Below are 53,820 nucleotides of genomic sequence, written 5' to 3' on the forward strand. Positions count from 1 at the left end.
GTCTTCTCCCTGAGTGGCAACATCTTCAGTTTGGGCTTCGACATCTTCCTCAGCCGTTCCGTTCCCTGTTGTATCTTCCTGAACAGTCTCCCCAGCTTGTACCTCAGCCCCGTCGCGGTTTTCAGATGTTCCGCTTTCGGCCTCATCTCCATCAATCGCTTCTTGATCTTGAGAAACAACATCTTCAGCGTGTGAGGCGGCATCTTCCTCAGCCGTTTCGTCAGACATGGTTTCATCTATTGTATCTTCCTGAGATGCCTCAACAGCGCCTTCCCGATTTTGGGAGGTTTGGCCTTCGGTCTCATCGCCTTCAACCGGGTTTTCGTTTTGAGCAGCAACCTCGTCAGCCCGGGATTCCCCCTCAACTATAGTTTCTTCACCCTCAGCAACACTTGCGGTAGTTTCCAGAAACACCTCATTTTCCAAATTTGTTGCCTCAATTTGAGAATTATTTTCTGCAAATGGTACATCAGAAGATTGGTCGGTTGCCTGTGTACTGCAATTCTGTCCAGCGGCGGGAGTCGTATTTTCGGCAGAAGCGGTATCAACGGATGTAGAACCTGTGTCAGGAATTGTTCCGGTGGTTGCATTCGCTGGAGACGCCTGAACAGGTTGGTTTATCGTCTGATTGGTGTTGAATGAGGGATTGACAATATCGGGGGCTGATGAATCCACTTGAACGGTTGTGGCATCAGCTTTTTGATTGATACTTTGATTCTGTGCACCTGTATCAGAAACAGGAGTTCCTACAAAAGAAAACTGAGTGGCTGTATTCAATGCCGCAGGTTCACTGGTTTGAACGGTGGCCGTCACATCAGACACTGAAGATTCGCTGGTGCTGGTGTTATTGGCACCAGAAGCCTCATCAGGCAGAATTATTTCAGCAAATGACATTTCTGAAACAGAATTTTCATTATTTGACAAAGATTCTAATGCCACTTTTTGAGGGATTGGTTCCTGATTATCCGTTACGATAGGGTTCTCTGTTTGCTGTGATAACTCATTCCCTGTTGTCGAAGAGACCATCGTGGCAGGAGGTTCTGCACCGCCCTCTATTCCAGGCGTTCCTGCACCAAAGGTTGTGTTCGACGGTTCCGTGATGGTGCCATGATAGGCAGTATGGCCTGCTTCCCCTTCGATCACCGCCGTTCCAGGAGTAATAGTGACCAGCATTGGTGTGTCATCTTCATCTTTTTCGATAACTATTTTCTCAAATTCTCCCGAAGATAAATCACCTTTGTCCAACTCTGTCGTGAAATCCAGATCTTCAACCGATGATGCAACAGAGAAGTTTCTTTTTTGTTCAATGGCCATAAATATCCTTTTTATAATCTCTGAGGTTCATAACATTGCCATATGATGCGATGGAAGTTGAAGGTGCTGTCACGGTAACGATTGCAAAATATAAGTTGTCTGGAGGTCCGTGTATTGTCTGAACCATGCTTTATGATAGTTTGATTGCATCAATGTTCAGTTTTGGACACAAGAAACTCCTCATTATTCATAAAACAGGATCATACATACAAAATTAATTAAACAAAAGTATGTTTTTTTGTGATTATTCGTTTAGATAATTTACGAATTTAGGTAATTTTACCAATGATCTACTCTCCCTTTCTTGTTTTAAAAATTGTTTGACTGGTGTGTTTTGTGTTATGAGCAAAATAGAGAAGTAACAGCATGTTAGCATTGTTTTTGCAGTTGTACTTGTGAACATCTGTTTTGCGTAATACCGATTAATGCCAGTTAGGAGTGAAAATTATGTTTGATCATCAATGTGCTGAAAATGAGAAAAAGTGTCACGTCGAACTTGATCCGGCATCCAGAAACTCTCAGCAGGGTGGTGGATTCAGTGTCAAGCCCTGAAGGACACGCTATTTCAATTCTAAATTCGCATGATTAGTGAAAAAATGAAAAACAACCTGGTTGACTTACGTTCTTACAGAGATAAATCCCCAATAGTTGAAAAGGCGCTCTCGATTTTAGAGAAGTGGGATTCTTCAGAAACATCCGCACAATGGAACGAGGAACGGTCTAAGCTAATCCCTCTCCTGCCAGAATTGTTTCAAGAATTAACCCACAAGGAACCTGAGTTAAAAACCAGAGTAATTTCCCTATTGGAACGTGCGAAATTATCAGAATCGGCCTTCTTTCTGGTTCGTTATCTGGAGGATGTTGATGACGAAGTCAGGGCCTCGGCTATTCAGGCATTAGGTCAGATTGGAGAGAATTTCGCGATAATCCCCTTAAAAAACGCCTATGAACTTGCCACACAGGAACACAGGCAACTCATTCTTAAATCTTTAAATCAATTGGTTGACGATCAATTTATTTTTAAATTTTTAGGAACTGACTCCAATCTGGATCAACTCATTGTTGCTTTGGAGATCCTGGATTTGCTACTTACAGACAAACATCTGTTACTAACGGCCGCCGGGTATAGGGCATTATTCGACCGTTTGGTGCCGCAGGTGCGTCAGGCCAGAGAAGCTGGATTTGATCTGGAAACCTTGAATGAAACGATTAACGACCTTCAGGCCCGATTACGTCACCATTTGGATAAGAATCGGCGTTCCCGAGAAGAAATGAAGTTTCAATTGAAGCTTCAGCATACACAATTACAGAATTTTTTGTCTCGACCAGGGGAGGCGGATTCCCTAATCGAAATTGAAGACGCGACACCGCTGTTGGAAAGATTGCCAGCACCCTCTGCTGACAAAGAACCGAAGGCACTACCCCCTGTTGTCCAGAGCGATGCATTGCCCTTGCGTGAATTGATCATTGCGGCAAATCGAAGAGCCTATCTGGAGGATGCTGAACGGAAACAGGTGAACAAAAAAGTAAAATGCAAGGAATCGTTTCGGGTTGATTCAGAACATGAGAAGGCAATGTTTCAAGGTCTTCAAGTGCTGATTTCAATGGCCAATTTTTTATCCGTTCCGGGGCAAGCGGTTCTAATAGAAATTGATGACGCCCTGGACAATGTCGTCGCTATCAGCCTGAACGGAACATTCTCCAGAAAATCCATATTCAAACATTTCCTGAATGAACATGAATTTAAACTCCATAATATTCCAGAGATTCAGGCCAGACTGAAAGAGTTGGAACAACCTGTTAAAGAGTTAAACGGAGCGTTCGAAAGTAAATTAAAAAATGATAGATTCTTGATCAAATTCAAACTTTCGTCAGGTATCAAGACAACCGGAAATTCTTGAGTCCGCTGTGATATGACCGCCATTGATGGCAAAAATTTAAACTCTGAATTGTTGAAAAAAGGACGCTGAGCATGGGAAATCATGACGCAAGCAGTAAAGATATTGCCTTAGAACAAAAAAGAAAAGCTGAACAAACCATGGCGGCCAAGGCAGAGCATTACCAGAAAATTGTGTTGGCACAAAAAAAGAAAATTCAAGATCTGGAAGTAAAGATTTCATTGTATCTGAAAAGAATCGTCCTGCTGGAAAACAATCAGGAGCCTGATGACAGCGATGTCCAATTGCTGAAATCAACAATATCCCGGCAGGAACTACAAATTCAGCGACTGGAACAGGAAATCGTATTCCTGAAAGGCGAAGATGTGCCTGAAATCACAGACCCTAAAAGGAAACAATTATACAACTACCTCAAAGACAAACGATCTTTTCAACAAATGTCCGATCGAATGCTGAGAATACTTGTGAATAATCTGACTACACAAAGATTGACAAAGGGGGAGATCATCATTCAGGAAGATACCGTCAGTTCCCATGTGTTTCTCATTCTCAAAGGGAAAATCGCGGTTGTTAAAAATGGCGTGGAAATCTATGAAATGCAACGGATTGGCGATATTTTTGGTGAGATAAGCATGCTCACGCAAGCTCCAGCCAGCGCCTCCATCATCGCTAAAGAAAATCTTGAATTGATGAATATCTCTCATGAAATATTGAGCAAAATTGGAGACAAGGATTTTTATTTATGGCTGGGCCGCATCCTGTCAGATAAGTTACAGCGAACCACCCTTGAGTTGACAGGCGTAAAAAAAATCCATTCGCAGAAAGAACAGGATATTATCCTCGATACCATTTCGATGCTCAACGCCATTGATACTCTGGCAAAACAACAAATAGAACATGACAGCCAGGAAATAGTTCCCGAACCAGTTCAGGAGGATTTTGAGCAAAAGGATCGGCTCCTTGCCGCAGTCAGTAAAATGCTGAAAGACATGGCGTCTATCCGGGAAGAGGACTGTTTTTCCATAGAAACTTATGAAGAAGACGCAGAGCAAGGCCATATGCTCACAGAGATTGTCCTCAACAATCTGAAACAAGACCACCAGGTCATTACAGTTCGTAAGTTTCCCTGTTAAAAACGTGTGAATGTAAAATGAATCGCTCATCGGGCAGGGCTGTTCATTTCTCCTTATTTTGAACGTCAACCGGAGGGTAGGCGGGGATTACATGCCCCGCAAACGCCAAAAATCGTATGTTTGACGGGCACGTAGTCCCGTCCTACCAGAGAAGTGAACAGCTCTGGCTCATCGGGGAACTGCTTCAGGAGGATAAATCAAGGACAACGGCAATTGCAACCGATCCAGTTGATCCAGCAGAAGTAACCAATAAATTTTCTGACTGGAAATCAGGTCTGTTTCAGACTGAAGCGCTACTTTTCTGGCTTCGATCAGTTGATCAAAGGTGATTTCGCCCACATCAAACTGAAGTTGTCGTTGTTTGGATTGCTGTTGTCGAAGCTCTGTCTTTTGTCGTGCAAACTCTACCTTTTTGTATTCCATCTGGATTTTGTGATACAAATGAGCCGCCTCGGACTCCAGTTTATTTTTCTGAGTGATTCGTTGCCATTCAAGTTGTCGAATATCCAGCAACGTGATTTCTTTTTTCTCGGAGTCACCCCCCCAAAAATTATAAACCAAACTCACATACGCACCGACATTGGTACCACTGGAAGCATTCGCGGAGGCCAGTCCAGCGTTTCCTCCCACTGTTATTTCAGGATCGGTCTGGGCGGCATTCAATTCGAGATCCCGATTCAACAATTCAAGACGGGTTGTGAGTTGGTGGTAGGCGGGATCCCGCTCAAGAAACAACTTGATAAACGCGTCACGAGTCTTTTCAAACACAGGTATTTCCGGCGCCAATGGCGTGGTGTCCAGGGCCGGCAATCCGATATACATGGCCAGTTGTTCCCGGGCAAAGCGCAGGGTAGCCTCCTGAAGGGCAAGTTCATTCTGCAGTTCAGCATATTCAAGTTGCAGTTTTTGCGTGTCAAGATCTGTGTTTTGGTGAGCCAGAGCTTGTTGCTGGGCCTGTTGTTGTTTCATCCAAACCATATGCATCCGGATTTGGCTAAATTCCTGATAACTGATCAGGACATCCCAGAAACGACGGGCCACCAGTGAAGACAGGGAAGCTTTTTCTCCTTCAAAATCGAGCCGTCCTTCCTCTAGTTGTATTTTTTCCTTCTCATAGCCGATTCGGCCTGCCTTAGCCCCTTGGCCATAAATCGGCATGGCCGCACTGAGTTGGACTTGATTGAAGGTTGTCGCGGAATCGTCAAAAGCGGTTTCATCCCGTTGCAACAGGCGTAATTGCCAGTAAAATCCATTTTGGAAACTCTGACGATACGCTGTTGACAACTGTTGTGCGTCTGCGGCACCACTCACTGTGATGTCTCGAGAATCAGAAACATCATTGCTGGTCAGAGACAACGTTGAGGAAACCTGATGCCGAATCTTGCCTTCTTCCAGTCGCTCCTCCTGAAGTTGAAATCGAAGTTCACGGTCCTTGAGCGCCTGTGTTTCTGAGGCGGCCTTGGTGGCCAGGGCAAGCGACTGAAGGAGATCAAGGGTCGGCGCCGTAGTTTCCTGAGCCTGCGTGGCAACAGAAAGACAGACGATCCAGAAACACAGAAACAATCCCAGTTTTTCAAGGTAAATAGACATTGGTCAGCATCCCGGGAGAATAGCGTTTTTCGACATTGTTGATTTCCAGTTTGATCAACAGGGTTTGACGAATAGCATCCACCTCACTGGAAATAAACACCACAGAACCCCGGGTTGTATCAACAGCATTTCCCATGTTGATCTCCACTTTCAGTATTTTTCCACGAGTGAGTTTGGCTGATTCAGACAAAGGGATATAGACCTCCATCTGCAAGGGGTGAACGCCGATAAGTTCCATGATTTCCTGCCCCTGCCGCACCCATTGGCCCGGATAAACCCTGATTCGCTGAATCACTCCGAAATTGGCGGGTGCCAGTTCACTGGTTTTTTCAATGGCGGCCTGCGCCAACAGCATTTCGCTGTGTTTCAGTTTCACTTCTTCTTCGGCAATGGCGATGTCTTCTGCTCGAGTGGGTGTGATTTTCATCTGATATTGACTTTCCACCAGACCAAAGGCTTCCGGCGAGATGGCCCCGGCTTCAAATTGCTTTTTTTTCTGGGAATAAATCAATTCAGCGTTTCGGCGTTCCTCTTCAGAATAAGGATTTTTTACCTTGCTCAGATATTGCTGGGCTTTTTTCCATTGGGCTTCAGCCATTTGCAGTGCAATCTGCAATTCCTGACGTTCAATCTCGAACAACGGGGAGCCTTGTTTGATGGGTGTTCCTTCAGAGAGCAATAAATTGATTCTGCCAGACTGCTGGGCCACCAGCGTGATTTTATAATTTTCTCTCAAGATGCTGGCATAGGGATTGGCCAGCACGACCCCTGCGTTTAGCAGAATAATCAGAATTGTTGAGATGAATGAATACATGGTGGTTCTCCTATCGTTCATGCAGGGCCTTTTTGGCAGATGCGAAAATGGGTTTGAGCAGATATTCCATGACGGTTTTTTCGCCAGTCCGGATATCTGCCTGCAAGGTCATGCCCGGCAGGATCGGGGTGGTTTCCTGACTGACCAGAAAAGAATTGGGCAATTTGACGATGCCTTTGTAATAGGGATTTCCTGTCCGATCCAGAAAGGTGGAAGGTGAAATCTCATCCAGTTCGGCTTTCATGCCTCCATAGCGGGAAAAATCATAGGTGGTGAATTTCAGCGTCACCCCCTGACCAATACGAACATGACCAATATCCCGTGAGGAAATCTGGATTTCAGCAATCATTAGAGTGTTGAGCGGAATGATCTCCATGATCACTTCTCCGGGTCCGGTAATTTCTCCGGGCGAATAGAGCTTCAGCCCGTGCACCACCCCGTTCACAGGGCTTTTGATAGACAGGTTTGCCAGTTTTTCCTTGATGCGTTTGACGTTTTCTCCGGTGTGAAACAGTTCCTCATTCACCGCTGACAGTTCCATGATCATTTTTCGTTGTTCAGCCAGATCATCCAGATCAGCACGGTATTTGTCATTCTGGTTCTGAAATACCGTTCTCAGCGAGCGCTGATAGGATTCCAGATGCGCAAAGATCCGTTGTTGATCTTTGACAAAATCCTGATGTTCGGTCGTGATTTGTGAAAAATTCGGAATTTTGCCTTCAATCAGGGATTCCAGCCTGATTTTCTGGAGCATCAGCGAATCCTGCCGGGTGGTGTACTGCTGAAGCTCAGACATCACCATATCTGTGTTGAATTTGAGCAACACCTGCCCTTCGGTCACAGGCGTGCTTTCCTGCACATACAACTCGGATACGATCCCTCCGGTCACATGCTGGATCCGATGGGATTTCCCAACGGGCACCACCTGTCCCGGAGCTACGGCGGTTTCTTCAATCACGGTGTTATTGGCCCACATGATGAAAACAAACACAATGACGGTACAAAACACAATGATGAGGCGGATGATCACGGGACTGCCGCTTTCTTCCAGCAGTACGGATTTGGCCAGATAACGAGATTCCTTGTCGCCCAGTTTAATATTTTTTTTCATAAGCTCTCAGTTGATTTCTTTCATATAGGTTGGCAGTACCTGATCTTTGGTGCCATACATCCGCACCCGTCCCTTTTCCATCCATAAAATTTTATCAGCCAGTTCAAAATATTCCGGTTTGTGTGTCACCAGAATCAGGGTTTTATGTTTTTTGTTCTTCTTGAGTCCTTCAATAAATTGTGATTCTTCCAACGGATTGACTCCCTGTTCCGGTTCATCGAGTAGCATGACATCCTTGTTGCGCAGGAAGACTCTTGCCAGTCCGATTCCATTGCAGAAGGTGTCGGTGAACATGGATTGGTTCTGGCGGTTGTAATATGTTCCGAATTTTTCATCCAAGGATTCAATATCCTCCAGAATACCGGCATTTTGAGCGGCAGTCTGAAGGGCTTCGAGATCGGCGCCAGGCAGGGCAAGGCTGATATTGGAGGCAATGGAACCATGAAACATATAGGCGGTCTGGGGCGCATAGGCGATAGATTGTCGTAACACGATCGGGTCGATCTGCCGGACATTCATGTTGTCCACCAGCACTCTTCCCGCCTGCGGTGGATACAAACCCAGAATCAGTTTGAGGATGGTTGATTTCCCTGAGCCGTCGTGCCCTACAATCACCAGTGTTTCTCCCCGGTGGATTTCAAAGGAAACGCCGATCAATGCCGGGTGAGCATCAGGCGAATAGCGGATGGAAACCTGGGCAAAGGCGATATGTCCCTGGAGGCTTTTGCTCAAGGCCATGGAACTTTCCAGATTGTGTTCGAGTTTCATGTTCATCAACCGGTTGATCTGGCTCACACTTTTGAGGATTCGCTCAATCTGTGCAATCACCCCGAAGCCGGTCTTCAGCGGGGCCAGCAAGCGCCAGAGCAATAATGTGCAGGCCATGAGCGCACCCACACTCATTTTTTTATCAATCACGTTGACCACTCCCACAAACACAGTGGCCAGTCCGGACAAGGTCACAATCACCTGGGAAAACGTGTTGATGAGCGCATTCAACCGGTTATTCAGGTAGACGCCCATGGCCGCCTGGGCAGAGAGGTCCCTGTAGCGTTTCAGCCACATCCGGGTGCTACCGGTGTATTTGATGGCCCGATAATTGGTCAGCATTTCAACCAGCAGTTCCTGACGGGCTGATCCGGATTTTGAGGATTCCACCGTGATTCTCCTGGTGATGGGAATGATGATGAATCCAAACAGAATGAACACTCCGATTCCGGCCAACGGGACATAGGCCACATTTCCCCCCAGAACCACGATAGCTCCCATCATCAGGGCAATGAAGGGCATTTCGAATAAGGCAATGACTGCGTTTCCCGCAAAAAATTCCCGGACTGTTTCAAAATCCTTGATACGGGAGACCTGTGCGCCAAGGCCGGCAGATTCGGTGTAAGCCGGAGGCAGATAGAGAATACGGCGCAAAATTTCATTGCCCACAAGGTTTCCCAGTCGCACACTGATGAATCCAAAAACATGAGTCCGTAAAATCCGGAAACCTGTGTCGCACAGTATAAAAATGAAGATTCCCATGCCCAGAAAATATAGGGATTCGGATGTTTCAGCCGTTAGGATCTGGTTGTAGATGGTCATGATGAACATGGGCGAAATCAGTGCGACCACACTCAGAAACATCGTGATCAGCAAACCCGTCAGCATCAACTTTCGAAACCTGCCCAGAATCAATTGAAACCATTCGGTTTGTTGTTTCAACAGTTTGACAGTGTTGCTTTTCATCAATTCGAACAGGATGATATTTCCCCGAACTGACCGCAAAGGCATTTCACTGTAAGTCAGGGCTTCGGCATCAAACATCAGCACACCTTTGTCAGTGTTTTTGATCAGCACTTTGACGCTTTCTCCGGGCACGACAAAAATGCAGGGCAACAGCCGTTCATCAAGGGTGTCCATTTTTTTGTAGAGCATGGAACTCTCAAATTTCAGATTGGCCATCGTATTCATGAAATCGACCAGATCCATTTGTTCCGACATGTAGGGCCTTGCCTGACTGATATCCGACTGTTTTCCATGCCAACCCAAGGAATCCAGCAAGGGCAACAGGCATGGGGCATAATCATGAACTGTGCGTGTTTGCCCATGCATCGGGTCAAACAGGGTGATCAGATATTGATAAAATCTATAAAAAGGATGCTCATGATTCATGACGGTATTGTCCGTGGTTGGGAAGATTTTACAAAGGTTTCATAATCAATGCCATTGATATGATTGACCCACCAGTCCAGCACCATGGCTTTCAACCGGTGCGAAAGGGAAATTCTGCCTGCGGCAAAATTTTGCCGGAAGTCGTTCAGTTTCCGCAGATAATTTTCATGGAGTTGCTTGTGTAGTTCAACATTTGGCAGATTTTTTTCCAGAAGGACCATCTCTTCCCGGCGAAAATGATCGGCGGCCAGTTGATATAAATCGTCAAAAATCCGGCGGGTGCGCTCCACTGTTTCAGCATCAGGTGTCACCTGATTTTCATACAATTCCACAAGGTGACTCAAGTCGAGGGTGATTTCTGCCATGTGGCGGTGGTCGGCATCCAGAGCTTCATGATTCATGGAATGGATGACCCCTGAAATATCGTTCCAGGAACGGGCATCTTCCATTTTTTGCAGAACCCAGTTGTTTTCGCAAAATGTCTGATAATCGACCATGTTGATATGATTCAGCCACCAGTCCAGCACTTTTATTTTCAGTTCGTTGCCAAAATCAATGTCGCCTTGTTCAATGCGTTCACGGTAATCCCTCAGCATATCCATAAAGATCTGATGCTGTTTTTTCTGGTTATCATAGCCTGTCAGGCCAAATTCCCGGATGATCTGTTCTTCATGTAAAAAATGCTCGTCGGAACAACGATAAATCGCATCAAAACTTGCCAGTAATCCTGCTCGATCCAGCATTGAAGGGTCTTTTGCGTCCAACAGGAGTTTCTGGAAATCAAAGGTGTAACGCGCCATCATTTCATGTTCATGATCCAGTGCTTCAATGCCGATGTGTTTGACCAGTTCATGCATATCGTTCCATTCCAGGGAACGATCCAGCACTGCGCCTTTCCAGTTTTTGACACCAAACGTATGGTAATCGTATTGATTGATATGTTCGATCCACCAGTCCAGGATGGTCAGTTTGAGTTCCATGGAAATCGTGATTTTGCCGGCCTGAAAATCATGAATGAAGGTCCAGAGCATTGATAGAAACCGGTCATGAGCTTCCTGTTGCCGTTCCATGCCATCCAGATGAAAATCCCTGATCAGGTTTTCTTCATGGGCGAAATGCTTTTCTGCGGCTCGATACAATTTACTCAGCAATTCCTTCTGTTCGTCAATCTGATCCATCGCAAGTCCGATTAACCCATTGCGTTCGATCAACTGATTTAATTCCAGTGCCAATTCGGTCATGCCCTGGTGTTCCTTATCAATTGATTCAATGCCGGTTGAAATGATGATTTCCTCAATATCCTTCCAGGTTCTGGCTGTCTGCATGATCCAGCGAGCCCATGACCTGTCCACCTGTTCATTGTTGTTTTTCATAGGCTTCCTAATACCTCAAGAGTTGTAAGTTTTCAGTTATCAGCTTTCAGCTTTGTGTAAGTCATTGAGATTAAAAGTTTTCTGAATATCAAATTTTCAAAGAAACTTTTATGCTTATATGAAAATCGTAAGAATTTTAATCAGTTCAAAAAAAACTGAGAACTGAAAGCTGAGAACTGACCACTGTCGAGCTAATACAGACTTTCCAGAGTATCGCCTGCCAGTTGATACACACCATCGACCATCATCAGCAGTTTGGGTTGATTGGTCACCAACACGATGGTGCATTTCCCCGTCAGTTTCTTAATGAGATCCAGCACCACTTCTTCGGTTTCCTTGTCCATCACCCCATTAGCCCTGTCAAACAACAGAATTCTTGGACGATGCACGAGGGCACGTGCGATAGCGATTCGCTGAATGAGTCCGGTCGGAAGAAAATTGGTGCTTTGTCCGCCAACCCTGGTTTGATATCCCAGCGGCAAATTGGCCACATGCTCATCCAGACCAAGGAGTGCGGCCGCATCCATCGCCGCAAAATGTTTTGAATGATCAAACATGGTGATGTTTTCCATGATTGTTCCGGAAAACAAGACACCGGTTGGTGGAAAATAGGCAATCTTTTGACGAAGTTCCGTCGTATCCCATTGAGTGATATGGTAATCATCAATCAACACACTACCCGTTTCCGGTTTCAGCATACCCATCAGCAGATACAGCAGGGTGGTGGTGGTTCCAGAATTTTCGCCCATGACCGCAATGATATGGTTGGGTTCCACTTTCAGATGGGCATCCTTGACCACCCAGGCACTTTGCGGATCGTAACGGAAAGAAACGCCTTTCAGTTCTATCGCTCCTTCAAAATCCAGCGGCAAAGGTGGTGTGTCTGGCATCGTCTCCAGTTCCATCGCGGCTAATTCCTGAAGGCGGGATCGGGCCAGGTTTGCTTCAGAAAACCTCATCCAAAAGCCGGCCGCGCTCTGAATCGGTTGCATGGCGCGTCCACCGAGCATCATGCAGGCTGTCAGGCTCCCCACCGTCATGAATCCATCGAGAACAGAACCCGCTCCGATTCCAATGATGCCATACATGGTGATTTGGGAGAACAGCACTCCCACATTGGCTGGCAACATGCTCCAGCGGGACGTTTCCATATTTATTTCAGCAGATTGTCCTTGCAGACGAGCATAACGCCGGAGGATCTGTTCTTCCATGTGCATGGACTTGATGGCGTGGATTCCGCTCAAAATCTCGATGATAAAATTGAATCGACGGTCATTCACGACCATTTGATTATCCCGGGCCGCCTGAAAATTGGTTTTGAAATACGAGACAATGCCCAGAAACAGAATCATCAAAATGATCGGAAAAAACACCAGATTACCTGCCAGAAACCAGATGGCAAACAGAAATATGAGGGCAAACGGCAGATCCAGCAACACCTGAAATACCTGTCCGGCATAAAAACCTCTCAAGGTAGAGATGGCATTCAAGCGGTCTAAATGAACCCCGGTTTCAAACTGCTCAAACTGCTCAATCCGGCTGGTCATGAGGCGTTCCACCGCACTGCAACTCACAATGTGTTCAAATCGGGCCGCCATCCATCCACTGATGAAGGATCGGGACAGACGCAGGACTGCTTCGAGAATAACCGCGGTGGTGCAACCAATGGTCAGCCAGGTCAGGGTACCCATGGATTCATGCGGGATGATCCGGTCATACACCTGCATCAAGGTGAGTGGGAGGGCCAGCGAAAGGATGTTGATGAAGGCTGAGGCCAACAGCAAATCAAAGGTGTTCTGAGCAAAGTGCGGCATTTTCATCAGGCCTTTGACCCAGTTTTCATTTTCTCTGAATTGATCAATCAGCATAAGAGCATGGGGATGATTATTTTTCAGAAGCCGTGTTTTTCCATGATTTTCATGATCATGTTTTCCTTGGTGATCTTTTTTAGGCCCTGATTGAAGGCGTTGAGTTTTTTCTGAAATCCCGATGTTTTTTTGGCGATTCCCAGGTATTGGGATTCCGTCCTGAGTGGCGGGGACATCCATTCCAGTTGATTCATTTCAGTCCGAAATTCAGTTTTAAGGAGATATTGGCACAAGGCTTTGTCAATTATGATCAGATCCACCCTGTCCTGAAGTAGCATAGCAATGTTCTGAGCGTCTTTTTCAACTTTTGTGGTGTTGAGAAACGTTGCTTTTTCAAATTCCGGGAGACTGGCATATCCCGCGACAGTGCCAATGATATAAGGTTTGAGAGCCTCAAACGTTGTGAAGGCGATCTGATCACTTTTTCTTTTATAAAAGCCAATTTCATTGGCTGGCAACGCCTCTGAAAAAACGAAGTTCTTCTCCAGTTCCTTGCTATACCAGACGCCAACGATTCCATCATAGTCACTGTTCGCTTTTTCCTGAGCGTCAGCCCTTGGAAAAAATGATATTTCCAAGTTATAGCCAGCTTTTTTGAAAGCTTCCACTACAATTTCGGTGATGAATCCCTGATTAGGCAGGTTGTCACCATAATAGGGCGGGTATTCCATCGCAACCAGTTTGATGGTTTCAGCAAAAGCGGGAGTCCAGACACTGGTGAAAAGGAGCAAAACAATGACGTTCACAGAAAAATTTTTCAACATACGTTTCCTGAGGATGATTGAGGTGTGAGGGTTCCCGCTGGATGGTCAAGGTCTGGCATGGTCAAGCCGGTGTCCCAGTCTTTCCAGACAGGATCAAAGCCCTGTTTGCGCAACATGGCGGCCACTTCATCCGGGGTTCGTTTGTCTTCGATTTCAAACTGTTTTCCTGTGTGATTTTCTTCGGAATAGCCTCCGGGGGTAGTTCGGGATCCAGCGCTCATCTGGGTCACGCCCAGTGACACAAGATGATCCCTTAGACTCGCGGATTCACGGGTGGAAAGGGTGATGCCCGCATTGGGCAGAAACAGACGCAAAGCGGTCATCAACTGGACAAAATTTCTGTCTGTGACCTGAAACAGTTTGTGGTGTGCTCCGGCCGCCTGTCTCATTCTGGGAAGGGATACCGAAATATGCGACTGCCAGAATTTTTTTTCCAGAAAAGACGCATGGAGTCCGGCACAAAAGCCATCATACCGCCAGTCACTCAGGCCCAGCAGAGCGCCCACATTGATACGTCTCATTCCCGCTTCTCCGCCTCGTTCCGGTGTTGCCAGGCGATAGTCAAAATGTTTCTTTTTGCCGGCGAGATGCACCAATGAATAAATCTCACGATCATAGGTTTCCTGATACACCGTCAACCCGTCAATTCCAGCCCGAACAAGTCTTGCATATTCCTCAGTCTTGAGCGGTTGAACCTCAATGGAAATGGAGGAAAAATACGGACGAATCCATTCCGCGACGTCTGCCAGTGTGGTGTCATTGACATAGCGGGCGTCTTCGCCGGAAAGTAGCAGAATATGCCGGAATCCCATGCGGTGCAGGGCCAGGCTTTCTTCCAGAATCTGGTCTTTATTCAGGGTCAGTCGTGCAATGCTGTTGTTTTTGGAATAACCGCAATAAGTGCAGTCACACAGGCATTCATTGGAAAGATACAACGGCACATAAAGTTGCACAACATTTCCGAAACGCTGGCGGGTGTTTCTCGCGCTGATTTGGGCCATCTGTTCCAGTTGCCTGTCTGCCTGCGGCGATAATAAGGCCAGAAACTGCTCCGGTGACAAACTGTGTCCTGCGGTAACCTGTTTTAAAGTATTCCGAACTTGATCCTCAGTGGTTGATTCAAGCTGTTTCAGAATCTGGTCTTTGGTGAATTGGAGAAATACTTCATTGAATGTCATGGAACTCATGAAATGAAATGTGCGTGGGAAAATATCTGCGGTTCAGGATGAAATGGCATCAAGAAAACCTGTGAGTGGTGAGGATGCCCGTGCTTCATTTGCCACAGAACCCATCCCGCAAAGTCGTGCCATTCTTCCTGCCTGAACGCCCATTTTGAAAGCGACCGCCATTTGAACCGGATCGCCGGCGATCGCCAGGGCGGTGTTGACCAGCACCGCATCAGCACCCATTTCCATTGCGGCCGCGGCATGACTTGGCGTTCCGAGCCCCGCATCGACAATGACAGGCACATTGGACTGCTCAATGATCATTTCCAGAAACAACCGGGTCTGCAACCCCTGATTGCTTCCAATCGGAGATCCCAAGGGCATCACCGCCGCCACTCCGATATCTTCAAGCCGTTTTGCCAGAATCGGGTCCGCGTGGATATAGGGCAAGACATGAAATCCTTCCTTGACCAGGACTTTTGCCGCTTCCAGCGTTTCTACGCCATCGGGCATCAGATAGCGGGGTTCCGGGGTCAGTTCCAGTTTGACCCAGTCGCCGCATCCAGCTTCACGTGCCAGCCTTGCCAGCCGGATCGCTTCTTTTGAGTTGGCCGCTCCAGAGGTGTTGGGCAGTAAAGTAACCCGTGATCGGTCAACAGCGGAAAGCAGGGATGTATTGTCATTGTTTGAAAAATCAACCCTCCTGAGTGACACGGTCACCATTTCTGTTCCGGAGGCTTCAATCACCTGTTTCAGAATTTCCGCTGATGAAAACTTTCCGGTACCCACAAACAGTCTTGAGGTAAAAACCGCTGGGCCTAACTTGAACAAATCTTCCTGAGTTTGCATAAATCCTATGATTCGAGAATCTCTTTAGTGAGATTTTTGGGTGAAATAATGGCAACAATCCGGTTGATGACTTCGACCAGATCGACAATCGCGGAATCCAGATCTTTGATTCTTATTTTGATCACATGCAGCATACGGACGATTTTGGGGTCTCGCTTGACTTCGACATCCTTGTCCAAGACCTCTTCTTCCTTAATCAGTGCCTGTTTTTGAGCTTCAAGACGATCAAGTCGTTCATACAACTGAGAAATCATTTTGCGCATCTGCTCGTCATCAGAGCTTACTGTTAAATTTTTTCCTTCCATACAGACTCCCGTAGCATTGAACAATCATTATTGGGTTTCTTATTTTTCCCCATTAATTCTCAGGCTCCTTTCCCGGAATTAACAAACATGCCAGTCGCTGTCGCATAATTCAAAAGTGGTGTCTTCTCGACCAAAGGGAGAAATCTTGAATATAGTAAAATCAGTGGCTTAAAAAGTTAAAGATCCCACACAGGCGTTCGGGATGATACAAAAACACAATTTTGCGACAGCGACCAGCACTCCCTGATGCTCAACAAGATAACAAAGTCTTAATGAAATTCAAACTTTCTTTTTGTAATCAAAAGGGTTTGCAGTTGCCGTATAATTTGTTACAAGGCAACAGCGATTCGTTATTATCATTATGGAGACACTTGATGAAAAAAATCATGATCACCGGAGCTTCCTCCGGATTGGGAAAAGCATGTGCCATGGAATTTGCCAGGCGAGGATATGCGTTGGGACTCACCGCAAGAAGGTTGGATCAACTGGAACAGATCAAGCAGGATATCACCGCCAAATATCCCCATATCCCTGTTGAAATCAGAATGCTGGATGTCACACAGTATGCTACGATTCCTGAAATACTGAGGGATCTGGCCAACCATCTGGGTGGACTCGACATTGTGTTTGCCAATGCGGGTATCGGACTTGGTGGTAAGGCTGGTAAATCTCCGTTTGAAAATGTCCGAAAAACCATTGAAACCAATTTGATCGGTGCCATGGCAACGGTGGATGCCGCGGTGGCGTACTTTCTGGAACAAGGGAGTGGTCAGATCGTGGGAACTTCTTCCGTTGCGGCCTTTCGTGGATTTCCAGGTAATGCGGCGTATTGCGCATCAAAATCAGGATTTTCCACCTACCTTGAAGGAGTTCGCGGTGAAGTTGCCCAGAAAAAAATCTCGGTCACCATTCTTCATCCGGGATTCATTGACACCCCCATCAATGATACTCTGCCCAATCGCCCGTTTGTGGTTCCTGTTGAAAAAGGAGCCATCGAAATGGTCGATCTGATTGAAAAGAAAGTGAAATCATCCACAGTTCCACGCATGCCCTGGAGCATGATTGGCATGCTGTTAAAAACCATGCCCGATGCGGTACTTGGTAGAATCAAATGATGATCATGTTGGGCCGTCAAATACAGCTTGGTCGTGACAAGATAGGGTGAGGTTATTGTGAACGTGAATCTGCCCGCAGAACTTCAAACAGATCGGATGCATCTCCGACAATGGGTATTTAATGATCGAGTATCATTTGCCAGGCTGAACTCAGACCCACAGGTGGTAGAATTCCTCCCCAAAGCACTATCTCAGGAAGAGAGCGATGGTTTTGCAGAACGCATTGAGGAACATTTTCAACAACATGGGTTTGGTCTTTGGGCTGTTGAGATTCTTGGGGTCACACAGTTTGCGGGGTTTATTGGCCTTTCGATTCCAACATTTGAAGCACATTTCACTCCATGTGTTGAAATTGGTTGGCGTCTCGCCCCTGCATACTGGAATTGTGGCTATGCGACGGAGGGAGCACTAGCAGTGCTAAAATTTGGATTCAAGTTTTTGAGAGTAAACGAGATCGTCTCATTCACGGTCCCAAGCAATGTTCGGTCAAGGCGGGTGATGGAAAAGATTGGTATGACGTATGTACCAAGCGATGAATTTGACCATCCAAAACTTCCAGAAGGGCATCCGCTTCGGCGACATGTTTTATACCGAAAGGTTTCATGATCTTGTGCTCACTCACCTCCCTTGCCCGTCAAAAACAAGGGCGTTCCGCCACACGTTCCTATGGAATCGTCGATTCCCAAAATGTGAAAACCCAATATGATAGCGACGATCGTGGCATTGGACGGCGGGAAAAAAGTGAAAGGCCGCAAACGCCATATCTGTGTCGACATTCTGGGAAACCTGCTCCATATCATCGTACATGCCGCCAATAAATCCGACACGGTGGAGGGATGCCGTGTCTTCCAGGAAGCGCTGGAACGTTATCCTTCGCTTGACGCTTTTTCCGCCGATGGCGGCTACCAGGGAACCTCCGTGGACTTTTACAACTTATTCTTTTGCCATTCCATAGATGCTCATGTCTGATATTATCCATCCTCAATGGAACCTTCATTCTTACCATTTTGACCTGCCGGAAAACCTGATTGCCCAGCATCCACCTCCGGAACGTGGAAAATCCCGCATGATGCGGTTGTCACGGGAAAACCAGACCTGCCAGCATGATAGCTTTGAAAATATTGTTGAATGTCTCCCGGCCAACACCACCCTTGTGTTGAACAATACCAGAGTTTTGCCCGCACGACTCAGAGGACAGCGCGCAACCGGAGGATACATTGAAATTCTTCTGATTGAGGAACACTCCCGGGGAGTCTGGGCGGCCATGATGAAAAACGCCCGAAGCGTCAAACGCGGTGAATTGCTGACCTTTGCGGAGGGATACATCCAGGCTCATGCCAGAGAACGTAACGCGGAGGGTTTGTGGATTCTTGAATTTGACGATCCTGAATTATTTTTAAAACGTCTGGAGCAACACGGCGAAATGCCGTTACCGCCCTACATCCAGAGAAAACAACCTGAAAAAACACTCCGGGAACAAGATCAGACAAGGTATCAGACCTGTTTTTCCAAAAACATCGGCGCCATTGCGGCCCCAACCGCAGGTCTGCATTTCACCCCTCAAATTCTGGAACAGATACGCCATCGAGGTATTGAAGTTCTGGAAGTGACACTCCATGTGGGACGCGGCACTTTTGCGCCCTTGCTGCATGAAGACATCCGGCAACATCCGATTCATACGGAATATTTTCATATTTCCCCCGAAGCCCTGACACAACTGACGGAATCCATGAGGAATCACCGGAAAATTGTAGCCGTTGGAACGACCTCCGTTCGGGTGCTGGAAACCCTGGCCCTGCATGAGTTCAAAAAAAATGAGGGTTGGACCAATATTTATATTTATCCGCCCTATACGTTCAAGGTTGTTCAGGGAATGCTGACCAACTTTCACCTGCCTGAATCAACACTGATCCTGCTGGTTTCCGCCTTTTATGGAAAAGATGAACTCCTGCTGGCATATCAGCAGGCGATAGCAGAGCATTACCGTTTTTACAGTTATGGCGACTGCATGTTGATTCTATGAATGATTGTCATGCCAGATGTTTCGTAGGGCTTGCATGACATGGTGAAATCAGCAATAAATAACCCAGGTCATTTCTTTTATTCCTTTCCTCACCCAAAGGCGCATGGCAACAATTCTGATCGTTGATGATGATCCCCAGGTCATTCAGCAGGTACAAATACTGCTGGATGAGTTTGGCTATGAAACAGCGTTTATTTCAAGACCACGTTTTTTATTTCAACGACTGGAATCCAAACGTTTTGACCTGATATTGATGGATATCGGTATGCCTGATATTGATGGGCTGACCTTGTTGAAACAATTGAAAGCACACGATCTTTTTAACAAGATTCCTGTCATCATGTTGACCGGGGAAGATGATGAAAATTTTGTGACCACCTGTTTTGAATCCGGTGCGACGGATTATATCAATAAACCCGTGAGTCGCAGTATCCTGGAAGCCCGAATCAAAACAGCGATCACAGCCCATCAGGCCATGGAACTTCTGGAAAACAAGGTGGAAGAACGCACTATTGAACTTCAGCGCACCAATGACTTTCTCGGAAATATCTGCGGGGAGTTGGAGCGCATCAATAAATCGTTTCAGATCTTTGTTCCCAAACAGTTTGTTGATCGCATTTTATCAGAACAATTCATTCAGGCGGGAGACTACGAAGAGGAAATCCTGTCCATTCTGTTTGCGGATATCCGGTCATATACCAACATTGCGGAACAGATGAGTTCCGAACAGATTTTTCAATTCCTCAATGGCTTTTACAGCCTGACAGAACCCCTGATCAGCAAAAACCACGGCTTCGTGGACAAATTTATCGGAGATGCCATCATGGCGCTGTTTGATCAGGAATTGTCCGGGGTCAATGCCGTCAGGGCGGCGGTCGATATTCAGCATGAAACACAAGACTACAATGAATTTCGTAGAAAACTGGACCAACCCCAGATCCAGCTTGGGATCGGCATCAACACAGGTCCCGTCATGGTGGGCACCCTTGGCTCAGACACCCGCATGAATTCTACGGTGATTGGTGATCCTGTGAATCTGGCATCACGCCTCGAAGCCCTGACCAAAAAATACAATGCGCGCATTCTGCTTTCGCATCACACCAGAGCAGAGCTGAAGGATGAGAATTTTCTAATCAGGGAAATTGATTCTGTACGGGTTCGTGGAAAAAATCAGACCGTTGGTATTTATGAAATATTTGATTGTGACCCGCCCCATCTCAAAGATAAAAAACTGGAAACCCGACAAGCGCTCATGAACGCCATTACCCTTTACAAAAGCGCCATGTTTGAGGAGGCGCTGGAACAACTCGAACACTGTTTTAAGGTGTATCCTCAGGATGTGACGGTGATTGAACATATCCAGCGTTGCCGTTATTTCAGCAAATATCCTCCCGCCTCTGATCAATTCTGGACCGGCGTGGTTGGCGAATCTGAATTATTCAAAGACCGTACTCTGCGCCGTCGAACCGAACGTTTTGATCTGGAACCTCCGGGGAAAATTAAAATTGATCTGATGGGAACGATGGTTGAGGGCACCATTCATGATATTTCCGCCGATGGCGCCAGAGTTCGATTTTCAGGTCCACTGTCTCAGGGAGAAACCATTTTATTGAATCTGGATTTCAGGGGCACTGTGCTGGAAACTGAAACAATCACAGAAAATTTCAGGGTTCTGGGGCAGATTGCCTGGCGAAAACAGGAAGACAATCACGGACAGCATGCCTATTGGTTTGGCATCTCCTTCACCATGATGCTTCAAGAACAGGAAGAACAGTTGATCAGGATCCTCAACAACCGGGCCTCCTGATAATCCGGCTTTCTTCTCTCAATCACTCACGTTCAAGGTCCTCATGCTGGTAGCCACTCTCTCTTTAAGAATAAAATTTAATGCGGTCGCTATTGTAATCAGCGGCGCGATTTTTATCATCTATGGCCTTTTCTGGAATATGCTGTTGCCTGTCAGGAGTGAGTTCTGGATGAGCATGGGCTTCTGGGGTGGAATTCTGTTTCTGGCGATTTTATGTTTGAATATCATGTTCTCTGAACTGGTATTGTCACCGCTTTCCCGGCTCAATCACATGATGCGGCGGATTCAGTCCGGACATTTGGGCGAACAGATTCCTGTAATGAATCAGGATGAAATCGGAATTCTGTCCAGCACCTTCAATGCCATGTCCCTTGAGTTGAAAAACACAACGGAACGTCTCAAAAAAGCGGAATATGAACGGGGTGCCGCAGAAAAAAGAACCGAAGCAAAATCCTTGTTTCTTGCCACCATGAGTCATGAAATCCGCACCCCCATGAATGGCTTGATCGGTATGACTGAACTGCTGATGCGAACCGAACTGAATTCACGTCAACTCCATTATCTTGAGACCATCCACAACAGTGGACAGAATTTACTCACACTGATCAATGATATTCTGGATTTTTCCAGACTGGAATCAGGAAAAATTGTTCTCGAACAAAAAGACATGAATCTGCATACCTGTTTGAGAGGCGTCATGGACCTGTTCACACCGTTAGCCCGCGAAAAACATCTGGATTTTCAATATTCCCCGGATCCGTTGCTGCCGCCCGTCATTGTGGCAGATGTGACACGCCTGCAGCAGGTGCTCATGAATCTGGTCAGCAATGCCATAAAATTTACCAGTCAGGGAAGTGTGGTTGTGTCAGTCAGGGTCCTCAATGAACCTGTCCCGGAACAGGAAGGACAACAACTGAATCTCCTGTTTTCCATAAAAGATACCGGCATCGGAATTCCTGAGTCCAGGAAGGCACACTTGTTTCAGCAGTTTTCTCAACTGGATGTATCCATAGCCCGGCAGTATGGCGGTAGTGGACTGGGTTTGTCGATCTGCCGACAACTGGTTTCCATCATGGGTGGAGAAATCACGGTAGACAGCAAAGAACAGGAAGGTTCCACCTTTTCTTTCACCTTTCCCACACGTATTGGCTCTTTGTCTACCATGGTGGCAGATTCCAGGGAAAACACGCCGTCTACGCAATTGCCCGACATCAAATTCCTGTCATCTTTTGCCGAACATTATCCCCTGAAAATTCTGGTGGTTGAAGATGACATCATGAACCAGCGCATGATCATGGCCATGCTGGAAGAAATGGGTTATCATCCCGGCCTGGTTCAAAACGGAAAAGAAGCACTGGAAGAAATGGAACAACAGCATTTTGATATTCTGCTTCTGGATCTGAAAATGCCTGAAATGGATGGTTTTGAGACGGCTGTCAATATTCAATGCCAATGGCCACTTTATGAACGACCCCGCATCATTGCCATGACGGCTGAAGTTTTGCCCCACATCCAGGAACAATGCATCACAAACGGCATGGATGATTTTTTAAGCAAACCCTTTCATATTCGTGATCTGACAAAAATCCTGAAACACTGGTACAACCGGCTGGACAAGATCGACAATGACCGCCCTTCCATGTTACAGGAGCAGGAGGAGAAAGAGACGGACTCCGCAGAGCAGATTCCGGATGATATTCTGTTTTTACAACCGGAAATGCGCTATCAGGATACGTTTCTGTTTGATGAAAACAACAGGATCCTGAGATATCTCAAAGAATCTCGTTTGTTTGAACACCTCGGGCAGGAAACTCTGGAAAAAATGGCACCCCTTTGCAGTTTTCAAAAATATCCCGCGGGAACCGTGATTCTGGAAGAAGGCTATGTCAATGACCATATCTATCTGTTGCAACGTGGTGAAATCGGGATCTACTCCAATGGCAATTATATCATCAGTCTCAAACGCAAAGGCGATTTGTTTGGAGAAATGAGTGTGATCAGTTCCAAACCGGCCTCTGCCAGTGTTGTAGCTGAAACCGCTGTCACTGTTTTCAGTTTCAACGCCAGAAATATCAAACCTTATGCCGGTATTGATCGAAGTGAAGTGGAAAGTGTCCTTTATCGAATCTTTGCCATGATTCTCACGGAAAAACTGATTTTAACAACGCATAAGGCCGAAAAATATGAAACAGTGAACCGGAGACTTGAGCAGACCACCCAGGAATTGTATGAGGCGAAACGTCAGGCCGAGTCCCTCAATCGTTCGAAGTCACAGTTTCTGGCCAACATGAGTCATGAAATCCGCACTCCGCTGAACGCGATCGGCGGCTTCAGTCAAATTCTGCTTCAGCGCCTGTCACCTCTGCCACATTATGAATCGGTCCGTCAGTATTTTGAAAATATTTTATCCAGTGCGAATCATCTGGCTGAAATACTGAACAATATCATTGCACTCTCTCAAATTGAGACGGAACGGAAGGACGTTTTGCAGGAAAATGTCCATATCAAAACATTGTTGCAGGGAGTTTATCATGCCAATAAGTCTTATGCGTTGCAGAGGGACGTGCATTTAACTTACAGCATAGTGCCCGACGCTCCGGAAATCATTCTGACAGATCGCGGAAAATTGAACCAGATTCTGTTCAATCTTATCAACAATGCCATCAAATTTTCAGCAGAAGGCCAGACGGTGCAATTGAAGATGGAGGTTGAAGGAGAAGAACTCAAATTCATGGTGGAAGATGAGGGTGTCGGGATACCGGAAGATAAACTTGAAACCATTTTTCAGCCAATGGAACAGGTCGATAACAGCACAAAACGCAAATTCGGGGGTACTGGCATCGGTTTGGCCATTGTCCGTGAATTGGTCCGTCAGCTTGGCGGTCGCATAGAGGTTCGCAGTCAACTGAATGCAGGAACCTGTTTTACGGTGACCTTGCCCTGCGTAATTCAGTCAGAAACAAGTCCTGTTCTGCATTTCGGGGATTATGTGTTTCATGAAAGCAATCTTGTTCTGGTGATTGAAGACAACATCATGAATCAACTCATGATCCAGGCGCTGTTTGACGAATTGAAGATTCCAGTACAAATCGTTGCCGACGCGGCCCGGGGAATTCAAATTGCGCTACAAACGCCTCCCGATCTGATTCTGATGGATATGCATATGCCGGACATGGATGGGGTGGAAGCCACCCGGATCCTTCGTCAGTCGCCCGGAGGACAGGCAATTCCCATTGTCGCCATCTCGGCAGATGTGCTCAAAGAGCAGCAGGATGCCGCAAAGCAGGTGGGTATCAACCATTATCTGCTAAAACCGCTCGAAGTGAACAAACTTCTGCCTGTGCTGGTTCATTACCTCAAACATACGCCGGTTGTGACTGTTTCCACAGAAACTTCCAGCAATGCTTTCAATATGGAAATCCTGCCTGAAGCAATCAAACAGAAAATGATTGAAATAGCTGAAACATTGAATGCTGTTCCCATTTATGAAATGGAAATTCTGATTGCGGGATTGCGGAACATGATTGAATTATGTAAGGACTACCCTGGCATTAGAACAGGACTGAAGCATATGGAAAACGCTGTTTATGAGGGAAATGAAAGGCTATGGAAGACCATGCTCCATCAGCTTTGTGGTTGATGCCTTTCCCTGGAAATGAGGCCTTCTGCTGTTTTTTGCGTTTTCTCGGGAATATTTGAGTTGATTGATTTGAATGGATTAGGAGAGGGGACGGCAGAAGTTTTTACTCCTGCCTCTTTTTTTACTACGCTTTCAGGGCGGCATCCTCAGAGGTGAACAAGGCAGAATTACCCTGCACAATCCAGACTTCATTCTTGCCGGCTTTGACATGCACAATCATATCATTTCCGGGATCCTTAGCGTCCCCGTTATGAACAATAATTCCGACAGAACCAGGCCCGGTGACGTTCGCTTTGGCAATTTTACCAAAGTTGTCACTTCCTGAAAATTCCGCGGGTTTATCCCAACTGGTAGCGGCTTTTTCAGACAATGGCGTGCCTGAAACATTCCAGATATGAGCACCCCATCCATCATAGTCTTTTCCAGACCGTCGATAATGAATCACCAGCGTACTGGCTTCTTTCTTTTTGGGTTCAGCGGCTTTTTCCGGTTCAGCTTTTTTGGCAGCCGGCTTGGTCGCTGCTGTTTTGGGTTTTGCAGAAGCTGAAGAAGCTTTTGCGGAAGTTTTTTTATTCTCGGTTTTGGTTGGCATCCTGTCCTCCAATTTTAGTTTAATCATGGTTTCACAAAGTTCAATAAGCTGTTCTCCCGGAGAACCGCTTTCGCGACTTTGAAGTGCAATACCCGTTCCCTTAGCATTTCTAAAAAGACGACTACAAGTAAATTTTTTCACAAAATCATCAACTGTCATGAATTATTCACCTTTTCAAACTATCATGCTGAAACGTATTTTACGCACTTTCGGCAAAACAGGAATAAAACTCAACCTGAAACTCATGCGTGCATTGATTTCGGTATTCTCAAATTTTCCAGATTGCCTTTTTTTTGTCTCAATGACAAAAATGAACCATTGACACGGTTTTGCCTGTCCTTGACCATTATTCTTTCCATAACATCCAATGAACCTGCTATGAATGAGGACCCCAATTCTAAAAACTGGAAATTTGACCTGAAATTTCCTCGTGTGACCGATATTCCCTCTGAATTCTCGAATCCTCGCCAAATCACTTCATGCCAATATCTGATCGATGGAGATATTCCGCGGTGGGAAGGGCCATTTCAGGAAATTTTTTCACCTGTTCAACTTGAACAGCAGGATGGCATTACACCTTACAAACTGGGAAGCTATCCTTTGCTCGATTCAGAAGAAGCGTTCCATGCCTTGAAATCCGCGGTAAAAGCCTACAATGATGGCCGGGGTCTCTGGCCCTCCATGAGTACGACCATGCGGATTGAGTATGTGGAAAGTTTCATCAAGCGTGTCCTCAAACAAAAACACAACATTCTTGCACTGATGATGTGGAGTTTGGGAAAACCACTGGCACATGCTGAAAAAGAGTTTGAACTGGCACTGAACTATATTGAGGATACGGTCAGAATCATGAAAAGCCTGATCAACGACACCTCCCGGTTTTTTCTGGATGATGATGCCATGCTGCATATCCATCGTTATCCGGTCGGGGTGGTTCTGATTGGTGTGGAATCCAGCCAGCCGTTGCTGGACTTGTTCATGATGATCATACCAGCCCTGATTCTGGGAAATTCACTGATCATTCGTGCGCCTGAATATGGCGGGATGATCTTTACCCCCCTGCTCAATCCGTTTCGTGATTCCTTTCCACGAGGCGTGGTCAACGTGATTTGCGGCAACAATGATGAAGTGATTGTGCCTCTGCTAAACTCACGCAGAATCCACTCTTTAGGCTTTGCCTGGCACAGTTCGGTGACCACCAGGATTCTTTCCCGTCATCCTGCGCCCTGGAATCTGCATTCTGTGTTTCGCCATGAATCAAAAAATGTGGCCCTCATTCTGGCAGACGCGGATGTGGATGAAGCGCTGGAAGATTGTGTTCAGGATTTTCTGGGCTTCAGTGGACAATACCGGAGTACCTTCAAAATTCTGTTTGTTCATGAAAAAGTTCTGCAGGAAGTGCAACAAAAACTGATACAAAAAATTGATAACAATAAAATTGGCTTTCCCTGGGAACCAGACGTGAACATCACGCCGTTGTGGGGCGAGGGACGGGTGCAGGATCTGGAAGAAATGATCCGAGACGCTGTGGAAAAAGGCGCTTCTGTCATCAATCCGCATGGAGGGGAATCGTTGCATGGCTTTATGTATCCTGCGGTGGTTTCCGGAATCACAGAAAAAATGAGAATGTACAGCGAAGCTCACAAGGGCCCTGTGATTCCCATCATCGCCTTCGAACACGTTGAAACCCTGTTGCAGTATGTGATCCATGCCTATGAAATTTATCAGGTCAGCATTTTTGGCAACGACAGTGAAAGTATTGCCAATCTGGTCGATTTGCTACTGCACCATGTGGACTGGATCAACATCAACAGTGCTGGAAAGTCTCAGATTGAAGACATACAGTTCAGTCAGAAACAACAGATTGCCCAGAAAATTCATCCGATTGTTGAATCACTCAATATATTTTCCAGCTATTCTCTGGTGACCACCGAAGATCTTCCCCAAAACCGCAATATTCTCAGAGAAATTGTGGAAGACACCAAATCCAGTTTTATTCATGGAGATCCTGATAAACCTGAATTGCTGTGATTTAAAGTGAGTTCAGTGGCACCCCTAATCATGAATTCACAATAATTCGTCGCTGTCGCTTAATTCAAAGTATCTGACACAATTATCAAATTCTGTTTTTTATTTTTTCAACAGAAGATTGGACCGTATAGTTTTTAGAATGGGAATCTATCGGTTGGGCTATCAACGTAAGCCGATACACTTTGTAAATTCAATGAATTAGAGAACCCATGCAAGGTCAGGCAGGACGGACAATTTTGTCTACAATTTTACGACCATCTGTATCGGGTTAAGTTGGTAGCCGAAAATGGCAGCATAAACAGTATGTTAAAAAATCAGTCTGCTTTTAAAAATGAACTTTTAACCTTTGGAAGGTGAGAAAGTATAGATCAGCTAAAAGTCAGGAAATCGCCTGAATTTCTTCTCCGTGAGTGACTGTTTCAGGACGGTATAGCGATTTCAAAATCCCGCCGATAAACAAAATCACACCAAACACTGTGATCAATCCACCAAGGCCCATCAAGGTCATACCGGCGATTTTTTGCCAATGATCCAGTCCTTGAGCCGCACCAGGAACTTTTCTGGCAACTCCGTGAGATCCAGCCCAGAACATGCCGGTTACAAAAAAAGCACCGCCCAATCCGCAGAGAACCGGTTGCCAGCGTAAAAAACGCCAGGTCAATTTCCGTCCATTCAGGAATGGGAGCAACTCAAAACTGGCTCCCATGAAGGCGATGGTCACAGCACCTATCACCCCATGATAATGTGCTGGAATGGTTGTATTGCTGGAATCAATCATTGTCCCGACGATGCCGCCATAACCAAACAGTCCCATCGAAATGAGCACTGAAAGCAGGCGAGGATCCCCCCAGGGCGTTTCATTCCGTCGATTCCAGAGCAGGCGGGTGATACCCGCGGCGGTCAAAATGACACTGCCCCCTAAGCCCCATCGCATGAGAAATGTGAAAGCGTTGGTCAGTTCAGGAGTCCCGGTGTCCCAAATGAAATAGAAGAACGGACCTGGAAGAGCAAACAGGGGAATCAATCCCAATAATCCATAAATCAAAAAATCCGGAAGAATGGTCTGCTGGTAAATCCGATGGATCAGAAAAATCCAGCAAGATAGCATGGCCAGTGTATTGACCGCCTGAAGGAGGTGTCCTCCGCCCCAGAATACAGTTTCAAACGCATTGAGCGAGTGAGACAGGGGGGCCATTTGATAATATGCCAGTCCAATGCAGCAAAGAGCCAAAATGAAAGTGATTCCGGCGCAACGTGTACCGAACGCGAAAAAAGGCTCAAGCGGCACACAATTCTGTTTTTTCATCAGAAATGGCAGACTCACACTCAAGGCCGCGCCAGAAAAAAACAGAAACAAGGCTGTGAAAAACAAGGGATGATCGAGTACAGGTACATAATTTGACATGATGGGTGTTCCTTCACCAATAAAGGGAACCATAACCATCAGCAAGGTACCCACAACCTGAAGCGTCAAGCCTGACTGACCCACCCTTTTGATCAGAGTCTGAGGGCCTGTTTTTAATTGAAAACTGAGCACATACAACAGACTGATAAACGCCAGAAACCAGATGACAATCGCCAGGTTCACGTGTATGACCAAGGCCACATAAAAGAAATTTTTATTTCCCATCAATTCATGGAACCATGGTGTTCTGGCACCTGCGGCAAACAAGGCAAACATTTCCGCAAATACAATGGTGAAGATGGCAAGAGACAACCAGTTTCTGGCTAAACGGATCTGCTCCGGATGAAGAGATTGATCATGTTTCATAGCTAACCTTATTTACTGTTGAAATAGGCTTCAGAATAACGCATGAGTCCATGCATGAGATTCCGCATTGTGCCAAGTTTCACGCAGTCCTGTTATGACAATTGTCATAATAAGTCGCTGTCGCTTATAATTGGAACTCCTGGTTATTTTATGCATGATGGTTCACCTGGGCCTGTCGGGACATATAATGGATTCGTCTGTTTATTAAGTTGATGACATTGCCTGAAGGCCCCCTTGGCGAGGGCTCGCTACAGGGTCGTTTAATTTTCGAAAAATGGTTCCGTACACCGATTTCGCCCTTGCTTTTCGCATGGTGAACATGGCAATCATTACATAAAGGACACAGTTTATTCACTGTTTTCTGAAAGGATTCCTGAATATCCCCAATCAAAATCCGACGTTGTAACCCATGCAAATTCAAAGCAGGTGGAATGATTAAAATCTCAAAATTAATGATGCTGTTGATTTCTATGCTCTTTGTGGGTTGTCAACAACAATATTCAGGAAAAATCCCACCCAGAGCCATCAATGGCGTGCTGGATTTATCCGGTTGGAATTTTGAGAAAGACGGACCTGTTAATCTGGATGGCGAATGGGAATTTTATTGGAAGAAATTGCTGGAAGAACAAAATTTTGAGGCTGAAGAGTTACCCCGGAAAACAGGTTTGATAACGATTCCTTCGGTTTGGAACAATGGTGCGATGGATGGAATAAAGCTGGGTCCAGATGGATATGCCACGTTCAAACTGGAAATCAAAAATCTGGCTGGTGATGGCGTAATGGCTTTAAAAATTCCGGAAATGGGAAATGCCTATCAGCTCTGGATCAATCAGAAAAAACTGGCCTCAAACGGAGTGGTTGGCACCAGTAAAGAAGCGATGATTCCATTATGGTTACCTCAGGTCGTAGCCTTCAATGTTCATGCAACATCTCATCAGTTGATTCTTCATGTTTCCAACTATGTTCATCGACATGGCGGCATTAAAAAGAGTTTGATCCTTGGAGAAAACCAGCAGATTCAAAACATCCGGGAGAGAAGGGTGTCATTGGAACTGTTCCTGTTTGGAAGCCTGTTAATCATGGGCCTGTATCATCTGGGGCTGGATGCCCTCAGAAGAAAAGATCCTTCTGCGTTATATTTTGGATTCTTCTGTCTCCTGGTGGCCGTCCGTATTCTGACATCTGGAGAGCGACTTCTTGTGTTCTATTTTGAGCCACCATGGGAACTCACCATGAAGCTGGACTCTCTCGGGTTTTATTTGGCTGTGCCCATATTCAATTTATTCATCTACTCGCTCTTTCCCGGAGAATTCTGGAAGCCGTTTGTTAAAATCTCACTGGTTTTGGGGGGATTGTTCAGTTTGGTCGTTCTGTTGACTCCAGCGAATATATACACCACCTATACCCTTGTTCCCTATCAGGTCATTGCTTTAATCCATATGGGGTATGGATTCTATGTGTTGGGGCAGGCTGTTTTCAGAAAAAGGGAGGGATCGCTATTGTTTCTCCTGGGATGCCTCATTCTGTTTTTCGCCATGATCAATGATATTTTATATGGGCGAATGATGCTCCACACCGGCGATTGGATGCCCGTTGCCCAGTTTCTCTTTATCTTCTGTCAATCCCTTGTGCTCTTCAAACGGTTCTCCAAAGCGTTTACCGTTTCAGAAGAATTATCAGAAAAACTGGAACAAAAAGTGGCCGAACGTACCGATGAACTCCATCAGTCACTTCAGATCACTCAGCGAAAAGAACAGGAAATCACTCATATCAATCAGGTCGTTCAGGTGATAAATTCCACACTGGAACTGGATAAAGTCATGGAATCCATCATGGACGCCTTACATGAGATTTTTCAATTCAGTGCTATTAGTATCCAATTGGTGAATGAGGCGGAAAACCGTTTGGATATTTACAGCGTTTATGGGGAAGGTGTGAGCGAAGATGATATCAAAAAATGGAGAGGACTACACATTTCTTTAACAGAAGATAGCATTTCCAATTATGTGTTAAAGTCAATGGAACCGTCTTATTTTCCTGACGTGACACCTGAATTGCCCATGACTGCGGTTGACAGGAAAATCTACGAAGTAAAGCCTTTCAGTTCATATTTAGCTCATCCTCTGGTCGTGCACAATAAAGCCATCGGAGTTCTGTGTTTCTTCAGTATGACGAAACATTTCGATTTAGAAGACGAGGACATCCTCAAAATCCAGCGTTATGTCACTCAGATTGCAACATCGATCAATAACGCCCGACTGTACGAAGATTTGAAAACCTCCCAGATGCAAATCCTGGTGAGCAACAAAAAGCTGGAAGAACTGGATAATGCCAGAGAACAATTTTTGAAGAAAATGAATATTCTGGATGAGAAATATTTTCCCTCCATCAAAGAAAAATTGAACAATCTGTTGACTGGTGCAGAATCCAACAGCAAGGAACTTGTGCGTCAGGCTGTCCGGGATATGCATTCCATTGATGAAGCCTTATTACCCTTCAGGTCATTGTTCATCACCGAACAGGCGATCCAGAGCAAGCAGGTTTTATTGGCAGAAACCAACAAAAAACAGCAGATCATTGCCCAAATGGCTTTGGGCGGCACAGGGGTGGAACTGGATATTGTTTCCGACATGGAGCAGGGACTACGTTGTCTTGATGAAAAGAAGTATGACATTATTTGCAGTAATTCGGAGTTGGTTGAACTCACCCGTCATGCGGTTGAAAAATTTCCTGATATTAAATCAGTGTTCATGACCTCTGAAGATGCCACAAACTACCTGCCTCTATTAAAAAAATATCCCTTTTTATCCAATATTGTTTCACAGAACGAAGAAGATCGAACCTTTACCCTCAAAAACATTTCAACCACGATCAGTAAATTGATCACGAACGATCTGTTTGGACTGGAAAAATACTTGAATTGGGGGGTTGATGTTCATCAAAAGTCCATTGGCAACAGTGAGGTTCGAACTGAGTTGGTTGATGAAATGGAACAATACTTTACGAAACTGGGCGTGCGTCGCCCCATTCTAAAAAAATGTTCGATGGTTGTTGAAGAATTGTTGATGAACGCGATCTATGACGCACCTGTGGATGCGGAGGGAAAATCCCTGTATAATCATTTGCCACGCACCGAAAAACTGGAATTAAAACCGGAAGAACAGGCAACCTTCCGTTATGCCTGTGATGGACTTTTATTAGCCGTTTCAGTGGAAGACCCTTTTGGCGCCTTTCATCGAGAAACGATTCTTAAATACCTGGCCAGTTGTTACGAGGGCAGAGAGGGCACGCTACAACAAAACAAGGGGGGCGCAGGTCGTGGACTCTTTCAAATCATCGAAACGTCCGACCTGGTTGTGTTTAATGTCAAACCCAAAGTTCGTACTGAAGTGGTTGTTATTTTCAATATTGATCCCAATAAACCCAAAAGTGCCAAAACCACTTCGTTCCATTATTTTTATGGATGATTTTTGGCACCTTTCAAAATCAGTCAAAAGTACGTTACAGTTTGCCTGTGTCATCCCGACAGAGCGAGGACCGAGCGACGAGGGATCTTGAAGCGTGGTGAACCGGATCTCTCCTTCGTCGAGATGACAAACGTCAACGGGGATTTGAAAGGTGCCTTATTTTTTGAATGTTCATAAGTTATTTTTTGAGCGTTCCTTGGGATGACACGGAGACCTGAATAGCCGAAATATGGAACCGTGCCTGTTTCCCTATTATTTTGTCACGGAGACACCATGACCTTTGCTTCATTAACAGGAGTGAACTATGACGACTACAGAAGAACAGTATAACAATTATCTTTCTTTTCTACTTTCAGGCAACAAAACTGAATGCACAAAGATTATCAGGGAACTGATTGATCAGAAAATCGCTGTTAAAGATTTATATCTTAATTTTTTTCAGAGATCCATGTACCAGGTGGGCAGTCTGTGGGAGCATAACAAAATTTCTGTTGCGGTTGAACACATGGCGACCGCCATGACTGAAAGCCTGTTGAATTTGGCATATCCGTTGATATTTTCCGCGGAGCATTGTGGCAAAAGTGCCATCATCAGTTGTGTCACCAAAGAGTATCATCAAATTGGCGCGAAAATGGTCGCGGATATTTTTGAATTGAATGGATGGGATGGATACTTTGTGGGAGCCAATACGCCTACCGAAGAACTCCTGAAAATGATTGATGAAAAGAACCCTGATATGCTGGCGCTCTCCATGAGTCTTTATTTCAGTTTAGGGTGGATGGAGGAAATGCTTCAGGCTGTATCCGCGACATATCCAAAGTTGGATATCATTGTGGGTGGGCAGGGTTTTTTATGGGGAGGACTGGATACGCTCAATAAATATCCTCAAGTGGAATATGTGGATTCCATTATCAAATTGGAACAATTAATTAAAAAGGGATAACATGATTCCCGGGATGAAGACTCAGCTTATTTATCAATATGTCGATCAGAAAGCCGCGATTTTTTTGCTTTCACTGGATCACCAGGGGGAAATTCTGACCGCAAACGCTTATGCCAGGGAACTGGTCGGGCCGGAGTTAATGTCCAAATACATGAATTTGTATGAAGTGCTGATTGATTTTGGTCAGCTACCGACATTAAAGGAACTTCTGGAAACCGGGGAAACTCCAAGAATGTTGAATGTGAAAACCGCAAACGGTTTGCCTCAAACCCTTTATTTGAATTTCCATGAGCAAGTGGATGAAATCATTGTCCTTGGACAATTGGATAAAGATGAAGTGGAAAGTCTGCGCATGAATCTGTTAGACGCGAACAATGAAGCCAACAATTTGTCGAGAGAACTGCAGAAAAAAAATGTCCAGTTAACCAAGCTCAATGACTTAAAAAATCAGTTTCTGGGAATGGCGGCTCATGATTTGCGAAATCCAATCGGCATCATTCAGCAATACAGCGAGTTTTTACTGGATGAAACAAAAAATTTATTGGAAGAAGGCCACCGGGATTTGTTGTCCAGAATGAAAACTTCCAGCCGTTTTATGCTGAATCTGTTGAATGATCTCCTGGATATTTCCCAGATTGAATCAGGTAAACTGGAATTGAAGTTTGAAACAATCGATATGAGCGAGTTGATCAAACGGAATATTTCGATAAACCAGGTGCTGGCCACCCCAAAAGGAATCAAACTTTCCTTTCAACCTCCTGAAAGACTGCCTCAACTTGAGGTTGATCCGGAAAAAATAGAACAGGTGCTCAATAATCTGTTGTCGAATGCCATCAAGTATTCTGCGGCTCAAACCACCGTTCAAATCAACGTGTTTCAAAGTGAAGATCGTTTAGTAGTCGCCATTCTTAATCAGGGAAAGGGGATTCCTCAAGAGGAGATTCCAAAACTGTTTCAACCCTTTCAAACCACCAGCGTGAAAAGCACCGCCGGTGAAAAAAGTACGGGGTTGGGACTGCATATTGTTCAGAAAATAATATCCGGACATCAAGGGAAAATATGGGTTGAGAGTCAATTGGGTTCTGACAGTAATTTAGGCAGGACTACTTTTTTCTTCAATCTTCCGATTCCGGAAAAAGAATTAGAAAAAATCAGATTGGTTGATGCTGAAAAGAGCGCATTCTCTTCACAAACAGATTCAAACATTGCCAGCAAATATCCCATGAAAATTCTGGTGGTAGACGATGATCCAGATCAACTCCAATCCATGTATTTAATGCTGAAACAATCAGGTTACACTGCTAAGTTGGTTCACAATAATCATGAAATGCTGGAAGCCTTGAACAGAAAATACTATCAGCTTGTATTCCAGGATATCAACATTCCGGATATCGACGGGATAACCGCTACCCGTCATATCAAACAGCACTTCTCCGGGAAAAAATCACCCAAAATTGTGGCCATTACCGGAGGCCCTAAAACCAAAGAAGAATGTCTTCAGGCTGGAATGGATCATTTTCTCAAAAAGCCTGTCAGTCAGGAAGATATTAAAGCGGTCATTGCCCAAATGTGGGAAGAACTCTATTCTACACAGGCATTTACCGAAACCGGAAATGAGGATCAGAGGACTTCTGACGTTGTCTCAGAAATGTCCTTTCCCCATGAATTTCTGAATGAACACACGATCCATGAATATAAATCTATTGATCCTGGATTTTTTAACGAGCTCATTGATACGTTTTTGGAACAGACACCTCAATTACTCAATGATTTGCATCAATTCATTGAACATCAGGATACAGATAAGTTTGTTCAAAGCGCAGAACATTTTCGAGGATCAAGTTCCAGCATAGGTGCAGAGCCGTTGGCTCAGTTGTGCACTCAAATGATCGAAAATCAAACTTCTGGGGACAAACAATCGGTACAAGATTTTCTGCATCAACTGGAAACCCTGTTTGACCAAACCAGAAAAAGTTTGCTATCGTTGAAGCAGCAGGATGGTGTTTAGTTCCAGAGTGCAGTCATTTCACAATCTGAAGAGGTTCTTATGGTAACATTGATGGATCAGTTAAAAAATGAAACCAGATCTTCCCATGAACGTATTGAACAGTTTCCCTATTTCAAGGCCCTAGCTGAGGGAAATCTGGAACTGGACAGTTATATCGCGCACCTTCGAGCATTGGCAGTGATTCATGGTGTTCTGGAAGATGAGGTCATGAAAACCAATGACCCTGTGCTGGGATCGGTCTGGAGTGAAAAATTGAGTAAATTTCACTTGCTGACCCAGGATCTTCGTGATTTGGATCATGAATATTTTCCAGACATTCCTGTCGTAGTGGATGCTTCTGTGGAATTGACCAGGAAAATCCGGTTACGGCGTCTGAGTGATCCCATGAGTTTATTGGGATACATTTATGTGCTTGAAGGTTCAACCCTTGGCGGAGCAATTTTGAAGAAACACATTGTAGGAACATTCGGATTTCAAAATGATCAGGGCTTGTCTTATTTTGCCCAGTATGGAAATGAAAAACTCAAGCATTGGAATCTATTCAAACAGCAAATGAATTCACTGCATCTTCAGGAAGAGGAACATGCCCGTATTCTGAAAGCGGCCAATGAATTGTTTGAGGGGCTAATGCCCATTTTTGAAGGGTTGCATCCCATCACGAAAAAAATATCGTTTTATAATGTAACCAGTTTGAATCCGGAAAGCGGAAATCAGCCTATTCCTGAAGACCCCCAGGAAATCAGCGCGGCCCTGCGTGCCGGTAAAATCACATGGAAACAGTTTCCCTATTATGAATATCGGTATTCAACCCGGGGAGAGCAATATACCCGGAGCGACAGTTCATGGATCACAACACTGGTGCAATATCCTGTAGAACGCGTCAAACAGCAGATCCGATGGCTTGGAAGAGTTCTATCTACAAGGGGAATGCCACAATGTCTGTTGGAAACGCATTTACAAAATATGTACAATGAGTTGGTCAAGGTGCATCCTGAAAAGAAAGATAAATATGCACTGCTCCTCGAAGGCGCGACAGAATTGCGTAAAATGCGGCAGACTTGTTTTGACGATAAAACCATCGAAGAGCTTGCTGAACAATTTGAAATTCAAGCAGGAAACGAATGGGCCCGACGATTGAAACACATGGGCGTGTTGCTGGTCAATGCTGTTGCGGATGAAAAAGCTGGAATCACTGGCGCGGTTTCCAGTATTGAAGACTGGGCGACTGATCCGGATCGATTTCCTGAAATATTTATCTCCGCAGTCAAAAATACGATTAAGGAAGCAAAGAAGCGCGCAAAAAATGATTAACTGAACGAACACATCACGGTGATAAGTACCCGACCATAAATCTTTAACCCTTTTTTTCTGGTTCCCTACCTCTGGTGGGGAACCCTCCTTAGCCCACCTCCGGTGGCTTGCCGGGGAGCATTGGAAGGGCACCATCGGTAGAGACGGGTTTCAAACCCGTCTCTACAGGGAACGGTTCCCGACGAGACTTTTGATCGGGTACTTAGGATTGGAAATTTTGCTGAATCTGGACATTAAGGAACACTGATGAATCACGAAATGATGGAAACGATCGATACGCCGAAAATACTCGTGGTCGATGATGAAGCTGATAATATAATTGCTTTGGAGCAAATTCTGAAAGATCTGAAGTTGTCCATTTTCAAGGCCGATTCCGGAAAAGACGCAGTCAACCTCGCAAAATCCCATGAATTTGCCATCATCATTATGGATGTCCATATGGCTGGAATTGATGGTTTCAAAGCTGCCGAACTAATCCGCTATTTTGGAAAATCCCAAAAATCGCCCATTATTTTTCTGACCGCCTCCGCAATTCGGGAAAATCAGATTTTCAGAGGATATGACGTGGGTGCCGTGGATTATTTATTCAAACCGCCATCGCCGTATATTCTTAAGAGCAAGGTGAAAATCTTTGTCGAGTTGTATCAGCAAAAGTTACTGATTGAGATTCAGCGAAAAAATTTGGAACGTTCTTTAGAGGTGCAGAAGCAAGTCTCTGAAGAATTAAAAATCGCTCAGCAACAGGCGGAAATTGCTCGACAGAATTCGGAATCCGCCAATCAGGCCAAATCCACTTTTCTAGCCAGTATGAGTCACGAAATTCGAACGCCCATGAATGGCATCATTGGTATGACAGGCCTCCTGTTAAAAACCGGGCTGACATCCAAACAACGTGAATTCGCTGAAATGGTCCGTGTCAGTGGTGTGCATCTGCTGAACCTCATCAATGACATCCTGGATTTTTCCAAGATTGAAGCCGGGAAAATGGAACTGGAAAAGCAACCTTTTGATCTGAGAAACTGTGTGGCGGATGCTATGGAGGTGCTGGCGATTAAAACCGCGGAAAAAGGGATTGAATTGACAAGTTACATTGAACCCGATGTTCCTTCGTTCATTGAGGGGGATGTCACCCGTTTGAGACAAATCCTGGTCAATTTGATCGGCAATGCCGCAAAATTCACAGAAAGAGGTGAAATACTGGTTTCTGTAAGTCTGGAAAAACAAAACCCTGACAATGTCGAACTCAAGTTTGCTGTCAAAGATACTGGAATCGGAATTCCTGAAGACAAGCTGGATCAATTATTTGCCGCTTTTAGCCAGATCGATGCCTCCACAACCCGCAAATTTGGCGGTACAGGGTTGGGCTTATCGATTTCTCGAAGATTGGTGTCATTCATGGGAGGAAACATCCGGGTTGAAAGTAAACTCAACGAAGGAAGCACTTTCTTGTTTACAATAAAAGCACACATTGCTCAGGAACAACCAGCTCCATACCTGAAGCCCAGGAATCATGAACTCGAAGGAAAACATGTTTTAGTTGTGGACGACAATGCGACAAACCTTCGCATTTTACAATTGCAGTGCGAACATTGGGGGATGACAACTGAGTCCACTACTTTTCCCAAAGAAGCATTGGCGTGGATAAAAAGCGGAAAAAAATATGACATCGCCATTCTTGATTATAATATGCCTGAAATGGATGGCGTACAGCTTGGTGAAAATATTCGAACCTTTGTTTCCATGGAAAACATGCCCATGGTTTTGTTTTCATCCTCAGACCAACTTGAGCAAATTGAAGACTCCGTACTAAAAAATATTTTCAACGCACAACGCACAAAACCTGTTCGTATTTCAGCGCTATTTGACTGTTTAACCGGCATATTGATCAAGCAGAAACCTTCGTTGCCAGAAAAAAATCAAAATGATTCCAGCAAACTTTCTCATGAAATGCCCTTACGCATTCTGGTGGCAGAAGACAATGAAATCAATCAAGTTCTGTTGATCAGCCTACTGGAATCATTCGGCTATGTTCCTGTTGTGGTATCCAACGGGATAGAAGCATTAGAGGCGTTGGCACAGCAAGATTATGACTTGATTTTAATGGATGTGCAGATGCCGAAAATGGATGGATTTGAGACCACCCGGAAGATTCACCAGACACTCCCCAAGGAAAAAAGACCCAGGATCATTGCGGTAACAGCCAATGCACAACAGGAAGATCGGGAAAAATGCCTTGTCATCGGCATGGATGATTATATCAGAAAACCCATTATCGAAGAGGAACTCATCTCAGTTTTGAAACAATGGGGAAACCCGGTTTCTCAGCGAAAGGCCCGTGATTCCCTGCAGAAATTTGAGGCTGCGCCTGTTCTCGATAATAGCGTGTTTTCAGGCTACAAACGTCCTCTTCAGAAGAGACTGATAGATATATTTTTGAATAGTGTTCCAACATCCCTCGAGAAGCTCCAACATTACATTGAAAACCGGGATTTTCTGCAGATCCATGACGAAGCACACTTTCTCAAAGGAAGTTGCCTGGGAATTGGCGCAAATCGAATGGCACAAATCTGTAAAGTCCTACAGCAGAATGCTGAACTTCAGGAAATGGCTAACGCTGAGAACTTTCTGTTACAACTCAAAGAAAATTTTGAAATGGTTCAGCAGGAATTTCACTTGATAACCAATCAGGAATAACAAATGTCTGTGTAAGGAATACTCCAAAAAATAATTTCCATAATTTTTCTAACATCCTTTCCTGCCGGGCATGCGTTGAGATGTGCTTGCGTCTTTCTCTACAGACCAGGCAAAGAATGTGGGTCAAAAAACTTTGGGCAGTTATTCTTTTGCAGTTTCCGGTGAATCATTACGCACAACAGGGAATCTCATGCAATCAACCGTCAAGGATCTCATCGAAAACTGGGCAGGCGAGCGAATCACCCAAGTTGAATCGCTTGGAGGAGGCTGTATTACCCAGGCCAAACGGCTCTGTACGGAGTCCGGCAAGGAGTATTTTGTCAAAACCGCTCAATCGCATCATGGAATGTTTGACGCAGAGGCCAATGGTTTGAGAGAATTGGAAAAACCGGGTGTGATCCGTATTCCGGAAGTCCTTTTACAGCACGATTCCTTTTTACTGCTGGAATATATTTCTCCCGGAACACCACGTGATAGAACCACCTTTTTTAGAACATTCGGAGCACGCTTTGCCAGACTCCATCAGTTTACCGCCCCTGAGTTTGGGTTCTATGAAAACAACTTTATTGGCAGTACCCCTCAAGCCAATAGTCCTTCCAGACAGGAAGCGCGGAACTGGAGTGAATTTTATTACAACAAACGCTTGCTGTTTCAACTGAAACTGGCAGAAAAAAATGGTGCAGCCAGTCCGGAAATGATCCGGGGCTTTGCCAAACTTGAATCTGCAATCCACAAAATTCTGGGCGGTACCGATGAGCCGCCTTCGCTGTTGCATGGCGATCTTTGGTCGGGCAATTTTCTGACAGATGATTCAGGAGAACCCTGTCTGATTGATCCGGCGGTTTATTATGGGCACCGCGAGGCGGATCTGGCAATGACATCATTGTTTGGCGGATTTTCAAATGAGTTTTATCAGTCTTATCAGGAGACGTTCCCGTTGATTGCTGATTATGAATACCGGGAACCGTTGTATCAGCTTTATCATGTGATGAACCACCTGAATCTGTTTGGCAGTGGCTACTATGGTCAGGCATTGTCCATTTTAAGATTTTATCAATTGTGCTGAAATTTTGACACGAACATTCCGATACAGGGAAAAAATGCCAGAAATCAGTCGTTTTTTAGGGATAATCATTCGAATGTATATTCGTGAACATGCGCCTGCACACTTTCATGCGGAATATGGTGAATATGAAATTACTGTGGAAATTGATACAGGTATTGTAACAGGTAAATTTCCAAGAAGAGCACTAAATGCTGTTCTTGAATGGTACTTACTGCATCAAACAGAACTCAAGGCCAATTGGAATGCCGCCCTGGAACGAAAACCATTGTCACCCATTGAACCCTTGGAGTAGAAAATATGTTTATTCATGTAACACAGGCTAAATACATTGATGAGTATAAAGTATGGTTGTCCTTTAATGATGGCGTAGACGGGTCGATTGATTTGTCTGAAGAATTGGATGGTGAAATTTTTGAACCATTGAAAGAAAAATCGTATTTTAAAACTTTTGTACTTGAAGGGCATACCTTGTCCTGGAGTAACGGAGCTGATTTTGCTCCGGAGTTTTTACGGGAAAAAATCATTTGAATACACCCTCTCATTCGCAAATTTGACGTAACTCAATCCGTCTCTTTTTCATGGAGAAGCTCATGAAAGTGATCCCAATTAGCTGTTTGCACGATAATTATTCCTACCTGATCATTTGTCCAACGACAGGGCAAACCGCGGTGGTGGATCCCTCAGAAGCCGTACCGGTTCTGGAACAACTCAAGTCTCTCAACCTGACATTGCATGTGATTCTAAACACGCACCATCATTGGGATCATGTGGATGGAAATCCCCGTCTGACCAAAGAGTTTCCCGGAATCCCGGTGTATGCTCATGTTTCAGACAAGGAACGACTTCCTCAGCAAACAGTTTTTCTGGAAGAGGGAGACACTGTCCAGATCGGTGAGCTGAAAGCCCGTGTGATTCATAACCCCGGTCACACAACCGGAGCCATTTCTTATTATTTCGAACACGGTGTTTTCACTGGCGACACATTATTCGGAGGCGGATGTGGAAGATTGTTTGAAGGTTCCCCGGAAACCATGTATCACTCGCTCAATGAAAAACTGGGGAAACTTCCAGAGTCTACCCCGGTTTTCTGTGGGCATGAATACACCGAGAACAACCTCCGTTTCGCCGCGTCCATCGAACCCGGAAACACTACCTTACAGCAACGCTTGCAACAGGTTCATCAATTGCGTGCCAAGGGACAGATGACCGTGCCTTCAACTCTTGGCGAAGAGAAAGCGACCAATCCTTTTCTGCGCTGTGACAGTCAGGAAATACAGCAATATGTCAGGAAAAAAACGCCAGCCTGTGACCTTACACCTGTTGAAGTGTTCAGGGTTATCAGGGAACTAAAGAACCATTGGTGAAAACAAATTTTCATTTTTTAAACAAACAGGAACATTTATGCGATTTATTGAAACTCCACTGAAAGGAGCGTTTGTGATTGAACCGGTGGTGCATCAGGACCATCGTGGATTTTTTACTGAAACCTACAAGGAACCCCTGTTCAGAGAGCATGGACTGACCGCTGTTTTTATTCAGGATAACCACGCGCGTTCCGAGCAACCCGGTGTGTTGAGAGGACTGCATTATCAGGAACCGCCCCATGCCCAGACCAAATTCATCAGGGCTCTGCGGGGGAGTATCTTTGACGTGATTGTTGATATTCGCAAAGGTTCACAAACCTATGGACAGCATTTCAGCATTGAGTTGAGTGATAAAAACTTCAAAATGTTGTGGGTGCCTGTCGGTTTCGCCCATGGCTACTGCACCCTTGAACTCGGCACCGAAGTGGCCTATAAGGTTGATTCCCTGTATGCCCCAAAACAGGAAGGCGGGATTATCTGGAATGATCCTGATCTTGGCATTCAATGGCCTGTCGAACAACCAGTCCTGTCGGACAAGGATGGAAAAATGCCTCAGTTGAAAAATTTTGATTCCCCCTTTTCCTGTCATTCTTCTGAAGTCTGATATCGGCTTCCGGAAAAGTTTTTCCGGAAAGTTTCCGCACGCTGACATAAGCCTGCTGATCACCGCGGGTATCATCCTCTGGCTCATGCTTTTCCCGCTGGCCCATCGAACAGCCTCAGCTTTTGAGCAACCGATGATCGAAGCGGGGATGGGCTATTTCGAAGGCTATTCTCCACATTATCTGGGGTCCAATCATTATCATTTCGCCAGTTTCCCGTTTCCGGTGCTGGTGGTACGTCTCGACCGATTGCAGGCCGGAGACAACACACGTTTGTTCCTGTTTGAAAACGACAATCTTCTGCTGGATATCAGTTTGGACGGACGACTCCCTGTGGACAGTGATCCTGTGGATGCGGGACAGCCTAAAGGTGCCGAACGACAGGATTCCATGCTGTTCCGCAACACCAACTACACCCGTCGTGGCATGCCGAATCTTCCGGTTGCCGGATTTGCCGGGCTAAAGCTCAAATGGTACATGAATGAATGGCTTTATGTGAAAATACCATTTGTAACCGGAGTCACGTTGGGAAACGGGTTTTTACCGGTTGGAAACACCATGGCCCCTGAAATCAGTCTCGATCTCTTCGGACGACATTCGTCCAACATGCTCAAATTTAGTGTTTCATCCACGTTGGCTGATTCCAGTTATATGAATTATTATTATCAGGTTTCCCCACAGTATGCCCTGCCCGACCGACCGGTATTCAAACCGGAACCGGGTCTGGTGGACATCACCTGGGAATTGATTGCGGGCATGAAATTGAAACCGTTTTTATGGATTGGCGGAGTTTTGTATCTGCATGATATGCGCAACTCCAGAGTTTTGGACAGTCCGCTGGTGGTTGCTCCGATAAGTCACAGTGTGGGCGTTGGCTTGACCTTTCATTTCTGGCAAAGCGACATCATGGTCTATTCCTGGAAATAAGATTGACCGGGCTCACTTGTCCTCAAAACTGGTCACACCTTGCCAGTCTGAAACAACCCCGACCTGCTGATAATGTTGGCAGCGTTTCAGATGAATACCAGCGCAACGGTCTTCAGGAACCTGAATCAGGTAATCCTCATACAATTTTGCGGCCTCGATAAACCGGCCGGACTCATACAGACTCCGTGCCTCTTCAAAGCTTGATAGATTCAGAGTTTTACGATCCCGCAATTCCTGATGATCCGCATCAAACACTTCATACACCGCCGTGGGTTTTTCCTTTCCTTTGAACTGAACACGATCAATGAGCCTGATACGATATATTTCGGGTTGTGGTAACTGGAGAAGGGTGTCTTCGCTCATCAACAGCGGAACACCATAGGTTTTGGTCAGGCCTTCCAGTCGTGATGCGCTATTCACAGCATCGCTGATCACTGTGCCATCCATCCGGTTCTTGCTGCCGATGGTTCCCAGCATCAAATCGCCAGTGTTGATGCCGATACCGATTTTGATTCCGCTATAACCCGATTCCCGGCGGACTTCATTGTAGATTTCAAGTCGTTGTAACATCTGTATTCCTGCATCCACAGCATTTTGAGCGTTTCCTGAAAACAACGCCATGATGGCATCACCGATGTACTTGTCGATGAAACCACCGTTGCTTGTGATCACAGGTTCCATCTGGCTGAGATAGGCATTGATGAACCGGAAGGTATCACGGGGCGTCATGGTTTCAGAAAGTGTGGTGAAGGAGCGGATGTCAGAAAAAAGAATGCTCATGTTTTCCATCACGTTGTCTCCCAGACGGACGTCCACGATGCTGTCTTTGTGCAGATGTTCCAGAAATTTATGCGGCACAAACCGGTTAAAAGCGTTGCTTGTGCGTGACAGTGACAGATGGGTGCTGATGCGGGCCAGCAATTCTTCCCGATTGAAAGGCTTGATCAGATAATCATTGGCTCCGTCTTTTAAGCCCTGCAACAAATCATTGATCTGACTTTTTGCCGTGAGCATGATCACCGGCAATTCGGTGGCTGAGTAATCCTGTCTTAATTTCTGACACACTTCATAGCCACTCATCCGGGGCATCATGAGATCCAGCAGGATCAGATCCGGACGCTCTTTTTCCATCAACTCCAAAGCATGGATACCATCATTTGCCTGTATCACATGATAGTTGCTGGCACTCAGGTAGTTGTTCAATACCTGGAGATTTACCGGTTCATCATCCACAATCATGATCGAACCCACGGCATTTTTGGGAGAAATGGACCTGGTTACAGAATATCCGGAATTCTCGCGGGATTGTGCCTGGGTGTCCGTATCGAAGGAATTCCTGATACGTGATAATTCAAGAAGGGCATCCCGTGTTTTTGCGGATTCCTGTGATTCCCGCATGTCAGAAATTTCGAGGTCAAAGGTAAACGTCGTGCCAATTCCAAGTGTGCTTGAAACTTCAATCGTCCCGCCGTGCAATTCCACCAATTTCCGGGTGATTGCCAACCCAAGGCCCGTTCCTCCATATTCACGGGATACAGAGCCATCGGCCTGTTCAAAGGAATGAAAAATCACTTCCAGTTTTTCTGAAGCAATCCCGATTCCTGTATCGGTAATGCTGATTCTGGCACGTCCATCCCGTTGTTCCGCATGCAGGGTGATTTCGCCCTGATGGGTGAATTTCAGGGCATTGCCCAGAAGATTCAGCAAAATTTGCTGTAACCGGTTTTCATCTGCCATTAAAAACGGAAAATCGGGTGGAATCTGATTGAGGATGAGGACCGATTTATTCCGCATCAGGGGTTTCATGAGCATCTGAATCATGGTCAACATGCTGAAAAGATCGACCGGTTGCAGTTTCAATTCAAGATCATGATGGCGCATTTTGGAGAAATCGAGAATATCATTGATCAGGTTGCTCAAGCGTTTGCCGCTGGTAACAATCATTTCCAGATTTTCCCGAACCTGCTCAGAAATTCGTCCTGCGGTTCCTTCAAGCAGTGAATCCGCAATGCCGATAATGCCATTCAGGGGGGTTCTCAATTCATGCGAGGTATTGGCCAGAAATTCATCCTTCATGGCATTGGCCTGCTTGAGCGCGAATTCTGATTCTTTTCTGGGGGTGATATCTCTCAGGCCAACAACCCTGACAGGTTTTCCCTGATAGATCTGGGCACTGACCACAATTTCAGCATAAAAAGTCGTTTTGTTTTTCCTGATCCCTAAAAGTTCATAGGAGCTATCTGTATCAGTATACATTTTATTGCGGGCGATTTCCTGAAACTTGGGGTGAATGAGTTCAATCACGGTCATTCCCTTGAATTCCTCCAGTTTATAGCCCAGCAATTTGGCACTGCCGGGATTGGCTTCAAGCACCACCCCTTTTTCATGAATCAGGATTCCGTCAAAGGCCGTATCAATCAGTCGTCGGAAGCGTTCCTCATTTTCTTTGGTTGCCTGGCGGGCCATTTGTTCCTGTTTCAGCAATGCCGCCTGCGTCTTGTCATTTTCCTGTTTGATGACGCTGATTCGATCAGCAAGTGCCAGTGACAGCAAGACGACTTCCAGCATGGAGCCAATCTGAATGCCATATTCTGTGACGAAATTATGTGGTAGCAACCCGAAATTTTTCAGAATCGTCAAAGCGATACCGATCAACAGAGAAGTCCAGGCGATCATGAAATAACGGGCAGGTCGGTATTGACGGAACAGACAGAGGATTCCATTGATTAAAATAACAGCAGAGGTCAACAGTGCGGTCAACACCAGCGGACGGATGATCAGTTCGTAGGGCAGTGTCAATGATAGAATCAACTCAACCGCAAGAAGCCCCATGAGTCCGATGGAAATTTTATTGAGGTTTGGCGTAAAACGGGCTGATTGCAGGAAGGATCTTGAAAACTGGAGCATCCAGAACCAGGTGAAACATAAAAAGAAAGGGAAACTGTGATTCCCCCACCAGATCTGCTCAGGCCATAAATATTGAAAGGCCAGACCGTTATAAATGCCCTGGAGCAAGGCATAGCCCATGATATAAAGCACATAGAATAAATAGTTCCGGTCCTTGACCGTCAGGAACACAAACAGATTGTAGACAATCATCACAATCATGCTTCCATAATAGATTCCAAGTGCCAACTGCTCACGACTGACTTTTTCGGCAAGTCCTTTGGCGCTTCGGAGATTCAGTTCAATATTGACCGAACCTGTCGTTTTGAACCGCATGTAGTAATCTTTCTGCTTACCTGAAGGAACCTTGAGAGAGAAAATAAAATCACGGTGAGAAATATCCCGCATATAAAACGGGTAATGATCTCCGGTTTTACGTACATCGACATCGCCATACCCTGACAATGTGTAGAGTTCAATGGAGTCAATGAGAGGGTATCCATTTTCGAGAAAGAGTTCCATGTCATGGGCACCCGTGTTGATGATGGAAAATCGCACCCAATGAGCCGCACTGGCAAAACCGAAACCGGGTGAATCGGTCGAGGACGGCTGGAATTTTTCTGTCAACTCAGGAAATTTGAGAAACTTCTGGATGGTTTCACTGTGGTCAGGATCTACCAGAATATCCAGCGATTTTCCCATGGACTGACTGACAAAATCTTCATTCACCCTGACGGGTTCAGCGGCCTGAACCCATGGGCTTATCCACAACACAAAGGCTAACAACCACCCTGCCTGTTTCAGTCGGGATTTTACTAAATTCATAGATCCTCGTTCTTAAAAAAAAGATTTCAGTATTTGCTGAGTTGGTCTGCTGAGCAGACGCAAGGAGTTCATCACCTATTAGTGAAATTACAGGTCGTATAACATACTCACCCCTGAAACGCATTACAAAAAACAGCGAAGGCTTTTTGAATGATGACCTATGGCACAATCGATACGATGCGTTTCATTCTTGAAAAAATAATTATAATTTCTTGGATTCCACTGTTGACATTTCAATTATAAATTGATTACAAGCGATATAAGCATGTTGTGTGCTATCAAAATTGCGGATTGTGTAGTCTGCAATTATTCATGAATGTCGTTAAAATGGGGAGATGTATGATAATAAAAAAACTGTTTTATACCGCGGTGGCTTCGATGCTGTGTGGGGGAACACTCTTGGCTCAGGAAGCACCAAAAAAGACAGAGGCTACTTTGATCACCAAAGGCTCTGTCAATGCTTATGCCAAAATGCAGGACAATTATATCACTCCTCTTGATCTCGGATCAGGAGACCGTCATGGCGCCAATAACCGCTCCAATCAGACATCCCGTGCCACCGGCAATCTGACGTTCATCACGACCAGCGGCAGTGTCGGTGAATCAGACGGAAGAAATATTCCGCAGATGGTGGGTGTGGCCGTCATTAAAATGGATGCCAATGATCCGGATCATCCCTCAACAATTCCAACCGCGACATCCGGTGAAGCCAGTGCCGGAGGAAAAAATGACACCCGTGTTTACCTGGGCGATGTCTGGGCACGTTATTCACCATGGCTACCATTGGGCATCAAGATTGGATACCAGTCGTTTGCGTCAACTTCTGTGGCCGCGGGTACCAAGGTGTATGACGGCGATGCTGAAGACGACTTTCAGGCATTTCGTGGTGCGACCACACTCAAGGAAGTTCCTGGAATCAGCCTTGATTTTCACCCTATGAAAGAGATGGAAATCGGGATCGCTACCACCAGCGGAATGGGCGATGCCTCCAAAATCATGACAGGTGGCAAAGCGAATGAAGCCTCCAACAATGTGGTTTGGGTCAACGGAAAATTCAGTATGGTCAAATTTGATGTCGGGATGCAGCAGGTTGCCGTTGGCAAATATACCTCGGGTGAAAATGCACCTTATGAATATGCCCATACCTACAAGCACACACTCATCAATGCTTCCGTCATGATGGATTTCGGAATGGTCAAACCCTATGTGGGATACCAGTCCGCAAGTGGTGACAAAGCAAGAGCCATTGTGACCGCAGGTACGCTGGACGCACTTCCCGGTCAACTCAGGGCAGGTCTCGGAGCCAGTGTGGATAGTGCCGTTAAAGCCGGTTATAAAACTCTGCTGGTTGCCGCTGGTATGAGTTCCACCAAGGCCGATGAATTCATTGCCGCAGATTCAGCTTTTTCTGAGGCCGCGATCACTGCCGCTCTGGAAGCTGATGGAAAAAGTGCTGCGTTAGCCGCCGCTTCCGCGAATGCAATTTACAATAATGCCGCGGCCGCAAGTCTGAAAGATGTGACCCCCAGTGCCGCTGTTTCCGCCAATACTACAGCCCAGTTGAGCTCAACCGGTATCGGTAATTTCAAGAACCTTGAAGTGTCCGCCAATGAAGATCTGGCTTTTGAAGGAAATATCATCACAGCCGGATTGATTCTGGACTTCAATGACAATGGTGCTTTAGGAATCGATTACACCATGATCAACGCTCCGGCTTATGGCGAAAGCGGATACATGCCTGCTTTGCTTGAAGTCAAAACAGCACTGATGACCAACTACACCATTCCTCTCAAGGAAGGCGCTTCCGTAACCTTGTTCTATCATATGCTGGGAATCCAGGAAGACAGCAAACTGCGCAGTGATCTTGATACCGCGGCAAAAAACGCGGCTCAAGCTGATGACGCCGCGACAGTGGCCGCCCTGGGAACCTCCACTTCCGGTGCGGTTAAAGGTGGCTATGAATCATTTGTTAATGCCGCTGGACGTTTGAAATGGTCCAATACCGCATCCATGGGCGTGGCATTCAATGTCAAATTCTAAGGCACATGATCATTACCTGACATAATCAATATTCCCTGTGTTTGAAGGCAAAATACAATTTGCTGACTCGAATAAAACACAGACAATTATCTAAAACCAATACAAGGAGTTTTGTATGAATAAACATTCATTGAAATATTATTTAAACCGTTTCCTGGTCATAGGATCAGCGATCGGCTTAATTGTGACTGCTGGATGCTCGCCTGAAGAGAAAAGCATTCCTGTGTCGTCCATCACGGTCAATGCCAGCGCGACTTCCGCCAATGACATCCGGTCCTTCAAATTTGATGGACAAGCTGGAAAATCCTATATGTATGAACTCAGTGGCAGTTCCGCTACTGCTGGATTTTATTCCAATCCAGAACAATCACGCTCTTTGGGCACCACACTCAGTGCGGATAAAACCGGCACGTATTATCTCGGCGTGCAGGCTGATGGTTCCTACAGTGTCCGTGTGGTTCGCGCCCTGACAGGCGGGGATACGCTGGAAAATCAGTCGTTGTCAAAAGGCAAAACCATGCGTTATCCACTGTCCACCACGCTCAACAAAACCATTCTGGTGAGTTTGACGCCTAAATTGCTGGCGGCAGATACGACCGCTACTGGCACAGCGTCCTTATTCATATGCACGGATATGGCCCGCACCAATTGTAGCAGTTCTGTTACAAACGCAGCAGGTCGCCAGACGATCCGATATGTCGGCGTGATGACAGGAACAGCCTATCTGTTCATCGATGCGGCCACTTCAGCCGATATCGTTTATAACCTGAGTGTCAGCAATCCGACAGCGCTGATCTCCGGCGCCGCGACTGCTGAAATGACTCTGGAACCGCGGGATCAGATATTGTATAGTTTCAGTACCACTAAAAACACGGTATACAGCGTGACCCTCACTCAGATAAAAACCACTACCAAAGCAGGTGTGAGTGGAAGCATCCGAAAAAATGATGGGACATCTGTTGTATCTTCTTTCACACCAGCACAAACCGGTGCGAACATAATATCAAGCACTTTTCTTGCTGATGAAACCACAACCCATGTGATTGCATTGAACAACACTGATGATGTTGAAACCGCGACTTACACGGTCAAATATCAAGAAATTCCGGCCAGTGTTTCCGCATTCACCGCAGAGGCGCCTATCACAGGGAAGGCACTTGGAGCTAATGGTGCATGGATTCACACCTTGGCGGTAAGTGCTGGGACTTTCTATAAAGTTACCCTGACACCTTCTGCTGGCAGTGCTGCATCCTTCACTCAGACTGGATCAAGTAATTTTACCATGAACGATTCCAGTAAAGCCTATTTCACACAATCCATGGTCTTTCTGGCTAACAGCACCGAAACTCGCTATTTCACCGTAGCCGCAGGAACTGGCGGGTTGACCTATTCTCTGTCAGTAAGCACCATCACTCCTGAAACAGCGTTGACCGTGGGAACACAGTCGGCTGAGATTTCAATTGCTGAGGGCGATGTGAAGATTTATCCAGTTTCTGTAACAGCCGGGTTGCCCACACTTGTGGAACAAACCTCTGTTTCTGGTCCAGCGGTAACCACCGCCGCCTTGTTGGGCGATTGGCCTGCTATGTATCAGGGGGCTCTGGAAGCAACCAGTTCCACCTCACCGTATCTGAGTTCAGGCAACCTCTATGCGTATACCGGGACTCAAGTTCCAATCGTTGGAACAGTGACCAGTGGTGGAAGTACGGCAACGGTTGCATCAGCAACGGTTTATAGTGGATTCAAATTGGCTTCAAGCAGTGGTACAGGATACATTGCGCTGTATCGACCGCTGACAACCAGTAATAATACATCGGCGGACAAGATCAAATTGAAGCATATCACGGTGAATTCACCAGTTGCCTTGACTGTGGACGCAACAGCCACAGCGGCGACCATTGGTGCGGGTGAGATCAATATGTATTCTTTCACCATGACTCATGCAGGGCAGACGGCCACCACATACAACAGTTATACGGCCACAGTCAGTTCCGCCAGCACTTCGCAAATACAGTCAGGAGTCCATGCCGGCGGTGATGGATCCTATGCTGTTTCTGCTTATGATACAGAAGGTGATTCTTCGCTTTCCATCACACCCACCTATGATGGTCAAAAGGGAATGCTGGTGGTCAGAAACTCCTCAACTGCCAGTGCCACCGCTTCAGTTGGTGTGGCTAAATCAAGCACTGCCGTGACGATCAATGGCAAGCCGTTGGGTCCATCAGAAACTGTATCAGGTTCATTGACCTATGGTAGCAGTGCGACTCATGCTCTGACCTTGCTGGCACCTGGATTCTATAAACTCACGTTAACTCCTAGTAGCGGTAACGTTGGTTCCTGGAGCGCTTCGACTTTAACCACGCTGGTTACGATGACCGATGCCGCTGATGCATCGTCATATTACACTCAATCCAAAGTAGTGATTGCCACGACGGCTTTTACATCTACTATTACTGTTACAGCCGCCTCCACTGTGGCAGGATTGAGCTATAGCCTGAGTGCGACCCCAATCACACCGGAATCCTTTTTAACACCAGGAACTGCCAGCGGTAATATTTCTGTTGGGGATGGTGATGTGAAAGTGTTCCCGGTCTACATGAATAAGGGTTTACCTAGTACAGTCATGATCACCAAAACGACTGTTTCAGGTCCTGCGTTGACTACATTTACCCCCGCCTCATTGATCTCGACAACTGTCACTGCGGGCATTCCCGGGAACACCGGGATTGCGGCTTTGTATAATGCGTTGGGCAAGACGCAGGGGCAATCCGGAGCGTTGGCTGCCAGTGATTCGACTTATTATTATGTGGCAACTCGTCCAGTGACAAAAACCCCGAATACAACGGCTGATGTATTCACATTGAAGCATATCAACGTGACCAGTTCAGGAACATTGTCCACCACAGCGACCAACATTACAGTTGCCGCAGGTGCAATGAATCTGTACACATTCAGCACAACACAACAGACACCTCCTACCGCACAGGGAACCTATTCTCTGGCAGTGACAGGTGCGTCACTGAATACTGGTGTTAAGCTTTGCACCACTACCACAAGTTGTACTGATTCCGGAAGTGTGCTTGGAACAACCGGTGCTACAACTTATACCATAACCCCCAATTATGGTGGGCAGGACGGATATCTGTTAGTATATAACGGAACAACGGCCAGCATCACAGGCACTGCTACATTGACCAAAAATTTCTAGATTTTTGAGTTAATGCGGGTTCAAACTCATTCCCGACTCCTGGTCGGGAATGTTTCTCATGGGATATTGATTCCCTTTTTCAAAGACAGGTCATCCTTTCGAGGGTGCCTGTCTTTTTTTTTGCGGAGAGTGAACAAAAAAAGAGTCTTGCAAACGCAATAATTGATCTTGGATTTTCCACCTGGTTTGGGTTTTATCCCGTAGGGGCAGACCTGTGTGTCTGCCCAGGATCAGGGCGAACACACAGGTTCGCCCCTACAATTTGTGACCCCAAATATGACCAACCCCCTAAATTACTTTTGGTCATTTTTGAAAGGCGCCAATTTTTTTAAATTTTTCTGTTTCAAACCATAGACTTGAACGTAAAATATTTGATTTGAAAATGGTGGCTATGTCTGTAATGTCAAAAATATCTCTTGTTGTTCAATTGATAACAGAAAAGGTAAAACCATGCTGATATTTGATACATTGATTTACGCTGAAAAACTCCAGAAAGTCGGTGTTCCACCGGAACAGGCCAGAGTTCATGCAGAACAACTCAAGGAACTTGTCGAGAATGATCTGGCCACCAAAAGCGATATCGCTGAACTGAAGAGAGATATCAGGCAACTGGATCTTAAAATTGAGGAAGTCAGAAAAGAAGCGGGACAAAATCAAAAAGATGTGATCAAATGGATAGTGGGTATGGGGTTAACAGTTATTCTAAGTTCTACGGCCATGCTTTTCACGGCCATATCCATGTTTGCCAGATAAACCATCCGGGGGCCGGTAAAGGAACTGCTGGAGGCATCGAGGGGAAATACACTTTCGAAGAGGGTAGCATCGGGTTACGTCCCGATGAAATTACAAGGTTTGTCGTCTTCCCCGGGACGTAACCCGGGGCTACCGTTTCCGGTATCGTTCTGCCCGGCTTGAGTTCAATGTCATCAACTTAAGCATTCTGAAGGGTACTGTGTTTCAATTCCCCCTTGGTTCAAGGGGGTTAGGGGGATGTAATTCCGAGCGTTAAATCCCCCATGCCCCCTTTGCAGTAATTATGGGTGAACTTTTTTTATACGGTATTGCTGTATAAGCCGAGAGGATCGAATATTTTTTTCAGTGTATTTTTTCAAGATGGACTCACGAAGTGAATGAAGATATGTTTTCCCGATAACC

At 45.7% G+C, this 53,820-nt stretch carries 36 protein-coding genes and 1 pseudogene; 23 read left to right on the forward strand and 14 right to left on the reverse strand.

Features of this window, described 5'->3' with window-relative positions; translation table 11 throughout:
- Positions 1 to 1,314 (reverse strand): hypothetical protein (locus tag HQM11_17495; GenBank protein ID MBF0352832.1); only part of this gene is annotated, 1,314 nt, incomplete at its 3' end.
- A gap of 581 nt (positions 1,315 to 1,895) precedes the next feature.
- On the opposite strand from HQM11_17495, the gene HQM11_17500 reads away from it, so the two are divergent.
- Both HQM11_17500 and HQM11_17505 read left to right on the forward strand, forming a co-directional pair.
- The gene (locus HQM11_17500; protein ID MBF0352833.1) at positions 1,896 to 3,215 is read left to right on the forward strand and encodes a HEAT repeat domain-containing protein; all 1,320 of its coding nucleotides are present in this window, start codon (positions 1,896 to 1,898) and stop codon (positions 3,213 to 3,215) included.
- Between the two features lie 71 nt (positions 3,216 to 3,286).
- Positions 3,287 to 4,345, forward strand: coding sequence for a cyclic nucleotide-binding domain-containing protein (locus HQM11_17505; protein MBF0352834.1), 1,059 nt, complete (start codon positions 3,287 to 3,289; stop codon positions 4,343 to 4,345).
- A gap of 168 nt (positions 4,346 to 4,513) precedes the next feature.
- Here HQM11_17505 and HQM11_17510 read toward each other — a convergent pair whose 3' ends face one another.
- The 10 genes from HQM11_17510 to HQM11_17555 form a co-directional block, all read right to left on the reverse strand.
- Complete coding sequence (locus HQM11_17510; GenBank protein MBF0352835.1) at positions 4,514 to 5,935, reverse strand: TolC family protein; 1,422 nt, start codon at positions 5,933 to 5,935, stop codon at positions 4,514 to 4,516.
- Complete coding sequence (locus HQM11_17515) at positions 5,919 to 6,749, reverse strand: HlyD family efflux transporter periplasmic adaptor subunit (GenBank protein ID MBF0352836.1); 831 nt, start codon at positions 6,747 to 6,749, stop codon at positions 5,919 to 5,921. Before HQM11_17515 ends, HQM11_17510 begins: the two co-directional genes overlap by 17 nt.
- 10 nt (positions 6,750 to 6,759) lie before the next feature.
- Complete coding sequence (locus tag HQM11_17520; protein ID MBF0352837.1) at positions 6,760 to 7,860, reverse strand: HlyD family efflux transporter periplasmic adaptor subunit; 1,101 nt, start codon at positions 7,858 to 7,860, stop codon at positions 6,760 to 6,762.
- A gap of 6 nt (positions 7,861 to 7,866) precedes the next feature.
- Positions 7,867 to 10,020 carry an ATP-binding cassette domain-containing protein gene (locus HQM11_17525; protein MBF0352838.1) on the reverse strand — a complete coding sequence of 718 codons (2,154 nt, stop codon included), beginning with the start codon at positions 10,018 to 10,020 and terminating at the stop codon, positions 7,867 to 7,869.
- The gene (locus tag HQM11_17530) at positions 10,017 to 11,393 is read right to left on the reverse strand and encodes a hemerythrin family protein (GenBank protein ID MBF0352839.1); all 1,377 of its coding nucleotides are present in this window, start codon (positions 11,391 to 11,393) and stop codon (positions 10,017 to 10,019) included. Before HQM11_17530 ends, HQM11_17525 begins: the two co-directional genes overlap by 4 nt.
- Positions 11,394 to 11,584: 191 nt before the next feature.
- Positions 11,585 to 13,261 carry an ATP-binding cassette domain-containing protein gene (locus HQM11_17535; GenBank protein ID MBF0352840.1) on the reverse strand — a complete coding sequence of 559 codons (1,677 nt, stop codon included), beginning with the start codon at positions 13,259 to 13,261 and terminating at the stop codon, positions 11,585 to 11,587.
- 23 nt (positions 13,262 to 13,284) lie between these two features.
- Positions 13,285 to 14,025: a transporter substrate-binding domain-containing protein gene (locus tag HQM11_17540; protein ID MBF0352841.1), complete on the reverse strand. Its 741-nt coding sequence runs from the start codon at positions 14,023 to 14,025 to the stop codon at positions 13,285 to 13,287.
- The gene (gene thiH / locus HQM11_17545) at positions 14,019 to 15,203 is read right to left on the reverse strand and encodes a 2-iminoacetate synthase ThiH (protein MBF0352842.1); all 1,185 of its coding nucleotides are present in this window, start codon (positions 15,201 to 15,203) and stop codon (positions 14,019 to 14,021) included. The genes HQM11_17540 and thiH overlap by 7 nt, the downstream gene beginning before the upstream one ends.
- Positions 15,204 to 15,245: 42 nt before the next feature.
- Positions 15,246 to 16,040: a thiazole synthase gene (locus tag HQM11_17550; protein MBF0352843.1), complete on the reverse strand. Its 795-nt coding sequence runs from the start codon at positions 16,038 to 16,040 to the stop codon at positions 15,246 to 15,248.
- A 5-nt stretch (positions 16,041 to 16,045) separates the two neighbouring features.
- A complete protein-coding gene (locus HQM11_17555) occupies positions 16,046 to 16,345 on the reverse strand; it encodes a hypothetical protein (GenBank protein ID MBF0352844.1) in 300 nt (99 codons plus the stop codon).
- Positions 16,346 to 16,716: 371 nt separating this feature from the next.
- On the opposite strand from HQM11_17555, the gene HQM11_17560 reads away from it, so the two are divergent.
- From HQM11_17560 to HQM11_17585, 6 genes and pseudogenes are all read left to right on the forward strand, one after another.
- Positions 16,717 to 17,460: an SDR family oxidoreductase gene (locus tag HQM11_17560; GenBank protein ID MBF0352845.1), complete on the forward strand. Its 744-nt coding sequence runs from the start codon at positions 16,717 to 16,719 to the stop codon at positions 17,458 to 17,460.
- Positions 17,461 to 17,556: 96 nt separating this feature from the next.
- A complete protein-coding gene (locus HQM11_17565) occupies positions 17,557 to 18,066 on the forward strand; it encodes a GNAT family N-acetyltransferase (protein ID MBF0352846.1) in 510 nt (169 codons plus the stop codon).
- Between the two features lie 96 nt (positions 18,067 to 18,162).
- Positions 18,163 to 18,339, forward strand: a pseudogene (locus tag HQM11_17570) (IS5/IS1182 family transposase).
- Positions 18,340 to 18,421: 82 nt separating this feature from the next.
- On the forward strand, positions 18,422 to 19,483 hold the full coding sequence (queA, locus tag HQM11_17575) for a tRNA preQ1(34) S-adenosylmethionine ribosyltransferase-isomerase QueA (GenBank protein ID MBF0352847.1): 1,062 nt from the start codon (positions 18,422 to 18,424) through the stop codon (positions 19,481 to 19,483).
- A gap of 103 nt (positions 19,484 to 19,586) precedes the next feature.
- On the forward strand, positions 19,587 to 21,290 hold the full coding sequence (locus HQM11_17580; GenBank protein ID MBF0352848.1) for a response regulator: 1,704 nt from the start codon (positions 19,587 to 19,589) through the stop codon (positions 21,288 to 21,290).
- A 43-nt stretch (positions 21,291 to 21,333) separates the two neighbouring features.
- Positions 21,334 to 24,930: a response regulator gene (locus tag HQM11_17585; GenBank protein MBF0352849.1), complete on the forward strand. Its 3,597-nt coding sequence runs from the start codon at positions 21,334 to 21,336 to the stop codon at positions 24,928 to 24,930.
- A 124-nt stretch (positions 24,931 to 25,054) separates the two neighbouring features.
- On the opposite strand, the gene HQM11_17590 is transcribed toward HQM11_17585, so the two are convergent.
- A complete protein-coding gene (locus tag HQM11_17590; GenBank protein ID MBF0352850.1) occupies positions 25,055 to 25,522 on the reverse strand; it encodes a hypothetical protein in 468 nt (155 codons plus the stop codon).
- A gap of 378 nt (positions 25,523 to 25,900) precedes the next feature.
- On the opposite strand from HQM11_17590, the gene HQM11_17595 reads away from it, so the two are divergent.
- On the forward strand, positions 25,901 to 27,553 hold the full coding sequence (locus HQM11_17595; protein MBF0352851.1) for an aldehyde dehydrogenase family protein: 1,653 nt from the start codon (positions 25,901 to 25,903) through the stop codon (positions 27,551 to 27,553).
- Between the two features lie 379 nt (positions 27,554 to 27,932).
- On the opposite strand, the gene HQM11_17600 is transcribed toward HQM11_17595, so the two are convergent.
- A complete protein-coding gene (locus HQM11_17600) occupies positions 27,933 to 29,324 on the reverse strand; it encodes a cbb3-type cytochrome c oxidase subunit I (protein ID MBF0352852.1) in 1,392 nt (463 codons plus the stop codon).
- A gap of 431 nt (positions 29,325 to 29,755) precedes the next feature.
- On the opposite strand from HQM11_17600, the gene HQM11_17605 reads away from it, so the two are divergent.
- The 11 genes from HQM11_17605 to HQM11_17655 all read left to right on the forward strand — a co-directional run bounded on the left by HQM11_17605 (position 29,756) and on the right by HQM11_17655 (position 43,706).
- Positions 29,756 to 32,791 (forward strand): GAF domain-containing protein, encoded by a 3,036-nt coding sequence (locus HQM11_17605; GenBank protein MBF0352853.1) that lies wholly within the window; start codon positions 29,756 to 29,758, stop codon positions 32,789 to 32,791.
- Between the two features lie 304 nt (positions 32,792 to 33,095).
- A complete protein-coding gene (locus tag HQM11_17610) occupies positions 33,096 to 33,734 on the forward strand; it encodes a cobalamin-dependent protein (GenBank protein MBF0352854.1) in 639 nt (212 codons plus the stop codon).
- A 1-nt stretch (position 33,735) separates the two neighbouring features.
- Entirely contained in the window at positions 33,736 to 35,742 is a 2,007-nt protein-coding gene (locus HQM11_17615) for a response regulator (protein ID MBF0352855.1), read from the forward strand.
- Positions 35,743 to 35,781: 39 nt separating this feature from the next.
- Positions 35,782 to 37,053, forward strand: a complete 1,272-nt coding sequence (locus HQM11_17620; protein MBF0352856.1) for a biliverdin-producing heme oxygenase — start codon at positions 35,782 to 35,784, stop codon at positions 37,051 to 37,053.
- Between the two features lie 246 nt (positions 37,054 to 37,299).
- Entirely contained in the window at positions 37,300 to 39,747 is a 2,448-nt protein-coding gene (locus tag HQM11_17625) for a response regulator (protein MBF0352857.1), read from the forward strand.
- A gap of 190 nt (positions 39,748 to 39,937) precedes the next feature.
- Positions 39,938 to 40,813 (forward strand): fructosamine kinase family protein, encoded by an 876-nt coding sequence (locus HQM11_17630; protein ID MBF0352858.1) that lies wholly within the window; start codon positions 39,938 to 39,940, stop codon positions 40,811 to 40,813.
- A gap of 34 nt (positions 40,814 to 40,847) precedes the next feature.
- Positions 40,848 to 41,105, forward strand: coding sequence for a DUF4160 domain-containing protein (locus HQM11_17635; protein ID MBF0352859.1), 258 nt, complete (start codon positions 40,848 to 40,850; stop codon positions 41,103 to 41,105).
- A 5-nt stretch (positions 41,106 to 41,110) separates the two neighbouring features.
- Entirely contained in the window at positions 41,111 to 41,341 is a 231-nt protein-coding gene (locus HQM11_17640) for a DUF2442 domain-containing protein (protein MBF0352860.1), read from the forward strand.
- 62 nt (positions 41,342 to 41,403) lie between these two features.
- On the forward strand, positions 41,404 to 42,177 hold the full coding sequence (gloB, locus tag HQM11_17645; GenBank protein ID MBF0352861.1) for a hydroxyacylglutathione hydrolase: 774 nt from the start codon (positions 41,404 to 41,406) through the stop codon (positions 42,175 to 42,177).
- Positions 42,178 to 42,214: 37 nt separating this feature from the next.
- Entirely contained in the window at positions 42,215 to 42,781 is a 567-nt protein-coding gene (rfbC, locus tag HQM11_17650; protein ID MBF0352862.1) for a dTDP-4-dehydrorhamnose 3,5-epimerase, read from the forward strand.
- On the forward strand, positions 42,744 to 43,706 hold the full coding sequence (locus tag HQM11_17655; protein ID MBF0352863.1) for a MipA/OmpV family protein: 963 nt from the start codon (positions 42,744 to 42,746) through the stop codon (positions 43,704 to 43,706). Before rfbC ends, HQM11_17655 begins: the two co-directional genes overlap by 38 nt.
- 12 nt (positions 43,707 to 43,718) lie before the next feature.
- Here the strand turns inward: HQM11_17655 and HQM11_17660 are convergent, their stop codons facing one another.
- Entirely contained in the window at positions 43,719 to 47,417 is a 3,699-nt protein-coding gene (locus HQM11_17660; GenBank protein MBF0352864.1) for a response regulator, read from the reverse strand.
- 339 nt (positions 47,418 to 47,756) lie between these two features.
- On the opposite strand from HQM11_17660, the gene HQM11_17665 reads away from it, so the two are divergent.
- From HQM11_17665 to HQM11_17675, 3 genes are all read left to right on the forward strand, one after another.
- Positions 47,757 to 49,457 carry a hypothetical protein gene (locus tag HQM11_17665; protein ID MBF0352865.1) on the forward strand — a complete coding sequence of 567 codons (1,701 nt, stop codon included), beginning with the start codon at positions 47,757 to 47,759 and terminating at the stop codon, positions 49,455 to 49,457.
- 115 nt (positions 49,458 to 49,572) lie between these two features.
- A complete protein-coding gene (locus HQM11_17670) occupies positions 49,573 to 52,665 on the forward strand; it encodes a hypothetical protein (GenBank protein ID MBF0352866.1) in 3,093 nt (1,030 codons plus the stop codon).
- Positions 52,666 to 53,115: 450 nt separating this feature from the next.
- Positions 53,116 to 53,418, forward strand: coding sequence for a hypothetical protein (locus HQM11_17675; GenBank protein MBF0352867.1), 303 nt, complete (start codon positions 53,116 to 53,118; stop codon positions 53,416 to 53,418).
- The last annotated feature ends 402 nt before the right edge of the window (positions 53,419 to 53,820 follow it).

This window comes from SAR324 cluster bacterium, from assembly GCA_015232315.1.
In the GTDB taxonomy this organism is placed as follows: domain Bacteria; phylum SAR324; class SAR324; order SAR324; family NAC60-12; genus JADFZZ01.

What these genes read in the sequence shown, in the direction of transcription:
- HQM11_17500 (MBF0352833.1), top strand. Translation starts at nt 1,896, where the DNA reads ATGATTAGTGAAAAAATGAAAAACAACCTGGTTGACTTACGTTCTTAC.
- HQM11_17505 (MBF0352834.1), top strand. Translation starts at nt 3,287, where the DNA reads ATGGGAAATCATGACGCAAGCAGTAAAGATATTGCCTTAGAACAAAAA.
- HQM11_17510 (MBF0352835.1), bottom strand. Translation starts at nt 5,935, where the DNA reads ATGTCTATTTACCTTGAAAAACTGGGATTGTTTCTGTGTTTCTGGATC.
- HQM11_17515 (MBF0352836.1), bottom strand. Translation starts at nt 6,749, where the DNA reads ATGTATTCATTCATCTCAACAATTCTGATTATTCTGCTAAACGCAGGG.
- HQM11_17520 (MBF0352837.1), bottom strand. Translation starts at nt 7,860, where the DNA reads ATGAAAAAAAATATTAAACTGGGCGACAAGGAATCTCGTTATCTGGCC.
- HQM11_17525 (MBF0352838.1), bottom strand. Translation starts at nt 10,020, where the DNA reads ATGAATCATGAGCATCCTTTTTATAGATTTTATCAATATCTGATCACC.
- HQM11_17530 (MBF0352839.1), bottom strand. Translation starts at nt 11,393, where the DNA reads ATGAAAAACAACAATGAACAGGTGGACAGGTCATGGGCTCGCTGGATC.
- HQM11_17535 (MBF0352840.1), bottom strand. Translation starts at nt 13,261, where the DNA reads ATGCTGATTGATCAATTCAGAGAAAATGAAAACTGGGTCAAAGGCCTG.
- HQM11_17540 (MBF0352841.1), bottom strand. Translation starts at nt 14,025, where the DNA reads ATGTTGAAAAATTTTTCTGTGAACGTCATTGTTTTGCTCCTTTTCACC.
- thiH (MBF0352842.1), bottom strand. Translation starts at nt 15,203, where the DNA reads ATGACATTCAATGAAGTATTTCTCCAATTCACCAAAGACCAGATTCTG.
- HQM11_17550 (MBF0352843.1), bottom strand. Translation starts at nt 16,040, where the DNA reads ATGCAAACTCAGGAAGATTTGTTCAAGTTAGGCCCAGCGGTTTTTACC.
- HQM11_17555 (MBF0352844.1), bottom strand. Translation starts at nt 16,345, where the DNA reads ATGGAAGGAAAAAATTTAACAGTAAGCTCTGATGACGAGCAGATGCGC.
- HQM11_17565 (MBF0352846.1), top strand. Translation starts at nt 17,557, where the DNA reads ATGCATCTCCGACAATGGGTATTTAATGATCGAGTATCATTTGCCAGG.
- queA (MBF0352847.1), top strand. Translation starts at nt 18,422, where the DNA reads ATGTCTGATATTATCCATCCTCAATGGAACCTTCATTCTTACCATTTT.
- HQM11_17580 (MBF0352848.1), top strand. Translation starts at nt 19,587, where the DNA reads ATGGCAACAATTCTGATCGTTGATGATGATCCCCAGGTCATTCAGCAG.
- HQM11_17585 (MBF0352849.1), top strand. Translation starts at nt 21,334, where the DNA reads ATGCTGGTAGCCACTCTCTCTTTAAGAATAAAATTTAATGCGGTCGCT.
- HQM11_17590 (MBF0352850.1), bottom strand. Translation starts at nt 25,522, where the DNA reads ATGCCAACCAAAACCGAGAATAAAAAAACTTCCGCAAAAGCTTCTTCA.
- HQM11_17595 (MBF0352851.1), top strand. Translation starts at nt 25,901, where the DNA reads ATGAATGAGGACCCCAATTCTAAAAACTGGAAATTTGACCTGAAATTT.
- HQM11_17600 (MBF0352852.1), bottom strand. Translation starts at nt 29,324, where the DNA reads ATGAAACATGATCAATCTCTTCATCCGGAGCAGATCCGTTTAGCCAGA.
- HQM11_17605 (MBF0352853.1), top strand. Translation starts at nt 29,756, where the DNA reads ATGATTAAAATCTCAAAATTAATGATGCTGTTGATTTCTATGCTCTTT.
- HQM11_17610 (MBF0352854.1), top strand. Translation starts at nt 33,096, where the DNA reads ATGACGACTACAGAAGAACAGTATAACAATTATCTTTCTTTTCTACTT.
- HQM11_17615 (MBF0352855.1), top strand. Translation starts at nt 33,736, where the DNA reads ATGATTCCCGGGATGAAGACTCAGCTTATTTATCAATATGTCGATCAG.
- HQM11_17620 (MBF0352856.1), top strand. Translation starts at nt 35,782, where the DNA reads ATGGTAACATTGATGGATCAGTTAAAAAATGAAACCAGATCTTCCCAT.
- HQM11_17625 (MBF0352857.1), top strand. Translation starts at nt 37,300, where the DNA reads ATGAATCACGAAATGATGGAAACGATCGATACGCCGAAAATACTCGTG.
- HQM11_17630 (MBF0352858.1), top strand. Translation starts at nt 39,938, where the DNA reads ATGCAATCAACCGTCAAGGATCTCATCGAAAACTGGGCAGGCGAGCGA.
- HQM11_17635 (MBF0352859.1), top strand. Translation starts at nt 40,848, where the DNA reads ATGCCAGAAATCAGTCGTTTTTTAGGGATAATCATTCGAATGTATATT.
- HQM11_17640 (MBF0352860.1), top strand. Translation starts at nt 41,111, where the DNA reads ATGTTTATTCATGTAACACAGGCTAAATACATTGATGAGTATAAAGTA.
- gloB (MBF0352861.1), top strand. Translation starts at nt 41,404, where the DNA reads ATGAAAGTGATCCCAATTAGCTGTTTGCACGATAATTATTCCTACCTG.
- rfbC (MBF0352862.1), top strand. Translation starts at nt 42,215, where the DNA reads ATGCGATTTATTGAAACTCCACTGAAAGGAGCGTTTGTGATTGAACCG.
- HQM11_17660 (MBF0352864.1), bottom strand. Translation starts at nt 47,417, where the DNA reads ATGAATTTAGTAAAATCCCGACTGAAACAGGCAGGGTGGTTGTTAGCC.
- HQM11_17665 (MBF0352865.1), top strand. Translation starts at nt 47,757, where the DNA reads ATGATAATAAAAAAACTGTTTTATACCGCGGTGGCTTCGATGCTGTGT.
- HQM11_17670 (MBF0352866.1), top strand. Translation starts at nt 49,573, where the DNA reads ATGAATAAACATTCATTGAAATATTATTTAAACCGTTTCCTGGTCATA.
- HQM11_17675 (MBF0352867.1), top strand. Translation starts at nt 53,116, where the DNA reads ATGCTGATATTTGATACATTGATTTACGCTGAAAAACTCCAGAAAGTC.